This is a genomic window from Streptomyces kronopolitis (genome assembly GCF_014646275.1).
GTDB lineage: Bacteria > Actinomycetota > Actinomycetes > Streptomycetales > Streptomycetaceae > Streptomyces > Streptomyces kronopolitis.
Window position 1 is genome coordinate 113,228 of record NZ_BMND01000018.1, and the last position, 41,050, is coordinate 154,277.

General features: G+C 69.6%; 41 protein-coding genes (1 of these 41 only partly in view). 17 read left to right on the forward strand and 24 right to left on the reverse strand.

Annotated elements, in window-relative coordinates:
- The 3 genes in view from IEY78_RS20210 to IEY78_RS20220 are tightly spaced (at most 1 nt apart) and all read right to left on the reverse strand, a layout consistent with a single transcriptional unit that may run on beyond the window.
- Positions 1-184: the beginning of an ATP-binding protein gene (locus IEY78_RS20210; RefSeq protein WP_189100254.1), read on the reverse strand. The gene continues 524 nt to the left of window position 1, outside the view; only the first 184 of its 708 coding nucleotides appear in the window; it begins with the start codon at positions 182-184; its stop codon lies beyond the left edge, outside the window.
- Positions 184-1,203, reverse strand: coding sequence for a RodZ family helix-turn-helix domain-containing protein (locus IEY78_RS20215; protein WP_189100255.1), 1,020 nt, complete (start codon positions 1,201-1,203; stop codon positions 184-186). The genes IEY78_RS20210 and IEY78_RS20215 overlap by 1 nt, the downstream gene beginning before the upstream one ends.
- Before the next feature lies 1 nt (position 1,204).
- Positions 1,205-1,531 carry a transcriptional regulator gene (locus tag IEY78_RS20220; RefSeq protein WP_189100256.1) on the reverse strand — a complete coding sequence of 109 codons (327 nt, stop codon included), beginning with the start codon at positions 1,529-1,531 and terminating at the stop codon, positions 1,205-1,207.
- Positions 1,532-2,310: 779 nt separating this feature from the next.
- Between IEY78_RS20220 and IEY78_RS20225 the strand changes: the two genes are divergently transcribed.
- The 4 genes from IEY78_RS20225 to IEY78_RS20240 all read left to right on the forward strand — a co-directional run bounded on the left by IEY78_RS20225 (position 2,311) and on the right by IEY78_RS20240 (position 5,719).
- Positions 2,311-2,751, forward strand: coding sequence for a helix-turn-helix domain-containing protein (locus IEY78_RS20225; RefSeq protein ID WP_229700067.1), 441 nt, complete (start codon positions 2,311-2,313; stop codon positions 2,749-2,751).
- Between the two features lie 72 nt (positions 2,752-2,823).
- On the forward strand, positions 2,824-3,342 hold the full coding sequence (locus tag IEY78_RS20230; RefSeq protein WP_189100258.1) for a hypothetical protein: 519 nt from the start codon (positions 2,824-2,826) through the stop codon (positions 3,340-3,342).
- Entirely contained in the window at positions 3,339-4,487 is a 1,149-nt protein-coding gene (locus IEY78_RS20235; protein WP_189100259.1) for an MAB_1171c family putative transporter, read from the forward strand. The genes IEY78_RS20230 and IEY78_RS20235 overlap by 4 nt, the downstream gene beginning before the upstream one ends.
- 47 nt (positions 4,488-4,534) lie before the next feature.
- Positions 4,535-5,719, forward strand: a complete 1,185-nt coding sequence (locus IEY78_RS20240) for an amidohydrolase family protein (protein ID WP_189100260.1) — start codon at positions 4,535-4,537, stop codon at positions 5,717-5,719.
- Between the two features lie 98 nt (positions 5,720-5,817).
- Here the strand turns inward: IEY78_RS20240 and IEY78_RS20245 are convergent, their stop codons facing one another.
- The 8 genes from IEY78_RS20245 to IEY78_RS20280 all read right to left on the reverse strand — a co-directional run bounded on the left by IEY78_RS20245 (position 5,818) and on the right by IEY78_RS20280 (position 14,402).
- Complete coding sequence (locus tag IEY78_RS20245) at positions 5,818-6,972, reverse strand: UDP-N-acetylglucosamine--N-acetylmuramyl-(pentapeptide) pyrophosphoryl-undecaprenol N-acetylglucosamine transferase (RefSeq protein WP_189100326.1); 1,155 nt, start codon at positions 6,970-6,972, stop codon at positions 5,818-5,820.
- 53 nt (positions 6,973-7,025) lie between these two features.
- Positions 7,026-9,215, reverse strand: coding sequence for a B12-binding domain-containing radical SAM protein (locus IEY78_RS20250; RefSeq protein WP_189100261.1), 2,190 nt, complete (start codon positions 9,213-9,215; stop codon positions 7,026-7,028).
- Positions 9,212-10,132: a TauD/TfdA family dioxygenase gene (locus IEY78_RS20255; RefSeq protein WP_189100262.1), complete on the reverse strand. Its 921-nt coding sequence runs from the start codon at positions 10,130-10,132 to the stop codon at positions 9,212-9,214. Before IEY78_RS20255 ends, IEY78_RS20250 begins: the two co-directional genes overlap by 4 nt.
- Positions 10,133-10,412: 280 nt before the next feature.
- A complete protein-coding gene (locus IEY78_RS20260) occupies positions 10,413-11,258 on the reverse strand; it encodes an endonuclease/exonuclease/phosphatase family protein (protein WP_229700068.1) in 846 nt (281 codons plus the stop codon).
- A gap of 135 nt (positions 11,259-11,393) precedes the next feature.
- Positions 11,394-12,593 (reverse strand): GntR family transcriptional regulator, encoded by a 1,200-nt coding sequence (locus IEY78_RS20265; protein ID WP_189100264.1) that lies wholly within the window; start codon positions 12,591-12,593, stop codon positions 11,394-11,396.
- Positions 12,590-12,802 carry a DUF5999 family protein gene (locus IEY78_RS20270; RefSeq protein WP_189100265.1) on the reverse strand — a complete coding sequence of 71 codons (213 nt, stop codon included), beginning with the start codon at positions 12,800-12,802 and terminating at the stop codon, positions 12,590-12,592. The genes IEY78_RS20265 and IEY78_RS20270 overlap by 4 nt, the downstream gene beginning before the upstream one ends.
- A gap of 13 nt (positions 12,803-12,815) precedes the next feature.
- Complete coding sequence (locus tag IEY78_RS20275) at positions 12,816-13,550, reverse strand: hypothetical protein (RefSeq protein ID WP_189100266.1); 735 nt, start codon at positions 13,548-13,550, stop codon at positions 12,816-12,818.
- A gap of 243 nt (positions 13,551-13,793) precedes the next feature.
- Complete coding sequence (locus IEY78_RS20280; RefSeq protein WP_189100267.1) at positions 13,794-14,402, reverse strand: hypothetical protein; 609 nt, start codon at positions 14,400-14,402, stop codon at positions 13,794-13,796.
- Positions 14,403-14,578: 176 nt separating this feature from the next.
- On the opposite strand from IEY78_RS20280, the gene IEY78_RS20285 reads away from it, so the two are divergent.
- Complete coding sequence (locus tag IEY78_RS20285; RefSeq protein ID WP_189100268.1) at positions 14,579-14,833, forward strand: hypothetical protein; 255 nt, start codon at positions 14,579-14,581, stop codon at positions 14,831-14,833.
- A gap of 242 nt (positions 14,834-15,075) precedes the next feature.
- On the opposite strand, the gene IEY78_RS20290 is transcribed toward IEY78_RS20285, so the two are convergent.
- Positions 15,076-15,489: an ATP-binding protein gene (locus IEY78_RS20290; RefSeq protein WP_229700069.1), complete on the reverse strand. Its 414-nt coding sequence runs from the start codon at positions 15,487-15,489 to the stop codon at positions 15,076-15,078.
- A gap of 178 nt (positions 15,490-15,667) precedes the next feature.
- Between IEY78_RS20290 and IEY78_RS20295 the strand changes: the two genes are divergently transcribed.
- Positions 15,668-16,579, forward strand: coding sequence for a helix-turn-helix domain-containing protein (locus IEY78_RS20295; RefSeq protein ID WP_189100269.1), 912 nt, complete (start codon positions 15,668-15,670; stop codon positions 16,577-16,579).
- A 13-nt stretch (positions 16,580-16,592) separates the two neighbouring features.
- On the forward strand, positions 16,593-16,802 hold the full coding sequence (locus IEY78_RS20300; protein ID WP_189100271.1) for a DUF397 domain-containing protein: 210 nt from the start codon (positions 16,593-16,595) through the stop codon (positions 16,800-16,802).
- Between the two features lie 98 nt (positions 16,803-16,900).
- Here the strand turns inward: IEY78_RS20300 and IEY78_RS20305 are convergent, their stop codons facing one another.
- The 3 genes from IEY78_RS20305 to IEY78_RS20315 form a co-directional block, all read right to left on the reverse strand.
- Entirely contained in the window at positions 16,901-17,512 is a 612-nt protein-coding gene (locus tag IEY78_RS20305; RefSeq protein WP_189100273.1) for a hypothetical protein, read from the reverse strand.
- 46 nt (positions 17,513-17,558) lie between these two features.
- The gene (gene hisS, locus IEY78_RS20310) at positions 17,559-18,887 is read right to left on the reverse strand and encodes a histidine--tRNA ligase (protein ID WP_189100275.1); all 1,329 of its coding nucleotides are present in this window, start codon (positions 18,885-18,887) and stop codon (positions 17,559-17,561) included.
- A gap of 125 nt (positions 18,888-19,012) precedes the next feature.
- A complete protein-coding gene (locus IEY78_RS20315; protein ID WP_229700070.1) occupies positions 19,013-19,249 on the reverse strand; it encodes a hypothetical protein in 237 nt (78 codons plus the stop codon).
- A gap of 234 nt (positions 19,250-19,483) precedes the next feature.
- Between IEY78_RS20315 and IEY78_RS20320 the strand changes: the two genes are divergently transcribed.
- Together IEY78_RS20320 and IEY78_RS20325 are read left to right on the forward strand one after the other, a co-directional pair.
- Positions 19,484-20,341: a hypothetical protein gene (locus tag IEY78_RS20320; protein ID WP_189100276.1), complete on the forward strand. Its 858-nt coding sequence runs from the start codon at positions 19,484-19,486 to the stop codon at positions 20,339-20,341.
- An 86-nt stretch (positions 20,342-20,427) separates the two neighbouring features.
- Entirely contained in the window at positions 20,428-20,619 is a 192-nt protein-coding gene (locus IEY78_RS20325; protein ID WP_189100278.1) for a hypothetical protein, read from the forward strand.
- A 124-nt stretch (positions 20,620-20,743) separates the two neighbouring features.
- Here IEY78_RS20325 and IEY78_RS20330 read toward each other — a convergent pair whose 3' ends face one another.
- The 3 genes from IEY78_RS20330 to IEY78_RS20340 form a co-directional block, all read right to left on the reverse strand.
- A complete protein-coding gene (locus tag IEY78_RS20330; RefSeq protein WP_189100280.1) occupies positions 20,744-22,501 on the reverse strand; it encodes a hypothetical protein in 1,758 nt (585 codons plus the stop codon).
- Positions 22,502-23,314: 813 nt separating this feature from the next.
- The gene (locus tag IEY78_RS20335; RefSeq protein ID WP_189100283.1) at positions 23,315-23,626 is read right to left on the reverse strand and encodes a hypothetical protein; all 312 of its coding nucleotides are present in this window, start codon (positions 23,624-23,626) and stop codon (positions 23,315-23,317) included.
- A gap of 219 nt (positions 23,627-23,845) precedes the next feature.
- Positions 23,846-24,217: a hypothetical protein gene (locus IEY78_RS20340; RefSeq protein WP_189100285.1), complete on the reverse strand. Its 372-nt coding sequence runs from the start codon at positions 24,215-24,217 to the stop codon at positions 23,846-23,848.
- A 1,395-nt stretch (positions 24,218-25,612) separates the two neighbouring features.
- Here IEY78_RS20340 and IEY78_RS20345 point away from each other — a divergent pair.
- Positions 25,613-25,756 carry a hypothetical protein gene (locus tag IEY78_RS20345; protein WP_189100287.1) on the forward strand — a complete coding sequence of 48 codons (144 nt, stop codon included), beginning with the start codon at positions 25,613-25,615 and terminating at the stop codon, positions 25,754-25,756.
- Between the two features lie 320 nt (positions 25,757-26,076).
- On the opposite strand, the gene IEY78_RS35180 is transcribed toward IEY78_RS20345, so the two are convergent.
- Complete coding sequence (locus tag IEY78_RS35180; RefSeq protein WP_189100332.1) at positions 26,077-26,421, reverse strand: phage terminase large subunit family protein; 345 nt, start codon at positions 26,419-26,421, stop codon at positions 26,077-26,079.
- 416 nt (positions 26,422-26,837) lie between these two features.
- Here IEY78_RS35180 and IEY78_RS20355 point away from each other — a divergent pair, with 416 nt between their 5' ends.
- A complete protein-coding gene (locus IEY78_RS20355) occupies positions 26,838-27,101 on the forward strand; it encodes a helix-turn-helix transcriptional regulator (RefSeq protein ID WP_189100289.1) in 264 nt (87 codons plus the stop codon).
- Positions 27,102-27,213: 112 nt separating this feature from the next.
- Positions 27,214-28,650, forward strand: a complete 1,437-nt coding sequence (locus IEY78_RS20360; RefSeq protein WP_229700071.1) for a tyrosine-type recombinase/integrase — start codon at positions 27,214-27,216, stop codon at positions 28,648-28,650.
- Between the two features lie 133 nt (positions 28,651-28,783).
- Here IEY78_RS20360 and IEY78_RS34865 read toward each other — a convergent pair whose 3' ends face one another.
- Both IEY78_RS34865 and IEY78_RS20370 read right to left on the reverse strand, forming a co-directional pair.
- Entirely contained in the window at positions 28,784-31,084 is a 2,301-nt protein-coding gene (locus IEY78_RS34865; RefSeq protein WP_189100291.1) for an ATP-binding protein, read from the reverse strand.
- A gap of 214 nt (positions 31,085-31,298) precedes the next feature.
- Entirely contained in the window at positions 31,299-32,093 is a 795-nt protein-coding gene (locus IEY78_RS20370) for an alpha/beta fold hydrolase (protein WP_189100293.1), read from the reverse strand.
- A gap of 618 nt (positions 32,094-32,711) precedes the next feature.
- On the opposite strand from IEY78_RS20370, the gene IEY78_RS20375 reads away from it, so the two are divergent.
- The 3 genes from IEY78_RS20375 (at position 32,712) to IEY78_RS20385 (ending at position 37,811) form a co-directional block, all read left to right on the forward strand.
- Positions 32,712-33,158 (forward strand): hypothetical protein, encoded by a 447-nt coding sequence (locus tag IEY78_RS20375; protein WP_189100295.1) that lies wholly within the window; start codon positions 32,712-32,714, stop codon positions 33,156-33,158.
- A 151-nt stretch (positions 33,159-33,309) separates the two neighbouring features.
- Positions 33,310-35,151 (forward strand): helix-turn-helix transcriptional regulator, encoded by a 1,842-nt coding sequence (locus IEY78_RS34870; protein ID WP_189100297.1) that lies wholly within the window; start codon positions 33,310-33,312, stop codon positions 35,149-35,151.
- 188 nt (positions 35,152-35,339) lie between these two features.
- The gene (locus tag IEY78_RS20385) at positions 35,340-37,811 is read left to right on the forward strand and encodes a SpoIIE family protein phosphatase (protein ID WP_189100299.1); all 2,472 of its coding nucleotides are present in this window, start codon (positions 35,340-35,342) and stop codon (positions 37,809-37,811) included.
- A gap of 29 nt (positions 37,812-37,840) precedes the next feature.
- Here IEY78_RS20385 and IEY78_RS20390 read toward each other — a convergent pair whose 3' ends face one another.
- The 3 genes from IEY78_RS20390 to IEY78_RS20400 all read right to left on the reverse strand — a co-directional run bounded on the left by IEY78_RS20390 (position 37,841) and on the right by IEY78_RS20400 (position 39,626).
- On the reverse strand, positions 37,841-38,140 hold the full coding sequence (locus tag IEY78_RS20390; protein ID WP_189100301.1) for a hypothetical protein: 300 nt from the start codon (positions 38,138-38,140) through the stop codon (positions 37,841-37,843).
- A gap of 188 nt (positions 38,141-38,328) precedes the next feature.
- The gene (locus tag IEY78_RS20395; protein ID WP_189100303.1) at positions 38,329-39,024 is read right to left on the reverse strand and encodes a phosphatase PAP2 family protein; all 696 of its coding nucleotides are present in this window, start codon (positions 39,022-39,024) and stop codon (positions 38,329-38,331) included.
- Positions 39,021-39,626: a phosphatase PAP2 family protein gene (locus tag IEY78_RS20400; protein ID WP_189100305.1), complete on the reverse strand. Its 606-nt coding sequence runs from the start codon at positions 39,624-39,626 to the stop codon at positions 39,021-39,023. Before IEY78_RS20400 ends, IEY78_RS20395 begins: the two co-directional genes overlap by 4 nt.
- Positions 39,627-39,872: 246 nt before the next feature.
- Here IEY78_RS20400 and IEY78_RS20405 point away from each other — a divergent pair, with 246 nt between their 5' ends.
- Positions 39,873-40,316 (forward strand): BlaI/MecI/CopY family transcriptional regulator, encoded by a 444-nt coding sequence (locus IEY78_RS20405; RefSeq protein ID WP_189100307.1) that lies wholly within the window; start codon positions 39,873-39,875, stop codon positions 40,314-40,316.
- The coding region (locus IEY78_RS20410; RefSeq protein WP_189100309.1) for a M56 family metallopeptidase at positions 40,313-41,050 on the forward strand (738 nt) is incomplete at its 3' end. The genes IEY78_RS20405 and IEY78_RS20410, both read left to right, overlap by 4 nt.

A 41,050-nucleotide genomic window follows, 5' to 3' on the forward strand; every position in this document is an offset into this window, starting at 1 on the left:
CAGCGGCCCGGTAGCGCGGGGGTATCCCGGCCGACAGGGCGTCCAACGGGGAGAACGGTTCGGGCTCGTCGACCAACGCGGCGACGGCGGCCGGGTCGATGTTGCGGGCGGCCAGGATTCGGGCCATCCGGTCCAGGGTGCCCTCGCTGCCGAGGAGCTGCGGTTCGCGGTTACGGGTGCGCATCACAGCTCCTCGGCGTAGGCGGCGGCAGGGTCGACCGGGTTGGTCCACGCCTGGTGAGCGGGCACGGTATGCCGGGATCCCGGCCGCGCCAAACCGCCGGAGCGCGCGTTCATGGCCTCGTTGACCATGCTGGTCAGCACGCTCGGGTGCTTGGGGTTGGCCGCGAAGTTCTGCAGTCCGGCCCGGATGTGCTCCGGGGCGATGCCCTCGCCCAAGAGCTTCTTGGTGATCCGCCCGAGGTGCCCGAGCACGTCACTGGGCGGGCGCTGGTCGCAGGCAGCGGTGTACTCGCCGATGAGCTGGTTGGCCGAGACGGTGGCTGTGGGCGCTGTGCGCCCCGTAGGTACAGAGGATCCAGGATCCAAGATCCTAGATCCAGGCGCCGAGTCCTCCCCGAGGTTTCGGGGAAGGTTCGGGGAGGACTCGGCGAATGTGCCTTGACCTGGGCTTTTCATGTCCTCGCGGCCAGGTGTTCCTGCCGTGGCGTCGAGGGCGCCCTGCTGGGCGACGGGAGCCTGGTCCGCGGGGCCGCGAGGCTCTTCGACCGGCGGGGCGGGCAGACCGAGGGCACGGGGAGTGTTCGGCGATTCCTCGGCGAACACTCGGGGAGGGTTCGGCGGCTCCTCGGTCCGCTGGGTGCAAGTGCCCTTGCAGGGGGCGCACCGGTCGGCGGCCTGGTGCTGCGGGCAGGAGGGCAGGCGGGACTGGCTCGGCTTGTCGATCTTCTGGTGCTCGGCCCAGGTGACGATGTGCAGGTATCGGCGGCCGTCACATCCTGTGTACCGGCACAGGAGTCCGGCCGTGGCGAGCTGGTAGAGGTCGTCTTCGACGTGCACCGAGGTGTGTTCGGCGCGCAGCGGCCAGAGCAGCCCTGCGATGATCGCGGCGTTGTCGCGGTGGCGACCGTGATCGTCGGCCTGGGTGAGCAGTCCGAAGAAGGTGCGCTCTGCCTCAACGCTCACCTCGGCGAGCGATTCGGAGACGAAAGCCTCCGGCTTGATTGTTCGAATCCTTGGCACGTCAGCGGCCCCGACCGGCGACGATCAGGTCGCTGCGGGTGAGGGTCGCCTCGGCGAGGTCGAAGGTGTGCGGCCGTGTCCAGTCCGCCTCCGGCCAGACCCGCAGGATCCAGCGGGCTGCGACCCTGGCTGTCGTCCGCCCCAGCTCCAGGGTCTCCCCGGCCGCGTCCTTGACGATGGCGTGCGGGTGGGGCCACGCGTGCCGAGGGTCATTGCGGCTGACCCAGATGGTGGCCGCGCCCGGGATCATGTCGGCGAGCTGGGCGGCGAGGCGGTGGTGACGGTCATCTTCCGGGCATGCCGGGGTGCCGCTCGGCATGGCGAGCATGCGATACTCCGTTGCTTGTAGGAGATGCGGTGCGACGGTTCTCGTGCAAAAGCCCCGTCGCCCCGTGAGATGTGAATGGGCGCTCTTCGGGGTGCCCGGCCCGGCGCTTGGGAGTTGGTAGCTCCCGGGCGCCGGTCTCCTTTACCCCGGCGGACATCATGGCCCGCGTCTGTACATCACCCCTCCTCTCATGGCCCGTTGGCCGGCGATCCGCTTACGCGGGGACCAGCAACATAGGCGTGCACCCTCGCAAGATCCAGCCGTTGGCAATGAGCTGCCGCTGGGCCGGAAATGAAATCGGCCGGGCGATCTTTTCCCGATGGAAGAGGCCGCGCGGTTCGTCAGAATCCCGAGGGGTCCATCACAGTGCGGAGAGTCCCCACACCGCACCTGAAAGTAATTCGATCTTATTCAGGCGCTGGTCACGGCGGGTCCGCCCCGGACTCTCACGACGCTTCGAGATTGCACGAAAGAGCAGAGCAGTCCTTCAATGTCCGGACATCGGGCAATTCTGGCCGACCGAGCGGGCGGTGGCAGAGTGCTCTCGAACGAAGGCCAGGGCGTCGAGACCCCCCTCCCGACGCCGAGCAGGGGCACCGAGGGCCGATAGCCCTCTCCACTCTCATACTGACCTCTACCCATCATGCTTTCACCTCAGTGGAAACTGCTGATAGGAGCGTATCCGGGAATCGCCACGCCATCAACTGTTGTGAAGGGTGCGCCGACGCTTCATTCACTCGTGTACGATGACCTACCGACTCTCGACGAGAGGGGAAGTGGTGAGCGAGGCGACGGGCCGCTCCTTGGCGGACAAGATCAACCACCTGTTCGCGACGATCAAGGACGCCGACGGCCAGGAGTACAGCAACGATTACGTGGCGAACGCCATCAGCCAGTCGGGGATCGGTATCTCCATGAGCTACGTCTGGCAGTTGCGGAAGGGGAAGAAGGACAACCCCACCGTGCGCCATCTGACGGGCCTGGCGAACTTCTTCGGAGTTCCTACCGCGTACTTCTTTGATGACTCGGTCATGGGGCAAGTGGACGGCCGGCTGGAGAAAATGGCGGCTGAGCATGCGAGTTTCGGCGACGCACTCGAAAACGGTGACGTCAAGCTGATGGCTATGCGTGCCGGCGAGCTGTCAGAAGAACGACGAAAGCAGGTAATGGACCTGCTGGACGTCGTCTATAAGTTGGAGCAGGCAGAGCACCGCGAGTGACGCGCTTTACACGGTGTCGTACCGCGGATGGGGGGTGCTGCTGCAGCGTGCGTCGTATGCAGGAGAAGTACCTTGAAGGAGCGCGAGCTTCGCAGGCGCTGTAAGAGAGAACTGCGAGCCCTGAACGTTCAGCCCCCCTTGCAGGTGGAAGAACTCTGTCGCCAGCTGGGAGAGCGCCGCGGTCGTCCGATTCGGCTGGTGCCGCATCGGATGCCGGTACCTGGCCCATTCGGCGCGTGGATTGCCACTCCGTCGGCCGACTACATCTTGTTCCAGCAGGAGACCACCCCAAGTCATCAGAGGCACATCGTCCTGCACGAGGTCGGGCACATCCTCGCCGACCACCAGAGCGAAGAAGTCGACGACGACGAGCTTTGGAAGGGCGCGGTCCCGGACCTCGCACCGGGATCGGTGAGGCGGCTGCTTCGTCGGACCTCGTACGACGAAGAGCATGAGCGGCAGGCCGAATTGGTCGCGACGATCGTGCTGGAGTGGGCCTCGGTGTTGGACCGGGTAGCCCCTCGACGTGCCGCGAACCCTTCTCTGCGTCGTGTCCAGACGGCACTCGGCGATCGTCAGGGGTGGCTGTGACTGCCCTCGTCCTGACTGCCGCGCTCCTCCACCTCGCCGTTATTTGGAAGTTCGTGCAGGTAGCCCGTGACCCCCACGATCTTCCCCTCCGCGCCGTGACGTTGTGCCTCATCTGCACAGCCGCTTCGTTCCTGCTCGGCCTCGACGCCGCAGCGGACATCGTCGACCACCTCCTAGGAGTCGGCGTGTCACGGCTGATCCAGAACACGCTGCTGGTCACGGCGGTCTACTGGCTGATGTGCATCTTCCTCTTCTCCGCGGAAGAACGGCGACGCGCCAGACGTCGTGCGAGATGGGAAGCTCTTCCCCTGGCGGTGGGAGTGCTGGTCCTCGTCTTGACGACCATCGCCACGCCGGCTCACATCCGAGGGCGGGACTTCGCCAGCGCCGACATGTCCCAGACCCCTGTGGCTCTGTTCTTCATCGCAGCGCTGGTCTACCTCGTCTACGCGCTCGCGTCCGCGCTCTGGTGGACCATGCGGTACGCCCGGATGTCGGTGCGCCCCCTGGTGACCGGACTGTGGCTGACGGCGGGCTCCCTGGCGGGCATGGTGGTGGCGAACACCGGCCGGCTCGGCATAGACGTGATGCGCTGGCGCGGTGAACCGGTCCCGGCATGGCTCACCCACGGCACGCAGGGGCTCCTGGCACTCGCCGTCCCCGTGTTCATCGTCGGCGTGACCTACTCCGGCGCCGCGATGCGCGTGGCGAGCGGGCGGGTATGGCTCCAGCATCGCCGCGCCCACCGTCGCCTACGTCCGCTGTGGGAAGCGCTGCACGACGCCTTCCCGCAGGATGCTCTCAGCCGGGTTCCGACCAGCGGCTGGCGCGAGTTCCTGTCCCTGCGCGGCACCCACTACCGCTACTACCGCAGGGTCATCGAATGCCGCGATGGCCTGGTGCGCATCAGTCCCCACCTCGCCCAGCTCGGGGTGCGAGAGGGAGCGCCACCTTCGGAACTCGCACGTCACCTCAAGAAGGCCCTGGACACCCAGGCGAACGAAGCAGCCACATCCCGACAGGCACTGGCCGTCGCTCGCCCCGACGACGACAGCCTCGATTCCGACGTCCGGCAGCTTGAACTGCTCGCCGACGCACTCAGCAAGGAGCCGGCCAACGCGGAAGCCGGCAGCACTTCAAGGTGAACAGCCCGCGGGCCAGCACCCAGGCAAGCACGATGAGGAGCAACACCATGACAGACGCACTGCTCACAGCCGGCCAGGTCATCACCGGCCCCAACGGCGCCCGCATCACAGACGGTGCAGTGCTGGTCCGCGGAGACAGGATCGCCGCGGTCGGGCCTCGCGAGGAGATCGAGCGCCTCGCGCCCGAAGGTCTTCCCACCACGGCCGTCCCGCACGGCACGCTCCTGCCGGGACTCATCGACGCACATGTGCACCTGATCTTCGATGGCGGCGCCACCCCGCTGGAAACGGCCCAACAAACGGCTGACGAGGAACTGCTGGAGGGGATGGCCGAGCGGGCTCAGCAGCTGCTGCACAGCGGTGTGACGACGGTACGGGACCTTGGCGACCGCAACGGTCTCGCCATCCGCCTGCGCGATGCCATCGCCGGCGGAGCAGTCCCCGGGCCCCGCGTCCTGTCCGCGGCCACTCCCCTGACCTCGCCAGGTGGCCACCTGCACGTCTTCGGCGGCGAGGTAGCCGGTGAAGACGCCATTCGCACCATGATCCGCCGCAATGCCGACCTCGGTGCCGAGGTCATCAAGGTGATGGCCACCGGTGGCGGCATGACCAAGGGCGGTCCGGCCATCTGGCAGAACCAGTTCACGGAGCACGAGCTGAGCGTCGCGGTGGACGAAGCCGCCTGCCATGGACTGCCGGTCGCCGTCCACGCCCACGGCACCGACGGCATCGCGGCCGCAGTCCGCGCCGGTGTGGCCACGATCGAGCACTGCACCTGGATGACTGAGGGCGGAGACTTCGACCTCCGCGAAGATGTCGCCATGCAGATCAAGAGCCAAGGGATCTCCGTCTGCACTGCCACGAGCCCCAATTGGAGGGGATTCGCCGAACGCGTCGGTCAGGAACGGGCCGAGTACCTGTTCAGCTCCATGCGCTGGATGGCGGACCTCGGTGTTCCCCTGATCGCGGGAACCGATGCCGGCGTCACCCGCGCGGATTTCGACAAGCTCGTGAACAGCTTGGAGTTCTACGAGTATCTCGGCCTCAGCAACGCCAAGATCCTCGACATGGCCACCACCGACGCCGCACAAGGCCTGGGCATCACCGGCACCGGACAGATCGCCGAAGGACAGCGCGCCGACATCATCGCCGTCGAGGGTGACCCACTCGTCGACCTCCGCGCCCTGCGCGACATCCGCCTCGTGATCGCCGGGGGCAAGAGAGCGCGGTAGCGCGCCCCTTCCTGTTTCCCAGTGGGCCCCGCGGACGGCCCTCACGCCTCGGTGCTGCGGCTCTTCCTGCAGGCCAACATCCCTGTAACGCACCGGCCCTAGTTTCGGTGGTCCGTCCCGAGCGCGACGCTCAGCAGGACCTCGACCAGACGGGACGCGGCGTCCGGCTTCCCCATCGCCCGGGCTGCCTGTGCCATTGCGTCCCGTCGGCGGGGGTCCGACAGCGTCGGCTCCAGAGCGGCCCGCAGCGCGGGGGCGTTGGCGCCGTCTCCCGTAAGGGCCATGGCAGCCCCGGCCTGTTGGAGGTGGAGCGCGTTGTGTTCCTGCTCGTTGCCGGCGGAGGAGGCGAGGGGGACGAGGACGGATGGCTTGCCCAGTGCCGTCAGCTCGGAGATCGTGCCCGCGCCGCTGCGGGAGACGACGACGGAGGCGAGCGCGAGCACATCCGGTAGTTCGGGACCGACGAACCCGTCGACCCAGTACCGGGAGTGCAGCTCGGGCGGCAGCCCCTCGACGGCCTGCCGCGACTTCTCCACCCAGTTGGGTCCGCATTGGTGGATCACGTTGGCCACGGACAGCAGCCACAGCAGGTTCTCGCGGATCATGCCGTTGATCTGCTCGCTGCCCTGCGCTCCGCCGGTGACGTACACGGTGGGGAGGGTGGGGTTGTAGCCGGTCATGCCGAGGGCGGGGATGGCCTTGGCCGGATCGCCGGTGAAGACGGCGGGGCGGACGGGGTTGCCGGTGACGACCGCGGATGCGGCGACGGAGTCCGGCAGGAGCTTCAGCGAGTTCTCCGACGACAGGGCGACGGCGGTCGCGGAGCGGGCGAGGACGCGGTTGGCGAGGCCGAGCCGTACGGTCTGCTCGTGGATGACCAGCGGGGTCTTGGTCGCGCGGGCTGCGAACCCGACCGGCACCGCGACGTACCCGCCGGTGGAGAGGATCACGTCGGCCTCGAAGCGGCGGGCGATGGTGCGGGCCTCCAGCACGCCCTTGGGTACGCGGCCCATGTCCCGCATGTTCTCGGCGTTGATCATCTTCAGCGGGTTGCTGGACCGTCGGAGCTTGCCGGTCGGCACGATCTCGAAGGGGATGCCCTCGGCGGGGGCGACGCGGGATTCGAGTCCCGTGGCGGTGCCGACCCACAGCACATCCACGCTCGCGCCATGCTTCTGCATGACGGTCTGCATCTCGCGGACCGCGGTCAGGGCAGGGTACGTGTGCCCGCCCGTTCCGCCTCCCGTCACCATCAACTTGAAAGGACGGAGGAAGGAGGCGAAACGGGCAGCGAGGGCGTCGACGGTCACGGCGTGACGGCATCCGATCGTGAGGGCTCCGCATCCGACGAGCCGGAGCCGGCGGCGGTCATGCGAACCTCCCGGACGATATCAGGCAATCTGACCTTGGTGAGGAGCCATCCGAACCCGGCCGCCGTCGAGCCCATCTCGCCCACGTAGGTGCGCAGGGTGGCCCTCTGACGGTCGGTGAGCACGAAGTTCCGCGTCATCGGCTCCGGCAGCCGGTAGCGGCGCGCGTCGGGCGATTCCTGCCCCTCCCGTGCGTCCTGCAGCAGGCGGTCGATGTCGAAGTCGGCGACCTGTTCCAGGATGGCGGGCGGCTCGGCGGTGAAGACCTGCGACAGCTTCAACCGGTGGTATGCGGCGCCCTCCCGGACCATGCGGGCCACCAGCGAGGGCCCGCCGGTTGCGGCTCCGATACGGCGCAGGACGGTGAGCGCGGCCCGAACGGCGACGTCGGTCAGGTCCTCCAAGGCCTCGGAGATCATCCGCATCCGGTACGTGTAGAGCAGGTTGTTGCCCAGCTCACCGCTGATGTACCGGTCGACGTTCGCCGTGGCGAACCGCATGAGGTCCTGCCGGCCGTCCCAGAGCTGTTCGTCGGTGTCGGCCAGGAACTCGCTGAGCACCCGGTTCAGGTCCTCGCCGTGCTGCTGGCCGCGGCACTCCTCCAGCCACGTCATCGGAGAGATCTTGTGGGCGCGGAGGACGGCGAGGATCGTGCCGAACACGCCGCCGTTGTAGAGGGAGGCGAGGAGCAAGTCCATCACCCGGCACTCGCGGTACTCCTCGTACGACAGGGTGGGCAGCTCGACGCACACCTCGTCCAGCTCGGCTGCACGGACCTCTTTGCCCAGGACGTGATAGCGGCCGAAGCAGCGTGGGATGACCCGCCATTTCGTGCCCAGCCCCCATCGTTTCCGGTAGGCCGGGGCGTACATCTCGGAGGAGGGCAGCAGGGTGAGCTGGAACATGTTGAGCCGGTCGAAGCGGGCGTCCATCAGACCGCGGAGGGTGTCGAAGTGCTTCTTCTTCGAGTCGTCCGGTAAGGCGAGGATCACCTCGCTGTACGACTGTGCTCCGGCCTGTGCCGACTGGAGGGCGATCTCCATCATCTTCGCGGCCGAGATGTTCTTCCGCTGGACAGCGGCCAGCACATCCGTGTCGAGGGACTGCACCGAGCCGGACAGGCTGATCGTTCCCGGCACTTGGGCGACCGCGTCCAGCACCCGTTCGCGCTGGTTCTTTCCGGTGGTCACGTTGACGACCCGCGGCCAGCCATAGAGCTTCTGGCACTCTGCGAGAACCTGGCAGGTGTGCTTGTCCTCCGGGAACATCCCGAAGTTCGAGTCGGTGATCAGCAGCTCGTTGCGCGCGGTGCCCGCCTGGACGAGGGGCGCCATCCTGCGGCCGATGTAGTGCAGTTCGGCTTCGACTTCGGCTCGGGGGCGCTTGGCGACCTTGGAGAAGTAGTCCTGGCCCTCGGTGCAGAAGTTGCAGCCGAACGGGCAGCCGCGGGTGGTCGTGATCGTCGGTACGCCGCCGCGCTCGAAGAACTGGTCCAGCAGTCCGGCCGTGTACGGCGAGGGCACGTCGGCCAGGTCTCGGATGCGGTTTCGCGGCCGGGGCGTGAACACCTCACGCCGGTCCGGGGACAGGGAGTGCACGCCCGGGATCGTGTCGAGGACTTTGCCGGCCGGCTTGCTGTTCAGGTGCAGCAGCAGGTCGGCGAACGCGATCTCGCCTTCTCCGTCCACGTAGAAGTCCACTGCTCCGGCCAGGCGCTGGTGCCAGAACTGGACCTGGTCGGCGCGCAGCAGCGGGTAGTGGGGCCCGCCCATGACGACGACGGTCTTCGGGAACTTCTCCTTGATGACGCGGGCGAAGCCGATCGACAGGTGCGCGTTCCAGATGTAGTGGGAGAACCCGATCACGTCGGGTGCCCCGTGGGTCTCCAGGGCCGCCGCGAGATCGTCGGGGAACTTGAAGATCTGCGGGACGCGCTGGAAGTCCATGACGGTCGCCGCGTGCGTCGCCAGGCCGGCGACGGCCTGCGGCATCGTCTCGGCGGACACGGCCTGCTGCGTGTACGTGAGGTCGCACAGCCAGACCTTCAGGTTCATCTTCGGCCGCTGCTCGGAGCCGGTCGGGGAGGACGCTGCGGCCAGCGGCATGCCCAGGTCGACAGTGGTCATCGGGCCTCCGTCCCGGCAGCGCGGAGGAACATCTGCCACAGCAGGCGGCGCCGCTCCTCGGGCACCTCCTCCTGGCCCTGGCCCAGGGCCTCGCGGCCGTGCACGGACAGGTGCTGGTTGACGACGATCAAGTCCCCGACGCCGAGGAGGAATTTCTTCTGCTCGGCGATCAGCTCCCGCTCCAGGGCTCGCACGGCACTGGTGTGGGGGTCTGCGGGGTCCATGGCCGGCAGCATCTTCGCGGTGAACCGTACGAACCCGTCGGGCACCGAACGTCCGTCGAGGACGGGGAACGGGCTGTACTCCTTCCCGACGCCGGTCAGCTCGTAGAACGCGCCGTCGCTGAACACCCGCTCCGAGAGGAGGGCGCGCTCGCCGTCGCTGATCCGGTCCACGGCCGGGCGGAGCCGGGAGACGATGCTGTACCCCTCGCCCCGCGGGTCGGGGCGCACGCACAGCAGCACGCTGTAGTCGGGCGGCTCGGTCGCGTTCACGATGTCGATGTGCAGCGGGTTGTACCCGGATCCGGTCGCGCGCATCGGGTCGATGGTCAGGTTCGTGCCCAGGGGCTTCCACAGCGGCCACTTGTCGAAGGCCCGCAGCGGCGTGCCGAGCCAGGACAGCAGCACCGTCGCGGCCTTCTGCCCGTCGTCCAGCCCGTACCGGTCGAGCAGCGGGCCGGCCTCGATGACGGCGAAACCGTCACCGTGGAGGTCGTTCAGGAGATCGCGGCAGCGGCGCACGACGATCTGTGCTTCGGGCGACTCGGCGAGGACGCGCTGGTAGGCCGCGATCACGTCCTCGCGCAGCAGTCCACGGTCGAGTTCGGTGGTCGGAAGGTCGATGACTCTTTTGCCCAGGAGTTCGACCAGGGGCTCGGGGAGAGAGATACGGAAGGTGCTCGGTGCCGTGGTCATACTGGTTGTCTCCTACCTTCGAGCTTCACGGAGCGGATGGAGGTCACGGCCGGCGCGGGGTGCCTGTGCACCCCGCACGGAGAAGCGGGTGGTGCCGCGTTCTCCGACGCCGGATCGTTGGAGCCGTCTCCCGGCCCACGCCCTGTAAAGCAGCGGGCCGGGAGACGGAGCGGTGCCGCAGGCTGACTACGTCTGCGGCTGGTGAGGCCGGTGCGGAGTCGCCCGCTGGATAGCGTCGGTGTCGTAAATCCGGGGTGCGCGGAGGGTCGCCCCGCCTTCGTCATGTCCTGGCGAACGGGCGAGTGAGGATGTCCGAGAGCCGGTCGCCGTCGAAGCGCACGCGGACGATGTGGTGGTCGGACTCCTCCAGCGGCACCGGGATCACGTCCACGTCGTCGACCGCGGGGAGCAGGTCCTCGGTCGTGTAGACGCGGTCAACTCGGGCGTCGGGGCCGTGTGTTGCACAGGCATCGACGGTGGGAGCCAGGGCAGCAGGGGTGCCCCCGTTTGTGGCCCAGTGTCGGGCTACGTCCTCCAGCCCGGCCGTGCGTAGGGCCTGGTCCGGGCGGGTGTCCATTCGTCGCCGCCCGTCCGCGCCGATGTACGAACGGTGAAGCCGGTGCGGCCGGTCCGGAATTGCGTCCAGCTCGGGCAGCGCGGGGTCCCCGGGGAGGCCCGGCTCCGGGTAGCTGTTCGTGTCTCCCCCAAGCAGGGCCGGCAGCCGGTACGGCTCCCCGTCCATCGTCGTCTGGCGTTTGTCGGCCCAGGTCGAGAGCAATTCCGCCTCGGACAACCTGTTGGCGGACGAGCTGTAGTTGAGGTGGAAGGAGGCCACGGCCAGGGGCATGGACTCAACGCCCGCGGCCCGGAAGCGGAGCATGAGCGCGGTGGGCGGCTGCACCCACATCGGGCCGGTGTCCGGCCACGTCCGCACCGACTCGAAGACCCTGGTGTCGGCGAATACTGCGGTGGATGACTTCGGACCGAGCCACCCGCGCAGGCCCAGGGTGCTCTCCAGCTCGTACATGATCTGGTCGCCGTCGGCGGAGGCGCCCCACATCTCCTGCCGCAACACAAGGTGGGGTTTGAGCGCACGAAGCCGCTCGTGCGCCCAATGCCGCAGCATGAGGTTCCCGCCTCCGTTCTTCTCAAAGTTCCAACACAGGACCGTAATTTTCGCCATGGGCGGCCTCTCTCTTCGCCGGGTTGACCGCTGGACGGGCAACCGCATTCAGCAGTGCGGGAAAGCTGGTGGACGACATCACTCCGAAAGGGACGTCGCGATGGGGCTGACCAGGCCACTGCCGCCGACCCGGTCGACGAGGGCCTGCATGTCGAGCACCGACGTAGCCAGGCACGCTGCGTGCCACATCCGAAGTTCGAAGTGGGGCTGGTGGACCGCCGCGGCCGTGATCACCGTGCGCGCGATGAGGGACTCCAGCTCCTGGTCCGTGGTGCTGGGCGGGAGCAGGCCACATCGGACCCGGTCGACCAGCTGGCCGGCGGCTACGCCGAGCTGGTCGATGACCTGATCCAGTGCGTCGGGCGCCGGCGAGATTCGTGTACTCCACCAGCGGTGTGCCTTGCGTGCTGCTTCTCGGATCTCGTCCCGGTGGAGGCTCTTCACGCTTCCCGCTGATGCGGGAAGTTCTGGTGTAGCCCACTTCACTGCATCTCGCCGCACGGTCAATCGTCGGCGGTCATCGTGCTCCAGCAAGCCCTCGTTCACCAGCAAGCGCAGGGCCACGACGAGCGGCCGCGGCACGGTGACCAACATGCGCGAAAGTTCTCGCTGCCTCGGCAGTACGGTGCCGGGTGGGAAGGCCCCTCCGGTGACCAGCGCCCGTAGGAGGTGGGCGATCTGGCGGGGACGATCATGTAGGTGGTGTGCGCCCGGAATCCGCGCGCGGCAGTTGGCCTGCCACTCGATCACGCCTCTCCCAGAAAGGTCCGACAGCGCCAGTTGGACCGTCTCAAGTGGCACAGCGAACTCGGCCGCGAGCCGGCCCGGAGCCAAGGCCGCGCCCGGAGCGTAGGCCCCCGACGTGATCCTGTGCTCGATCCACTGAGCGACCTCGGCGACCGGAACGAATGGAGACAGGGTCTCCGCCACGGCGCGCAGCAGGTCTCGTGCGGTGCCCACGCGCACGACGAGCTGTTCGTACGACATGTCTGCTGGTGCAGGACGAGCGGTCGCCTTGATGAGCCGGCCCCATCGTGCCTGATCCGCCGGCGAGCCGGCCGCATCCTCCCGACGACGCTCGGCCAGCGGCAGCCACACGGCCGTGTGTCGGTCGATACGGGCATGGGCGTCGGACACTGCCGCAGACGAGGCCGCGGCCCTCGCGCCGCCGACTCGTCTCAGGGCCAGCTGGTCGCTGCGCAATGCGCGGCGCGTCGCTGCGGAATCCGCGGGGGGTGAGCTGGCCCCGGCTTCCTGCTGCTGATTCTGTGTGCTCACGCCGCAGCCTTCTCCCTGCGGGCGGTGGTGGTCACGGCGCGGCGCGGCGGGATGACCTCCAGGTCGGGCCGGATCGCGCCGGTGTCGTCGAAGAGCACGATGGCGTTGCACAAGAGCGTCCAGCCCTGCTCGAAGTGAACGGCAACGGGATGAGCGGCGCCCGCGTCGGTGGCGTCGGAGGTCGGGCACGGCGGGGTGTGCGGACACATGGGCGGGTCCTTCCTACGAGGTGGTGAAAGCCGAGGGGATCGCGGTCTCCCGGTGATGCCGCCGCCGAGGTGTGGTGCCGCGGAGCGAGGCGGTCCGTTCGGCCGGGCTGGTGGCCAGGTAGCGGTCGTACTCGTCGTCGAGGTCGACCGGCGTCACGCCGCTGAGCCTCATGATCATTTGGTGCGCCAGCACCCACCGGACCTCTCCGTCTTCATGCCGCTTGTCCATCGGCTCTTCTGCGATCAGGCCGCCGGCGAGACGGGGGTAGTAGAAGACCCCGAATACCCCGTTGGGGCGCGGGTCCGCGACGCGGACGACATGCGCTCCGGTCCGTCTGATCCGGGGGCACCGCGCTCGTGCTTGCAAAGCGCACGGCACGCAGACCGGAGGGTGAGTGGTGACCTCGGAGCGGGGGTCTCCGGGGTGGATGGGCTCCATCCACAGCACGCCCAGGTCACTGACATCCGCCGGCAGCCCGCACACCTGGCACAGCAGCTCTTCCATGGCCCGGCGCTGACGACGCGGATGGATCCCGGCAAACTCGGCGGTGCCCTGGCCGATGCGCTGGGACTGCCGGGCCCACAGAGCCCCGAACTGATCGCGGTCCGCCGGGCCTTCGTTGACGTAGAAGAGACCCTTCCCTCGACGGCCGCCCAGCAGGGCAGTGCTCTTGCGCTCGCGGCTCCAGGTCGCGATCCACGGCACGCCGGGTACCGCCGGAGCGTCGCGGGTGGGCGTGCGGGACATACAACTCCTCGACTGTGGGGATGGCATGGAAGGGGCGTGGCCGGCCGCCGCTCGATGTAGCGAGGGCGGCCGGGGCACCAGCTGCCAGGGGCTGGGGTACTGGCAGTGGCGCCGTCCTCTCTCCGCGGGATCCCGGGGCCAAGCCGTGCGGACGGGGGGCACGGTGGCCGCGCCGGGACAAAGAGGACCCACGTGGAGAGGTCGCCGGTCCGTCGGGGGGATCCGGTCCGCACCGGCGACCGGTCAGAGGCGAGGCGCTTCGTGGAGCGCCTTCACGAACCGGCGAGCGACGTCCGCTTTGATACTCCCCAGCTCAATAGCGGGATCCTCGTCGCATCGCCGGCAGTACGAGTGGAGGATCATGTCCATGAATGCGCCGTCGGTGGCCGCCTTGAACGCAGCGGCGAGCCGGTCGCAGACCGCGTTCGCCTCCGGCCAGTCGGGGACTTCGGCCAGCTCGGTGCCAGGCTCGGCGCCCAGAATGCAGGCCAGCCGCTCCGCCGTGTGGATGGAGATATCACCCAGGACGATGCTGTCCAGACCGCAGACCAGAGGCACAGGGAAGTCGACCAAGCCGTGGTTGAGCACAGCGCACCGCAACTCCTCTGCCAGCGAGTAGATTCCGTCCATCCCCTTGCGTACGAGGTGCTCCAGCCGGGCTGCCTGTTTGGCGTCGATGCGGTGCAGCTTGACGTACGGCACGTCCCTCACGTAGTCGCGGATGGGGTGGATGTCGCCCAGGCCAGCGTCAGACAGTGCCTTGAAGAGGGAGCCGGCAGCCCACAGAGCCTCCTCGTGGACGGACCGCGGCGCGAAATCGTCGCGCTCCTGGGGCGGCTCGGTGTCAGTCATGTGGATCTCCCGATGTTCGTAAACGGTGGAAGGCAGCGGGGATTGGGGCCGTGCGACGACTAAGCACCCGCGGGGAAGGCGGATCGACGGTGGCCGCAGAGAGGGTCTGTGAGCGTTGCCGCAGGAAGTCGGCTCCGAGGTTGGACCAGAGCGTGGCGCCGATGGGCAGGAGTGAGGTGCAGCCGCAGATGGGCCGTACTCGCTTCTGGTCCCTTCATGAGACGCGTCGCAACAAGGTGGTCCACCAGCCCGCTGACGACGTTTCCGGCCTGGCGGAGGTCACCCTGCGTTGTGTCGGTGGAGGCGGGGGCGGCAGTTCGAAGGGTGCGACTCTGCACGACGAGCGTCGCGACGCCTGGTTCGCGTTCGCAGGCCCTGTGCGCGAGCGCGATTCGTTCGAGCTGCTCAAGGTGGGCGTGCAGTCGCTGTAGAAGGTCCAGGCGTTCTTCCCTCGCGGGCGGCACACTGTCCAAAGCATCCGCGACGTCATCCAGCAGGGCCTCAACGTCGAGCGGTGACCATCGAGCGAGTGCGTCAAGCATGCGCGTCAGCAAGGATGAGTCGTCTGGGGCCGGCACGGGGCGGGACATCAGCGGCTCGCCGCCGTGGGCGCCACCCCCCAGGGCATCCAGGTAGTCCGGGCGTAAGCCGTCGCGCAATCCGGCCAGGTCATTCATGCGGCCCCCTTGTTAGAGGCCCGGATCTCGAACCAGACGTCTTTGCCGTCCGGGGTGGGCTCGGCGCCCCACTCGTCCGCAGTCTCGCTGAGCAGGAACATGCCGCGTCCGTTCTGGCTCATCCAGTCCGGTTGCTTTACGACGGGCAGTTCTGTGCTGGCATCGCTCACCGTGATTCGCACAGCGTCAGCGATGCTCTGGAGCGTGAGCACACAATCCGGTGAGCCAGTGTGCTTGACCACGTTGCTCAGCAACTCCGTGGTGCATAGGGCCGCAGGGGCCACCATCGGCTCACAGCCCCACCGTCGCAGGTGGACGGCCACGTCCCGCCGGATGCGCGCAAGCGAATCCGGACGGATGTTCAGCTCTTGCCTGTACTGCTTCGTGCCTGCCTCTGCCATGACGATCATGGCTCCTCCAGCGCCTCTATCGACGCATCGCGAACGGGCCGACGCTCCGTCACCTCAGCCTCAGATGCACAACAGACTGGACCCAACTAGCGGGTTCCGCAACCTCGTTGAGCTACAAAATTGCAGATTCGCAAGAGTTGGCCTAGCACTCCGGCATATGCTGTTTGTTGGAGAGGTCATGTACGCCACACTGGTGCTCAACACGTCAGTCGAGGGAGCCAAGTTGCCTAGCCATCCGCGCCCAACAGTTCGACGCCGCAAGGTTGGCGGCGAGTTGAAGCGCCTCCGAGAAGGGGCCGGCGTCACCATGGATCAGGCCGCCGAACGCATCGGCGGCGACAAGTCCAAGATCTCTCGTCAAGAAAACGGTCGCCAGGGCGTGAGCAAGCTGGAGGTCGAGGCGTTGCTTGACCTCTACCAGGCCAAGGACGAGAGGCTGAAGACGGCCCTGATCACCCTGGCACGCGAAGGGCGGCGCAAGAGCTGGTGGGCCCAGTACAGCGAGATACTGCCCGAGGGATTCCAGGAACGAATCAGCATCGAATCTGATGCGGCCCGCATCCACGTGTTCCAGCCGCTGGTGATTCCCGGGCTACTTCAAACTGTCGACGTGGCCAGGGAGATCATCAAGCAAAGCGCCAAGCTGGCCACTGAGGAGGAGACCGAGTCGTACGTCTCCGTGCGCATGGGGCGGCAGGAAATCCTCACCCGCGACAACGCACCCCAGTACGTCTGCATCCTCGACGAAGGGGTGCTGCGCAGAGAGGTGGGTGGCCCGCGCGTGATGGCAGCGCAGTTGAGGAAGCTGACCGAGATGAACAACCCGCCTGAGTTGACCATCCAGGTGATCCCGTTCAGCCAAGGTTGGCATGCAGGGTTGGAAGGGGCCTTCAGCATCCACTCGTACCCCGATCCGATGGATCTGGACGTGGTCAGCTTGGACTACCTCGACGGAGCACTCTATCTGGAGGATGATGGCCCCGTCGAGAAGTACCAACTGGCCTTTGACCAGCTTCGAGCGTCAGCCCTATCGTCTCGGCAATCCATGGATCTGATCTACGGGCTTGCCCGAGATCTTGACAGACAGTAACGAGGCACAACGGATGATGAGGCACGACCTTCCCGAAGGAAACTGGCGCAAGTCCTCCTACAGCGCCGACACCAACGGTCAGTGCATCGAGTACCAGCCCGTGGGCGCCGACAGCATCGCTGTGGGCGACTCGAAGAACCGCGCCCAGGGAGCGTTCGTCTTCCCCGTGACCTCCTGGACAGCCTTCGTCGAGGCGGCCAAGGCGGGCGAATTTCACCAGTAGCTTTCGCCGTGGTGCTCAGACGGGTGCGCCCCGGACTCCGAGGTCGGAGGCCGGGGCGCAGCGGTGTGCAGGAGGCATGGCGGGGAGGTGCCTCGCGGCTACTCGTCGAGGTAGAGCAGTGCGGTGATCGTCTTCTTGCACACGTCGCAGTGCATCGGCGCCTCGATGCTCGCCAGGTCGCACTCGATCGAGGTGATACGGTCCACCACTCCCGTCTCGGCCTCGCCGCGCCAGGCGTCATGCCAGCGTTCGGTGTTCTCCTGGAGCCGTGAGACGTAGCCGCGGGTCATCTCGTAGAACGCCCGGACGCCGTGCTCCTTCATGAAGCCCCAGTTGAATTCCAGGCTTTTGAGCACCACGGGGAACGGGTGCAGTGCCTGGGTGCGGCCCCAGGTCTCCAACACGTCCTCGACATCCAACCGGCCGGCCCGCTCGTCTAGGACCGTCCACATGCCCGAGGCGTCGTAGTCCCCCAGCACCTGGTCGAGAATTCCGGCGCAGCGGCGCAGGTTCGCCTTCTTCGCCTGGAAGACCCGGGTGGCCTCGGTGCGCGCCTGGGCCGTCGGCTCCTTGCGGGCCTTGCTGATGGCCCGGGTTAACTCCGTACTGAGTGCCGCCTCATCGCACAGTGAGTCTCCGAAGCTGAGCCAGGGGTCCGGGAACCCCCGCTCAGCCGTGATCTGGAAGATCCGATCGCCTTGCGTTCCCATCCGCTACTCCTCGAAGGTCGGCAGCGGAAGGGGTCTCCGCTGCGCGTCAACTGGATGGTGCGCACCGCCGCGCGAGCTCCGCGGCGGCCTCATCAAGCGGGATCTGGACCTGCTCTCCGCTGTCCATGTCCCGCAGCGTGACCGAGCCGGCTTCACGCTCCGCCTGGCCATAGATCACGCAGAAGCGGGCGCCCTGATCACTGGCCCACTTCATCTGCTTGGCGAACTTCCCACTGGACCCGAGGTAGACACCCGTCCGGACTCCGGCTCGGCGGATTTCAGCCGCCATGCGGAAGCTGTCCGCCGACAGGTCCTCGCCCATGACCGTGACGGCCACATCGATCTGCGAGTAGCCGCCCTCCTCGCCCTGCTCCAGCAGCGGCAGGATGCGCTCAATGCCCAGCGAGCCGCCACAGGCCGGGGAGTCCTTGCCGCCGAGCCGCGCGATGAGGCCGTCGTACCTGCCGCCGGAGGCGATCGACCCCGGCATGCCCGGCGCGGTGACCTCGAAGATGATGCCCGTGTAGTAGTCGAGGCCACGGACGAGGTTTGGCGTGAAGCCGATCCGCTCGGCGGGGATGGCGTCCTTGGTCAGCTCCAGCAGCCGGTCCACCTCGGCCAAGCCGGCCTGACCGACCTCGCTGGACTTCAGCTCGCCCCTGATCCGCTCCACCGCATCCGGCGAGGTGAGGTCGTCCACCAGGCCCTGCGCCACCTCGGACGACAGTCCGCGGCCCGTGACCAGCTCCTCGACGACAGCCCCCGGGGACAGCTTGTCGAGCTTGTCGAGCGTGATCAGCACCCCGGACCCCAGGTCCGCGGGGACGCCGTATGCCTCCAGGAGGCCGAACAGAACGTGCCGGGAGTTCAGCAGGAACCGGAACTCCGGCACGCCGAGCGCATCCAGAGCGTCGTGAAGGGCCAGGACGACCTCGGCGTCGGACAACGGAGAGGAGGAGCCCACGATGTCCAGGTCGCACTGCACGAACTCGCGGAAGCGCCCCCTGCCCGGCCGGTCCGCCCGCCACACCGGATCGATGGCGTACCGCTTGTACGGGGAGGGCAGCTGGCTGCCGTAGGCCGCCACCGCCCGAGCCAGGGGCACCGTGAGGTCATAGCGAAGAGCGAGATCAGCCTCGCCCGTCGCCTCATGCTCACCACGCCTGAGGATCTTGAAGATCAGCTTGTCGCCCTCGTCGCCGTACTTGCCGGTGAGAACGTCCAGCCGCTCGAACGCCGGCGTCTGGAGGGGCTGAAAGCCGTAGCGGCCGAACACTTCCCGGATCGTCGCGAACGCGCGTTCCCGCCTCTCATGCTCAACGGCGAGAAAATCACGAGTACCTGACGCGGGCTCAAACTGCTTCAACGAGGCCATGCCGTCATAGTCCCGGAAGCCGGGCGCCACAGGCAAAACGCCTTGGCAGTGTCCCGGCGATCAAGCCAAACAGATGGACACATGCCCCACGCGGAAGGAACACCAGGCCCCGAAGATCCGCACAGCTACCGGTACCGGCGCCCCGGCACCAGCCACGTCACCACAAGGCCCTCATCACCCTCATCCGCATCTTCAGCATCATCCGGCGCAGGAGACTGCCGACACTGCTCAATCTGCCGCTCAATCCCACGCAGGTTCTCCTGAAGGTCCATGGTCACCACCCCGTCGACGGTGACCTTCAAGGGGTCAGCCAGCAGCTTCGCCCGCCGCTGCCCCAGCACCTCCAGCGCAACCGCCCGCACCGACCGCAGCCGAAAAAACCTGCGCTCCAGATCAGCCGCATCCGTATCCGGCCCAAGCTGCGCCAGCAGCCACGACCGTCCAATGACACCTCAGCGTCGCTACAGCATGAACAAGCCCTGGCCGCTCCATGCCTACTGGAAGCCCTGAATCCCAATACGTAGATGCTCGGCTCCCTTTACGCATCGTCATGCCCAACTTGACGTGATGGAGCGTCACCCCTCATGCTCCTGCCCATGCCCCAGAGGACCAACAGGACCGACGACACTGAGACTTCAGCCCCTGAGGCAGGTCTTCAGGCGCGCCCCGGTCAGTTCGTCCAACAGGCCCGCGCCCTTGTCGACCAAGCCGAAGAACTGCTGAGGAGAGCGGTAGAGCACGAGCGTGCCCGCGGTACGTCCTGGGAACAGATTGGCCAAGAGCTCGGCGTATCAAGATCGGCAGTGCAGCAGCGGTTCGGCAAGGCCGCCAAGAACAGCGAACGAGATGCCACCCGCTCCCACCTCGCACAGGGATGGCTGAAGGTGAAGCAGCTCGTGCAGGACTACGACGCGCTCGCAGGCTTGCAGAACTTGAGTGCCACGGTGGCCACGATCGCGGACAAAGCCGGGGAGCAGATTCAACATCCGCCCGACGGGACTCGCCGCCGACACCGCGAACAGCTCCTCGAAACCTCGGTGGAATCGTGGCTCAACCTCCACTCCACACAAGAGGAAACGGACGACCACGCCCACGTAATCGACGTACTGGCAGCTACACGTCTCCTGAAGAATCAGGGCCCCGATGTCGCCGCCTACGACCCAGCCACCGGCAGCGCCTTCCTGATGCAGGCCAAACACCACCCTCAGTCTGCCCGTCACCGCGCCATCGCACGCAGGCTGCTTGGCCTCGCCACCCTTCACGACGCCGACCCGCAGACGGTGCTAGACGCCGCGGCGCAGTGCGCCGCTCAGATGACGTACACCGCTGCTGCCACGACCGCGGAAGCAGATGCCTCACAGCCCGCGCTCACAGTCGAAGAGCGCCTAACACGCCTTGAGCACCTGGTAGACGGACTTCGCGAGGACGGCCGCGCCACAGCGCCGGCCGGCTAACACACTTCTGCCGCCCCCGCCATGCCTGGACAGCTTCTGCGGGGACGGCAGACGGTCACACACCCCGAACTCATCAGGAGGCAACCATGACCAGTATGCCGCCCGTCGCCAGCGCAGGCGACGGCCCCCGGCTACCGAACGCCCTCATCGTGGCTCTCGCCACTGGCTACGTAGCCGGATACTCAGCAGCCTTCAACGGCAACGACACCAAGAACCTCGTCATCCAGCTCGCCGTGGCCACCACCGCATGGCTGTTCCGGAACCACCACCGCCAGTAACCACCTCGTGCCCCCGCCACACCTGGCGGGGGCACACGGCGACGGCGGGTGCACAACGACCAGAGCAGCCTTCCCTTCAGACTCCTCCCCCAGGCACTACGCGCCGGGCACGACCTCAGCCCAATCACCGCCGCCCGGCCCCCACGAAGCCAAACGCGTGCGCCCGCTCTGAACCGGCGGCCTCTCCATCACCATCGGACTCCGCCTCCCGCTGATCGTCCTCGCCCCCGCCATGCCGCGCGGCCGCCGCCTTCGCCATCCTCACCTCAGCCTCCTGCTGCGCCTTCGCCCGGATACGCTCCACCTCCTGCGAGGCGTCCTTGATCGGGTACCCGGCCTCCAGCAGCATCGCCACCGCCGTCTCCAACGACAGCACCCCGGCCCCGTACGCCGTGACGACCTCCTCCAACACCGCTGCGCGTTCGGTCGGCGTGTGCGGAGCCCACGCCAACCGCGCCGGCAACGTCTCCCCGGCCGTCCAGCCCTCCGCCCGCCCCGCCTGATACAACCGCTGCACCATCTTGAACAGCAGCCGGTACTTGTGCTCCCGGGCAAGCCGCATCATGCCAATCAGCGCATCCAGCAGCCCCAACGCCAGCTTCAACGCGTACCCCGACGGCACCTCCGTGGCATCCAGCGTCCCCAGCCCGGCCGCCGTCACCCGGCTGTTCGACGCGATCCTCTCCAGCAAGTGATCCACCCGCGCCCGCAGCTCGGCCAACTGCGGCGACGTGTCCAGGGCATCCATCCGCCCCGTCTCACCGAGCTGCCACTCCGCCCCGGCCTTCACCTCCAGCTCCTGCGTCCTGCCCGTCGCCCGGTCCACCGGCAACCGCGCACCCGCGAGCCCGATGATCGGCGTTCCCGTCGTCGCCGACGCCGCCGAGCTGTCGGAGTCCGTGGCCGCCAGCTCGTCGAGCGCCTGCAGAACCCGCGCGAGCAGGGACCGGCCCCAGTGCTCCCCGCCGTCCGGGATCGTGTTCGCGATGTGCACCACCGGCACGAAATCCACCATCAGGTCGAGCCGGTTCAGCTCCGTGCCGTCCTCGCCGAGCCGGTAACTCGCCTTGCTCATCGGCAGCCTGTCCAGCGTCTCGCCGTTCAGGTCCTCCAGCAGCCACTCGGCATCCGTGAGGTAGCACGTCGTGTTGGACATCCGGCCCGGCTCCCACGGATACGTTCGCGCCCCAGCCGCCGCGCTCTCCTCATCGCCCTCGGAGATCGGGCCCAGCTCGTACGCCACCCGACGCACCCGGGCCTTCAGTCCCGCCTCGTCGTCCGCCGGCAGCTCCCACGCCAGATGCACTCTGCTGGGGAAGTCGTCGCCCGCGTCGTCCCACTGCGGGAAGAAGAACCCCGGGTCGTACACCCGCAGCGTCGGCCGCTGCTTCTTCGGGTTCCACGCCAGCACCATCACGCTGTCCCCGAGGAGCACTGCGGCGCGCTCGGCCTGCTGGACCCGGAACGTCAGCAGCTCCTTGTCCGCCCACTCCCGTAGCCGCTTCTGTACCGCGGCGGCCTCCGCCGCACCCGGAGTCGGCGTCTCCTCATCGGCGTGTTCCGCCCCCTCGACAGCGACCTTCTGTTCCGAGCCCAGTAGGTAGCCGAGCGCGGTGTCCACCAGGTTCGCCGCATCGCCCAACTCCCGGCGCTCCAGCGCGCTCGCGTCACCACCGACCGCCGCAAGCTGACCGGCCTGGTTGTTGTCGTACGACGCCAGGACCCTGTACGCCGCCAGCCGCCGCAACTCCTGCGGTGGCACCCACGTCTTGGCCAACTCCGGAAAGGCGCGACTACCGGGACGCCCAGCCTCGGCCATCACGGGCTTGTAGTTCAGCCACGACCATGCGTCGATCACGAATTGGCGCAGGCCCACATCCACTCCTGGAAGGTCGGCCCCGCGCCGGCTCACAGCCTAGCCCGGCGCCACCAGCCAGTCGGGAAGCCTGCCTCTACCTAAATGGGAGGGCTTTCCCGAGTACGTCAGAAACCCGTCCACTCACCTCAGGGCTAGCCGATAGAAGTGAAGTTGCGCCAAGGACCAGCAGAGTCCAACGCACCGCATCCGCTCGTGCCGCGTGCCCCGCAAGTATGGGAAGCAGTGGCAACACAATTCCCAGCCCAATCAGGACGATACCCGGCACCAAGCGCCTCACCAGAGCTTGAACTCGCCCTGCCGCAGTCGGGAGTTCTGGCGCATTAGCCAGCAACGCCTCCCTGTCGTACTTGGCGATCGCTTCGACCCCGTGGATGAGCGACCGAACCACAGCATCGACATCATCCACAGATCGCGCCCGCACAAGTCGCGCTTTATGAAGTCGGACAGCATCAGCAACACGTTGACCCTCTTCACGCAACTCACGCCTCAAGAGAGAATCCACCGGGTCACAACGCTCCCGTACCGCCAAGGCCCTGCCGGCTTCAACCGCGAGCCTCTCCAGATCTGAACACCCATACCGAATCACCAGGGCCGAGCGCCACTCCTCTCGCCGTTCGTGCACGCGCGCCGCAGAACGAACAGCAACCACCAACAGACCGTCCCAAGTATGCGAATACCTCTTCGCCTCAGCGGTACGCTTCCGCCCCAAGACCACATACACCGGAAGAGTCACAAATACGAGAAACCCCAAGGCGATGTGCGCCACGACCGGGGACACGCTGGGTCCCGCCGGACTCACGACGGCCGCAGCCCACATCAGCGCCGCGACGACGCCGAGCCAATAAACAAGAGCCGGGCCATGAATTCCCGATGCAGAACCGTCCGCCAAACTAGCCCCCACACATAGGTCACCACAACAGCCAGACAGATTCCACGAGTTCGAGGATTTCCATTAGTCCCCAGCAACAGGATCGGAAAGGTGAACAGGAAAAGCATAGGCGTCATGAGGATCTGCATCGTATAGGCAAGACGCCACTTCCAGTATCGTCGCGTCGCCCCCGCGACGAGCAGCCGCAGTGCATCGCGGCGTTCGCCCGGCGCTATCGGCAATTCCTCAAAATCAGCCACAACGTCATGGAGGCCCTTTCGGCGCTCGAACGCTGGCCGCTGACCCAAGACCCACATACGCCCCCTGACCAGCCAACCCAGTGCCGCCACATGTGCCCCCACGCCATCTCGTCATCAGCAGGTATCGATCGCACTGTGCCACACGGAACTGACAGAACATCCAGGCTGTGCTGTTCAAGCTACCCACCAAAACACCGACGGCCGCAATGACACCAGACATCAGCCTGGGGGCGGCTGCAACGCCACGTTCAGCGCGGAACGCTGCGCCGCCGCAACCGCCTGGGCCTGCCCCTGCTCGTTACGCCGCAGAACGAACAGCGTCGTCAATGCAAGCACGCTTGGCCCCGAGAGCATTGCCGCCAACCATGGCTGACCGTTCACTCCCACCACGACCGCACCACTCAGCATCCCAACCGAGATCGCGAAACCCGCAATCAGCCCGCCGAGATATAACATATGGGCCCGCTTGGCCGATTCCTCCTGTGCCCGCACCTGCGCTAGGGCGAGCTGATGCTCAGACTTCTGCTGAAGCACACGCATCTCGTGCTCGCGCCGCAGCTGAGGCTCCAAGGCATCCAGTGCGATCTTCATGTGCTCTGCGGGCAATTCCGCCCACTGCATCGCGATCTCAAGCCCTGTGGGCTGGCGCGCCGAGGTCCCGCTGTCCGGACTCAATGAACGGTCCCTCCACTTCCACTGTCAACCCTCTGCAATTCGCTAAGACCGCCCTCCGGCGGAGGCCCGAGAGCACGAAAGAGAGAATCCAAGCCCTCATGCATTCGGACGACACCCGCGACGGCTTGCTCGTCTTGGGCCACGCTCAGCAAGTCCGGCGCATCGCTCGCCGGGAGAAGGCTTCTTTCGACGTAATCTGGCGAGGAGATATACACGATTGCACCATCAGCTCTCAGTGGTGCGACCATGCCCGCGATGGCCTGAGACTTTCCAAGACCAGGTTGACCAGCCAGCAACGTCCACTTCTTCACTTCACCACTGCGCTCAACCTCGCCGGGCACCTTAACCCTGAGCTTCAGCTCGGATTCCCACCCCGAACGAGGGCGAGACCGCCACCCCAACCACTGCACCACCGCCGAAGCCAAGACCATCAACGCCGCCATCCACTGTCCCATAGGGCCCTGACGTCCTCCCCGTGCGAGCACAATTCGAACCATGCCAGCATTCCACAACTCGCCCTAAGTCAAGCGACTTTCTCTAAAGCCGCTCCGCAAAGCCTTGACCGCCCCTACCCAAAGGCGGCCTTCCGGATCGAGGAACAGATCCCACAAGGCCCACACCGCCGACCCCAAGACGTCGGACGAGTCCTCCGCCTCCCCCTGCCCGACGAGCTTCTTCATCTGCTCCGTCAGCTCCGGGAACAAGAGCGCCGAACCCACGTGGAGCGCCCGATCCACGCCTCGCATAGCTGAGCTACCAGGGCCGCCCGCACCCGCTTCCCCCGCGTCGCATGAACGACCCGCGTGATCGACAGATGCCAGCACCTTGCACGCGGCCGGCCGACAGCGCCTCGCCCACAGCGGCATCCACGTCTTGACCAACTTCGCCGTCGCGTAGTTGCTGCGGCACGGCCGTTGCGCGCCAAGCGCAACAACGAGCAACGCCTGAAAGGGTTCCGGCGCTACACCTTCCGCCTCTACCGTCCTCGCATGGACATCACACGGTCCTCGGCCGCCCTCCGCTCCACGCAAAATCCCCGGTCACCACCATCGCTGACGCTCACGCAACGCTGGTCGCCCCGGGGCAACATCATCCGGACCGGAACGGCTGAGCCGGTTCCGCCTGGTGGGACCACATGAGCGATCGTTTCCCACCAGAGGGCGCAAAGTAGGGGGCCCCGCCCACAACCAGCCCGCAGAGCACCGAAGTTGCCTAGAACATTGCCTAGGATCATGCACAGTCGGCAGTTGTTCCTCCTGCTGGGCATAGCCCAGAACCTCACCCAACGGCCATGCCCGGAGGGAGGAACAAGTGGCCAAACACGCACGGCACCGGAAGCGCGACACCAAGGAGGACAAAGAACAGGCGCAAGAACGCCGCGAGCGGACGATGCTCACGATCAGGATTGCCGTCCTGATCTTCGACATCGCCCGCTCCTTAAGCGGAAACAACTAACCGCAGCGAGGGTCGCTCCAGGGGTCCAACCAGGGGGCGACCCTCGCCCATGTCACGACGTCGTGAGAAGACACCGACACCCTGACTCTTCTATCTCTTACTAAGCACCATGCGCAGGGGGTCTGCGTCAAGTTTTAAGAGTCAAGCCAGGGTCGGGCGACATGGTGGCAGGACTGTCGGCGCCCGGCCAACCGCTGGTCATCGCCCCCACGCGGCGGCGGCATCGTCGGGTCCAAGATCAGGTCCCGCAACGCCCACACGGCCGAGTCCAACAGGTCCGGCGAGTCCTCCGTCTCCCCCTGGCCCACGAACGTCGTCATCTACTCCTCCAGCTCTGCGAACCCCCGAGCCGGACCGACATGCGACACCCGAGCCTGCTCGTACAACTGGGCAGCCGGCGCCGCCCGCGCCCGTTTCCCCCGTGTCGCATGAACGATTCTCCAGTTCACCGTCGGGTCCACCTGCTCCAGCAGCGCAGGCAGGTAGTCACCACCGTTGTTCGCCTCGATTACCACACAGTCCGCCCGGTGCTCGTGATACAGCCTGGCCGCCCGCATCATCGCCTGCGTCTGCGGGTACCGGTCCTGCTCCGCGTGCAGCAGATACCCCCCGCGGCCGATCGTCCCCGAACATCGACTCCACCGGGAAGCCGCGCCCCGCCACAGTGAACGCCGTCATGTCAGCGTTCTCATGGCTCTTGGTCGCCGGGTCGACGGCCACCACCCGCTGGAGGTCGGGCAAGTACTCAGGTCGGTCCGGAAGCCCTCGACCTCCAGCATCCAGCCCTTCCACAGCGCCCCCTCCACGTCCTCCAGCAGCTCCCCGGAAAGCTCCTGCCGTCCCAGCCGGGTGTCGGCGTACTTCTCCCCCGCTCCTCACGGGCCGCCATGCTCGTTACGGAGGCACAGCCCCGGGGAGCCCCGACTGCCGGTCCAGGCCGTATGCCAGAAGCCGGAGCACTGTCACACCTGGACGGGTTCTCGGGGTGGTTGCATCAACTATCACAGAAGTCCGGCCTGCCCAAACCTGCCTTTCTTTGGATTCTCATCCTGTCACCACGCCATATTGACAGGAGTCCACGATGCAGCCTTCCAGCCCAACCCAAAGGGCGTTTCTCAATCTCCCCCAGGCCGCTGAATATCTGGGACTGTCCCCCAACACCCTCTATGTATGGCGTCATCGACGCCAGGGCCCTCCCAGCTTCCGCATGGGTCGACGCGTGATGTACCGCATAGCGGCTCTGGATGAATGGGTCCGCGTCCAGGAGCAGGCCGACTCGCGGTCCAACTCCGCCCTCAACCCGCTCACGCATAAGCCGCAGCGTCGCACCAAGCTCCCCAGGTAGCGCCCTCTCGAAAAGACCAGGAAAAGAGCACAGTAGCCGGGATAAGGACCGGCTGCGAAAGGCGTTGGGACGAGCCAGTACGCAACGCACGCAACCACAGAGGAACCACCGAATGGCCGGTTACATAGAAGACCGCTGGCTCAAGAAGCGGCCAGACAAGCTCACCGGAAAGAGGGAGCGGACTGCCCGCTATGGGCAGGGCAAGCGCTATCGCGTAAAGGGGATTACTGGCGTCCAGGACCGTGCCTTCGACACCAGCGAGGACGCCAAGCAATGGCTCGCCACCGCGAACACCGACACCAAGCGGGGCGAGTTCATCGACCCACGCGACGGCGAGATCTCGCTCGCCGACTACATCGTCGATCACTGGTGGCCAAGCCGGACGGACGAGCCATCGACTGCGGATCCTATGCGCAGCCGCATCTGGAACCACATCATCCCGATCCTGGGCGACTTCGCCCTCCGGGAGATCGATGCCTCGGCGCTGCGCTCGTTCGTCGCCGAGTTGCTGGCTCGGGTAGAGGGCTCGACGGCCGAGGTGATCTGGAACCACCTTTCGTCCATCCTCGACAGCGCCGTCGACGACAAGCGACTGTTGCGGAACCCCATCAAGGTCCACAAGAGCGTCAAGGCTCCACGGCGTACAGAGAAGAAGGCGAAGGCATGGACACGGGCGGTCGTCGACGCTGTCCGCTTCCACCTTCAGGACCGTTACAAGTTCGCGGTCGACGTCGGGCTCGGCCTCGGTCTGCGCCAAGGCGAAGCCTTCGGCTTGGCCGAAGGGGACTTCGGCTTCGAGGCGGGCGTCGTACACGTTCGGCGTCAGCTCAGGTGGGACATCAAAGGGCGGCCCTATTTCTGCCTCCCGAAGGGAGGCAAGACTCGGGATGTGCCGCTGCCCCCCAACCTCGCAGCTCGTGCGCGTGAGCACTTCCGGCGTTTCCCGTCCACACCGTGTACCTTGCCGTGGCGGAACCCGGCGCCCCCGACCAACGCCTTGGAGGCCCGGCAGCGGAAGCCAATCACCGTGCAGCTGGTGTTCACGACGTCGCATGGCAACCGCATCTACTATCGGACATGGAACGACCGGAGCTGGAAGCCTGCCCTGGCGGCGGCCGGTCTCATCACGGCCGTAGGCGAGAAGGTCCGCCGAGACGGCGGCCGGATTCGGCGGACTCCCGTCTACGCGGCACAGCGCGAGGACATGTTCCACGTCCTGCGGCACACCTACGCCAGTGTGCAGCTGGAGGCTGGCGAGTCGATCGTCAGCCTGTCCACTTGGCTGGGACACTCCTCACCGAAGGTCACACTCGACCACTACGCTCACTTCATGCCTGGAGCCGGTCGGCACGGCTTGGCCGCGATGGACACATGGCTGGAGCAAGATCAACCGCGGATTGTCCCCGAGAAGTCCCCAGCAGCCGGGTGGATCAAGAAAATGGCTCTGAACTCGCAGGTCAAGGGGCTAATCACATCCGGGGCCAGCATGAACGTCAAGTACAAGGAGACGGCACGCGGCGGGCTCGCGGTGAACATCATCGAGTGCTGAGGCGGGCTGTCCGCCCCTGACCGGCGCGTGCGGGGAACCGTGCGCGCCGGTCGGGGGCGGCGCCTGTGCTCGGGGGCGGAGGTCTCGCGCCCCCCCCGGCGCACGCGTGAACGCCCGTGGGCGGCCCGGTCGTTCAGGGGCGGTGGGTGGCGGACCACGCGGCGATCTGGGTGCGGGAGGTGAAGCCCATCTTGGTCAGGATGCGGTCGACGTGGCCCTCGGCGGTGCGTCGGGAGATGGTCAGGCGGGCCGCGATGTCCTTGTTGGTCATGCCTTCGGCGACCAGGGCGGCGACCTCGCGTTCGCGGCGGGTCAGGGGTGCGGAGGCGTCCTGGGCGGGCGGCGGCGGGGTGGGCGCGGCGGAGTCGTCCAGGGCATAGGCGACGGCCTGCTCCAGGGTCAGGGCGCGGCCGGACCGGGTGGCGGCCTCGAAGGCGGCGGCGTCCATGTCCTTGCGCAGGCGCGCCTCGAACTTCTGGTGGCCCGTCTGGAGATGGCCCAGGCCGGTGAGGGTGGACCCGGCGACCTGCCATGCGGCGTCGGCCGCGCCCAGCAGCGTCGCGGCGCGTTCGAGGAGTCCCGCGGCGGCCGCGCACCACCCCAGGACCTCCAGGCACTGGGCCACTCCGCACTGGTCGTAGGACAGGGGCTTGTCCCGCAGTGCCCGGCGCACCAGCGTGCCGGCCCGCGGGTAGAGCCCGCGGCGGTAGTGGTCCAGGCCCAGGGCCCACAGCGCATGGGTGCGCGACCAGGCGGCACCGTGCTCCTCGCACAGCGCCAGGAACCGCTCGGCGTAGTGGGTGGCCTGCGGGTCGTCGACGTTGACGCAGGCGCTGGTGAGCATGCAGGCGGCGACGGCGGCGCTGCCGGCGTCCCCCGCGGCCAGGTGCAGGGTGCAGGCCTCGTCCAGCAGCGTGATCGCTCGGGGGAAGTCCGCCTGGAAGAGGGCCAGGAGCCCGTCGAGATGCACCGCGCCCCGGGCCAACTCCCGCTGCACGCCCAGGACTTCCGCCATGGACCGGTACTCCTCCAGCCGGGCGTGCGCGGCGCGGATGTCCCCCTGGAGCACGGCCACCAGCCCGTCCACGAAGAGCGCCCTGGCCCGCAGCGGGCCGGGCCCGTCGTCGAGTGCGAGGGCCGCGCCGAGCCATCGGCGGCCCTCGTGGAAGGAGCCGTAGCCGAGCGGATGGCTCCACAGGGAAGTTGCCAGGCTCATCGCCGTCTCCGCCTGGCCCGGCTCGGCCGTCGTGAACGCCAGGGCCGCCTGGAAGTTGGCGTGTTCGAGGCGCAGGCGGGTGAACCAGGCCAGCTGGTCCGGGCCGAACCACGCGGTCTCGGCCTGCGCGGCCATCCGGTGGTAGTGGTCGCGGTGGCGTTCGCGCAGCGCCGTCTCCTCCCCGGAGGCGGCCAACTGCTCCCGCCCGTAGTGGCGCAGCGACTCCAGTAGTCCGTAGCGCATGCGCGTGCCCTGCTCCTCGCAGGTCAGTACGGACTTGTCGACCAGGCCGGCGATCAGGGCCAGGACGTCCTCGCGGTCGATTCCCGCGCCGGAGCAGACCTGTTCGGCCGCCTCCAGGTCGAAGCCGCCGGACAGCACCGACAGCCGCGCCCACAGCAGCCGCTCCTGGTGCGTGCACAGGTCGTGGCTCCAGTCGATCGCCGCCCGCAGGGCCCGCTGGCGCGGCGGGGCGGTCCGCGGCCCGGTGTCGAGCAGCCGGAAGCGGTCGTCGAGGCGGCTGAGGATCTGCGGCGCCGACAGGACCCGCATCCGTGCCGCCGCCAGTTCGATCGCCAGCGGCACCCCGTCCAGGCGGCGGCACATCTCCCCGGCCGCGGCGGCGTTCTGCGCGGTGAGCGTGTAGTCCGGGCGCACGGCGGCGGCACGGTCGGCGAACAGGGCCACCGCCTCGCTGTGCTCCGCGGAGCCCTCGGGGCCGGACAGCGTCATCGGCGGCACCGGGAAGACGTGCTCCCCGCCGACCGCGAGCGCCTGACGGCTCGTCGCGAGCACCACCAGCTCGGGGCTGTGCGCGAGCAGGGTCGCCACCAGCTGCGCGCAGCCGTCGAGGACGTGCTCGCAGTTGTCCAGCACCAGCAGCATCCGCCGGCCCGCGAGGTGTTCCACGAGGCGGGGCAGCGGGTCGCTGAGGGCCTCGCGGCCGACCCGCAGCCGCGCCGCGACGGTCTGGGCGACCTGGTCCCCGTCCGTCAGCGAGGCCAGCTCCACCAGCCACACCCCGCCGGGGAAGGAGCGCCGTACGTCGGCGGCCAGGCGCAGCGCCAGCCGGGTCTTGCCGATTCCGCCGGGCCCGGTCAGGGTCACCAGCCGGCCGCGCGAGAGCAGCGCCCTGGCGTCGGACAGCTCACGCCGCCGCCCGATGAACCGGGTCAGCTCAGCAGGCAGCGTGCCCGCCTCCCGCACGTGACCGCCCATGCTCCGACCCTAGCCGCCCCCGATACGGCGGGCAAACAGGTGTACGGGCCGGTATATCCGGCATACGGAGGGGGTGGCGCGCCCTGTGTGAACCGTCCCGATGTGCCTCTCCCCCACCTGCCGCGGGCGCCTCGCCCGTGTTCCGGAACGCACCGTCCGGCATGGCACGGGCCGCGCCGGTGGGGCCGCGCCGGCGGTGGCGCGGCCCCCGGTCTCAGGCGCCGTGCTGCTTGAGGAAGGTGAGGATGAGCTGCTGCCACTCCTCGGGCCGCTCGACCATGGGCAGGTGGCCGGTGGGGATCTCCGCCAGCTCGGCGCCGGGGATGTTCTCGGCGAGGTGGCGGTGCAGGGCGGGGGGCGCCATGTGGTCGGCGGTGGTGGAGATGACCAGGGTGGGCACGCGGATGCCGGCGAGGTCGTCGCGGACGTCGATCCGGCTGACGAGGTCGGCGTGCTCGACGGTGCCCTCGGCGATGTCGGCGGCGGCGTAGGCGATCGCCTGCTCCAGCTGTTCGGCGGGCATGGCCTCCATGGCCTGGGGGCTGAGGGCGTGCGGGAAGAGGAACTCGCTCACCAGGCGGTTGTCGCCGGTGGCGGCGAGCTTGCCCCAGACCCTGACGGTGAGGGCCTGCTGGTTGTTGGGGTGGGCCATGGTGGCGCTCAGGACGAGGGCGGTGACGCGCTCGGGGTGGCGGGCGGCGGCGCGGATCGCGACCGGGCCGCCCATGGAGTAGCCGTGCAGGGCGAAGGTGTCCAGGCCCTCGGCGACGGCCGCGGCGACGAGCTGGTCGGCCAGGTCGTCCAGCGAGAGCGGAGTGGTGGAGCGGGGGGTGTCGCCGCTGCCGGGGTAGTCGACGCCGACCACGGTGTGGTGGGCGGCCAGGCCTTCGAGGATCGGGCCGTAGGTGCCGGCGATGCTGCTGCCGGCGCCGTGCGCCACCGCCAGGCCGGGGCCGGAGCCGAGCACGGTGCGGGCGAAGGTCGCCTCGGGGAGGGTGCGTGCGGACATCAGTGATCATTCCTTCTGGGGTTGTGGTGATCCGTGGGGTGGGGGAGGCGGGCGCGACCCGGTGGCGGGTGCCTTTCGGCGGCGTCAACGGGGAGCCGCACGGCTGTCACTGACGTCCCGTCAGCTGTTGGATTCGGCCCGCACGGCACGGCCCGGTGCCGCGGGGCGCGGCGGCTCACAGGTTTCCGGCATGGTGAAGGCAATCCCCCGTACCTCGACGGCACTTGCGTGGTCTGCCTCCGCACGGGCGCGGAAGCAGCGGTCCCCCTCACTCTCCCGGCACACCGCGATCTTGGGCAGGCGAGAAATACGGGGATCACTACCTGCTCCGTACGTACCCGAGTGCCACGTACCCGAGTGCCACGTATCCGAGTGCCGCACGCCACCAGGGGCGATGTCCCCAAAGGCGCGGCCGCCGCTCGTCCCGCACGTGTCCCGCGCGCACCCGGCTCCCCGGGGGCGGAGGTCACCGAGGGCGGCCCGGGGTCCGCACCGAAATCTCACGGGGATTCCGTGATTCCCGGCCGTCCCCCGTCCACCAGCCTTGATCCCGGAAAGCTTCACCGCCCGGCACGCACAGCGGGCCGGGCACCGATCCGAGCACAAGGGTTGAGGGTTGTGACTGACATGGTGGCGAGGGACGACATGCGGGCCGACGGGCTGAGCAAGGGCGCGGGGACGGCCGGGAGCGAGGCCGTGCTGCGCCTCGCCCTGAAGCTGGACGGGGCGGTGTCGGGCCTCGTGGCGGCGCTCAGCCTGCTGGGCGCGCGGATGCTGGACGAGGCGCTGGGTCTCCCGGCGTGGCTGCACTGGGGGCAGGGCGGCTTCCTCGCGGTCTACGCCGCCGCGCTGTGGTACGGCGCCACCCGGGAGACGGTCGTCCGCCCGATCGCGGTCGCCGCCGTGGTGCTCAACGTCGTCTGGGCGCTGGGCTGTGCGGCGCTGCTGACGGCCGGCTGGTTCGCGATCACCACGCTGGGGGTCTGCTACGTCGGCTTCATCGGCGTGGCGGTGCTGGTCTTCGCCTCCCTCCAGGTGGCCGGTCTGCGCCGCGCCGCCGCCTGAACCGTCCCGCGCGCCCGGACCGCGGCGGCCGTGCCCCGGCACGCCGCGGTCCGGGCCGTCCGGCGCCGCCGCCCGCGGGCAGGTACCCGCCGGACGGTGGCGGCACAGGTATTCCTCCCCTGACCGGGTTCCCCGCCGTCCGCGACACTGGGTGCGTACGCAGGCGCTCACTCGTCGACAGGGGGAGGAACCCATCACCGTTTCCGAGCCGTGCGAGCGGTCGTGCCCGCACTACCGGGCCGCCCGTCAGGCGCACGACCAGGACGCGCCGCCGGAGGAGGTCGCCGGGCATCTCCTCGCCGCCGAGCCGACCGGCATACCGTGGGTCCTCGGCGTGCTGCGCGCCGCCGCCCGGGCGGCGGGGGCACGCGACGACCCCGGCGCGGCCGTCCCGTACCTGCACCGGGCCCTGCGGGAGCCGCTGCCCGACGGTGACCGGGCCCTCGTGCTGGGGGAGTTGGGCCGCGCCGAGGCCGGCGGCCGTCCGGCGGCCGCGGTCCGCCACCTCACCGAGTCCCTCACGCTGCTCCCCGACGGGGCGCCGCAGCGGTGGGAGCTGGTGCCGGTCCTCGCCGACGCCCTCACGCGGTGCCGGCGCGGCTGCCAGGCGACCGAGCTGCTCGACCGCGAGGCCCGTGCGCTGGCCGGGGCCGGACCGTCCCGCGGGGACCTGGCCGTGCGGCTGGACGTCCGGCGTCTGCTGACCGACCTCGACGACCGGGCGAGGCGTCCGCAGGTCGAGCGGGCCGTGGCCGAACTGGAGTCGGCGGGCCCGGACGCGCCCGTGGCCGTGCGGGCGGTGGCGGCCGTCCGGGCGACCCTCGCCCTCGGCACGGACGCCGACGCCGAGCGGGTGGCCGCGCAGGCCCGCCGCGCGTTGGCGGGTGAGCCGCCGCGGGGCGTGGCGCTCGCGGCGACCGCCCCGGCCGTGCAGGCGCTGACCTGGTGCGACCGGCAGGACGAGGCGGCCGCGTTCCTCGACCGCGTGGCGGCGGACTCCCAGGAGGACGCGGAGCCCGCGGCGCGGATCCTGGTGTCGACGGGCCGCAGCGTCCTCGCCCTCCGCGCCGGTGACCTGCCGGCCGCGATCGACACGGGCCGTGCCGCCCTCGGCCTGCTCGCCGCCTCCCGGGGGGATGCCCGGATGGCGCCGGCGACCGCCACGCTGGTGTGCGCGCTGGTGGAGACCGCGGACACCCACGAGGCCGCCCGACTGCTCGCCCTGCCCGACCTCGCACGTCTCGAGGAGGACCGGCAGTGGACACCCCTGCTGGAGGCCCGTGCGCGCCTCGCCCTCGCCGAGGGGCGCTTCGACGAGGCGCTGCGCGATCTGCGGGAGTGCGGCCGCCGGCAGGCCGCCTGGCGCCAGGACAACCCGGCCGTGTTGCCCTGGCGTTCCCTGGCGGCCCTCGCGCACCGGGCCCTGGGCGACCACGGCCCGGCGGAGCGCCTCGCGCAGGAGGAACTCGACCGGGCACGGGCCTTTGGCGCACCCCGCGCCCTGGGCGTCGCCCTGCGCGCCGCCGGGACCGTGGCGGGCGGACCGCGCGGGCGGCGCCTGCTGGAGGAGTCCGCCGATCTGCTGGAGCGGGCCGGGGCGCCGCTGGAGCAGGCGCACACGCTCCTCGAACTCGCCACCGTGCGGCACGAGGCGGGGCACACCCGCCTCGCCCGCGAACTCGCCCGGCACTGCCGCCGGCTCGCCCAGCAGTGCGCGGCGGCGGGCCTGAGCGCGCAAGCCCTCGGCAGGCTGCGGGACTTCGGCGCCCGGCCGCGCACCCCGTGCACCGTCGGGGTCCGGTCCCTGACCGCGGGTGAGCGCCGGGTCGCCAACCTGGCCGCGAGCGGCCTGACGAACCGGGAGATCGCGCAGCAGCTGTTCGTCACCCAGCGGACCGTGGAGAACCACCTCACCAACGGGTTCCGCAAGCTGGGCATCGTCGGCCGCCGCCAACTCCCCGACGCGGTCCGGAGCCTGGACGCCGGCGGCTGACCCCGGCCGCCACCATCGCCGACACCGCCGCCCGCGCCCCCGAGAATCGCTCGGTCCGCCCGCTGATCAGCACGAACCGGGGTCCGACGTTAGAATTGCAGGCAGCGAAAAGAGCATTTTCTCCTGATCCGGCTGCGGAGTACCGAAGAGCGCCCAGGTGGGCCGCGATCCGCGGAATGGTGTGACACATGGAGCGTCCCGTGTTCCGCGGGCCCTCTGGAGATTTCGCCGAGCCAGAGGGTGAGGCCTACGCCATCGTCGACGGACGGGGCACGGTGCTGAGCTGGAGCACCGGAGCGCAGCAGCTCCTCGGCTATCCGGCGGACGAGGTCCTGGGACGGCGTGCGCACACCCTGCTGGACGACTCCTCCGAGGCGGCGGAGGTCGCGGAGTCCTGCCGGGGCGACTCCCCTGCGGCTCCCGGCGAGATGGTCCTGCGGCACCGCGAGGGGCACCCGGTGGAGGCCGTGGTGCGGGTGCAGCGCCTCACCCCGGCCGGCGGGGACCGCCACTGGCTGGTCCGGGCGGTGGGCGCCGATTCCGTACGGCGGCGGAATCTCGCCGATGCGCTGTTCAGAGGCCTGTTCGCGGAATCGCCGGTGCTGATCGACGTCTTCGACACCCGGCTGCGCTACCTCTTCCAGAACACCTCGCGCAGCCGCGCGGCCGGGTGGGCGGACGAGGTCATCGGGCACACCGTGGCGGAGGCCGCGCCGCCCGGCCTGATGGACTTCACGGCCCTGGAGGCCCGGCAGCGGCGGGTCCTCACCACGGGCCGGGCGTCGGTGGCCCACGAGGTGCGCGGCCGGCGGCCCCAGGACCCGGACCGGGACAGCTTCTGGTCGGAGACCATCGTGCCGCTCCGCGACCGCGCCGGGGAGGTGATCGGCCTGGGGCACATGGTGATCGACGTGACCGAGCAGGCCCGGGCGCGGGAGCGGCTGGCGATGGTCGACGAGGCGGGCGCCAGGATCGGCAGCACCCTCGATGTCCTGCACACGGCGCAGGAACTGGCCGATGTGGCCGTCCCGTTGTTCGCCGACCAGGCCTATGTGAACCTGCTGGACGCCGTGTTCAGCGGGGAGGAGCCGGTGGTCGGCCCGGTCGCCGGGGCGGTGCCGCAGCGGCGTGCGGCGATGTCGTGCGTCCCCGACGGCCCGACGGAGCCGCTCGTCGCGACCGGCGAGCTCGACTCGTTCGCCTCCGGGGCGAGTTCCCTGTTCAGCCGGGCGCTCAGCAGCGGCACGCCCCGGCTGCTGTCGGGTGAGGAGCTGATCGCCGAGATCTCCCGGGTGGAGCCGCGCCGGGCCGCGCTGGTCCGCGAGTACGGCGTGCACTCCTGGCTCCTCGTGCCGATGTACGCGCGCGGCGGACCGCTGGGCACCGTGGTGTTCGTGCGGTTCCAGCGCGCCCACGGGTTCGAGCGGGACGATGTGCTGCTGTCCGAGGAGGTCGTGGCGCGGGCCGGCGTGTGCATCGACAACGCGCGGCGCTACACCCAGGAGCGGACGACGGCGTCGGCGCTCCAGCGCACCCTGCTGCCGCGCGAGCTGCCGCAGCTCAGCGCCGTGGAGGCGGCGTCGCGCTACCTGCCGGCCCGGGGCCGTACCGAGCTGGGAGGCACCTGGTTCGACGTGATCCCGCTCTCCGGTGCGCGGGTGGCGCTGGTGATGGGCGGGGTGGCCGGGCAGGGCCTGGAGGCGGCGATGGCCATGGGGCGGCTGCGGATCGCGGTGCGCACGCTGGCCGATCTCGACCTCGCCCCCGAGGAGTTGCTCACCGTACTGAACGACCAGGTCAACCGGTTCATGGACGAGCCCGGCCCGGACGCCGGGGGCGAGGGGCTCACCACCGGCGCGGCCGGGAGCACCTGCGTGTACGCCGTCTTCGATCCCCTCTCGCGCCGCTGCACCGCCGCCGTCGCGGGCCACCCCCGGCCGGTGCTGGCGTCGACGGACGGGCGGGCCGAGCTGCTCGATCTGCCCGGCGGGCCGCCCCTCGGCCGCAGCGGGGCCACCTTCGCGAGCGGCGAGGTGACGCTCACCGACGGGGACGTGCTGGTGCTGTACACCAGGGGCCTGGTGGAGTCCGGGCAGCGCGGCCCCGGCACCGGCCTCGACGGGCTCCGTGAGCTGCTGTCCGGCCCTGCCCTCACCTCGACGGTCCGGCTCGCACGGGTCTGCGACACGGTGGTCGGCCGGCTGCTCCCCGGCAGCCCGCAGGACGACGCCGCCCTGCTGGTCGCCAGGGTGCGCGGGCTGGATCCGGACCGGCACGCCACGTGGGAGCTGGCGGCCGAGCCCGAGGAGGTGGGCCGGGCGCGCACGCTGGCGACGGCGAAGCTGACCGAATGGGGCCTGGCGGAGCTGGAGTTCGGCACCGAGCTGGTGGTCAGCGAACTGGTCACCAACGCCCTGCGCTACGGCAGCCCGCCGATCCGGCTGCGGCTGATCCGCGACCGCACCCTGATCTGCGAGGTGACGGACGGCAGCAGCACCTCCCCGCACGTCCGGCGGGCGCTGGAGACCGATGAGGGAGGCCGCGGCCTCTACATGGTCGCGCAGCTCGCCGAGCTCTGGGGCACCCGCTACCACACCCGCGGCAAGACCATCTGGGCCCAGCAGCCGCTCCCCGACGGGCTTCTCGCGTCCCCGCGGTAGGGCCACCGGCGCGAGGGGCCGCCGGCGGGTCAGCGGCCGATCTCCCAGGCGAAGGGCGGGAGTTCCCGGGCCCGGAAGTAGATCTCGAGGGACTGGCGGGCGGGGACGAAGGGGTGGACCCGGGCGCCGTCGAGGCCCGCGAGCAGGCGGGCGCAGTGCTGGACGCAGCCGGCGACCTCCCGGCCGTGGCGGTCGACGATGGTGGCGGCGTCGTGCGGTCCCTCGCACGGGGTGGGGTCCTTGGCGGCGGCGGCCGGGCAGCGGACGCGGGCGGCGGACGCGGCGGACGGGCGCCGGACGGAGAGGTCGGGCGACTGGTGCTGGTTCATCGTGAGGTCCCCCTGGTGCGGTGGTACGTGCCGTGGGCCGCCGCCGGCGGGCCGTCCGAGGGGCGCCCGCCGTCCGGTGCCCAGGACAGTGCTGCTCGGCGCGGCAGGCGTCCATGCCGCCTTGGCGAAGACCTGGTTGGATCGTCAGCTCTTCATGGGAATGCCTGAAACGGGGGCGTACGGCCGGGTCAGGAGCGGTCCGGGTGGGGCACGGCGAACGGCTCCAGCAGCAGCGCGAGGCACAGCACGACCGTCGCCAGGAGCCAGCCGCCGACGACATCACCCGGCCAGTGGACGGCCAGATAGACACGTGTGAGGCCGACGCCGGCGGCCCAGAGGGCGAGCAGCGCCCACCCGGCGCGGGCGACCTCGGGCCGCACCCGCCGTGCGAGGCCCCAGGCGAGGAGCCCTGCCGCCAGCGCCGAGGTGGTGGCGTGGCCGGAGGGGAAGGCGTAACCGGAGGCGTGACCGGCCCAGTCGGCGGCCGGCGGGCGGGGGCGGGCGAGCAGTTCCATCAGGCCGTAGCGGATCCCCTGGCCGACGGCGAGGACGAGGACGGCGCAGCCCACCGCCCGCAGCCGCCCGCGCGCGCCCCGGGCGGCCAGCAGTCCGGCGAGCACCGCCAGCAGATACGGGACGGGGCCGGTGCCGGTGGCGCTCAGGGCCCGGGCGAGCGTGCGCAGCGGCTCCCCGTGGTGGGCGGTGGACCAGTGGACGGCGGCCCGTTCGGGGGCGAGCGGGGCGCCGTGGCGCAGGGACACCATGACGGTGAGAGCGGTGAAGAGCACCGCGCAGACCGCGGCGACGGTCAGCGGCGGGCGGACGCGGGGGCCGCGCCGCGCCGGCTGTTCCTCCGGCACAGGCGGCGGCCCGGGGGCCGTCACCGGGCGGCCACCAGGGGTCGCAGCCGGGTGGCGCGGACCCGTGCCACGGCGGGGCCCGCGTGGCGGGCGAGGGGAATCAGCAGCCACCCGAGGAGGGCGCCGACGAGCAGGCCGGCGACGACATCGTGCGGGTAGTGCGCGCCGACCCAGACGCGCGAGGCCGCCATCAGCAGGGCGGCCGGGACCGCGATCCGGCCCAGCTGCCGGTCGGTCAGCAGCAGGGCGACGGCGGCGGCCGCCGCGATGGCGGAGTGGTTGCTGGGGAACGACCAGTCGCCGAGGGCGGGACAGGCCTCGACGGTGACGGTGTGCAGCGTCCGGCAGGGCCGCTGCTCGTCGAAGAGCGCCTTGACCAGGGAGTTGGCGGCGTAGGCGAGGACCACGACCACGGGGAGGGCCAGGGCGCCGGCCATCGCGGCGGGGGTGCCGCGGCGCGCCCGCCACCAGGCGATCAGCATCAGGACGGCGAAGACGCCGAGGCCGTAGTCGGTCCCGTAGGAGACGAGGGTGTTCAGGCCGGACGGGGCGTGCTGTGCCAGGTCGGTGATCCGGGTGTACAGGCCGCCGTCTATCGAGGCGCCGCCGAAGGCGAGGTGGTTCACGGGTACTCCTTGGCGGTTCAGCGGTTGCGCGGTGGTGCGGACGGCGCGGGGCGCGCCCCGGGGCGGTGGCCCGGCGCCCGGTGACGGGGCGGACAGCCCCTGTCACCTGCGGAGACGCAGCGGCGGCGGCGATGTCGGCGGCCCCTCGCATAATGAGTGACGGGCCTGCCCCATGACCGACCGGCCGACTACAGTCACGTAGACGGTCCTCGGAACTGTAGACGACGAAAAGGTGAAGGGCGTTCCATGTCGGAGACATCACCTGCTCAGCGGCGCCCCGCCGGAGAGCTGGAGGCGAGCGTGCTCGCGGCGCTCTGGGCGGCCGGGAGCCCGCTGAGCCCGGCCGGGGTGCAGAGCACGCTGGGCGGCCGGCTGGCGCGCACCACCGTCACCACCATCCTCACCCGGCTGCACGACAAGGGGGCGGTGTCCCGCTCCCGGGCCGGCCGCGGCTTCGTGTACTCCCCGATACAGGACTCCGCGGGGCTGACCGCCCGGCGGATGCGCAGTGAGCTGGACAAGCAGGACGACCGCGGTACCGCCCTCGCCCGCTTCGTCTCCCAGCTGACCAGCGAGGACGAGCAGCTGCTGCGGTCCCTGCTGGAGTCGGCGGAGGACGGCGCCCCGGGGCACTCCCCCGCCCCCGGGCAGCCGGGCCCCGGGCGGACCGGCCCCGGAGCGGGCCCGTGATCTTCGCCGTCTGGATCCCGCTGCTGGTGCCGCTGCTCGCGGTGCCGGCCGCCCGCGGCCTGGCCGAGTCGCTGCCGCCGCGCGCCGCCGCCTGGCTGCTGACCGGCTGCGCCGCCGCGCTCGCCGGCTGCACGACCGCGGCGCTCGGCCTGCTGCTGGGCGCCGGTGTGCTGCGGATTGGCCCGGTCGCCGCCCTGGGCCACCTCTCGCCGCCGCTGCTCGGCGACCAGGGTGACGGCCCCGCGACCGTTCCCGTGGCCCTCGCCGCCGCCGTGCTGCTGGGCGCGGGCGCCCTCGCCGTCGCGCGCCACGCCCGCCGGCACCGCGCCGAGCTGCGCACCGCCCGGCACGCCACCGGCGCCCACCCCGCCACCGGCGATCTGGTCGTCCTCCCGGACCCCGCGCCCGAGGCCTACGCCCTGCCGGGCCGGCCGGGCCGGGTGGTGGTCACCGCCGGGATGCTGCGGTCGCTGACCGCGGCCGAGCGCGAGGCGCTGTTCGCCCATGAGCGCGCCCATCTCGCGGGCCGCCACCATCTGTTCCTGCTCACGGTCGCCCTCTCCGCGGCCTGCCATCCGCTGCTGCGCGCGCTGCGCGCACCCCTGGCGTACGCCCTGGAGCGCTGGGCCGACGAGGCCGCCGCGTCCCGGGTGGGCGACCGCCGGGTCACGGCCCGGGCCCCCGGGCGCGCCGCGCTGGCCGCCGACCCGGACGCCCGGGCGCCGCGGCGTCCC

Excerpts from the sequence above, each read along its gene's own strand:
- IEY78_RS20220 (WP_189100256.1), bottom strand. The coding sequence starts at position 1,531 with ATGCTCGCCATGCCGAGCGGCACCCCGGCATGCCCGGAAGATGACCGT.
- IEY78_RS20240 (WP_189100260.1), top strand. The coding sequence starts at position 4,535 with ATGACAGACGCACTGCTCACAGCCGGCCAGGTCATCACCGGCCCCAAC.
- IEY78_RS20245 (WP_189100326.1), bottom strand. The coding sequence starts at position 6,972 with ATGGTGACGGGAGGCGGAACGGGCGGGCACACGTACCCTGCCCTGACC.
- IEY78_RS20250 (WP_189100261.1), bottom strand. The coding sequence starts at position 9,215 with ATGACCACTGTCGACCTGGGCATGCCGCTGGCCGCAGCGTCCTCCCCG.
- IEY78_RS20255 (WP_189100262.1), bottom strand. The coding sequence starts at position 10,132 with ATGACCACGGCACCGAGCACCTTCCGTATCTCTCTCCCCGAGCCCCTG.
- IEY78_RS20260 (WP_229700068.1), bottom strand. The coding sequence starts at position 11,258 with ATGCTGCGGCATTGGGCGCACGAGCGGCTTCGTGCGCTCAAACCCCAC.
- IEY78_RS20270 (WP_189100265.1), bottom strand. The coding sequence starts at position 12,802 with ATGTGTCCGCACACCCCGCCGTGCCCGACCTCCGACGCCACCGACGCG.
- IEY78_RS20275 (WP_189100266.1), bottom strand. The coding sequence starts at position 13,550 with ATGTCCCGCACGCCCACCCGCGACGCTCCGGCGGTACCCGGCGTGCCG.
- IEY78_RS20280 (WP_189100267.1), bottom strand. The coding sequence starts at position 14,402 with ATGACTGACACCGAGCCGCCCCAGGAGCGCGACGATTTCGCGCCGCGG.
- IEY78_RS20290 (WP_229700069.1), bottom strand. The coding sequence starts at position 15,489 with ATGATCGTCATGGCAGAGGCAGGCACGAAGCAGTACAGGCAAGAGCTG.
- IEY78_RS20295 (WP_189100269.1), top strand. The coding sequence starts at position 15,668 with ATGTACGCCACACTGGTGCTCAACACGTCAGTCGAGGGAGCCAAGTTG.
- IEY78_RS20300 (WP_189100271.1), top strand. The coding sequence starts at position 16,593 with ATGATGAGGCACGACCTTCCCGAAGGAAACTGGCGCAAGTCCTCCTAC.
- IEY78_RS20305 (WP_189100273.1), bottom strand. The coding sequence starts at position 17,512 with ATGGGAACGCAAGGCGATCGGATCTTCCAGATCACGGCTGAGCGGGGG.
- hisS (WP_189100275.1), bottom strand. The coding sequence starts at position 18,887 with ATGGCCTCGTTGAAGCAGTTTGAGCCCGCGTCAGGTACTCGTGATTTT.
- IEY78_RS20320 (WP_189100276.1), top strand. The coding sequence starts at position 19,484 with ATGCCCCAGAGGACCAACAGGACCGACGACACTGAGACTTCAGCCCCT.
- IEY78_RS20325 (WP_189100278.1), top strand. The coding sequence starts at position 20,428 with ATGACCAGTATGCCGCCCGTCGCCAGCGCAGGCGACGGCCCCCGGCTA.
- IEY78_RS20340 (WP_189100285.1), bottom strand. The coding sequence starts at position 24,217 with ATGAAGATCGCACTGGATGCCTTGGAGCCTCAGCTGCGGCGCGAGCAC.
- IEY78_RS20355 (WP_189100289.1), top strand. The coding sequence starts at position 26,838 with ATGCAGCCTTCCAGCCCAACCCAAAGGGCGTTTCTCAATCTCCCCCAG.
- IEY78_RS20360 (WP_229700071.1), top strand. The coding sequence starts at position 27,214 with ATGGCCGGTTACATAGAAGACCGCTGGCTCAAGAAGCGGCCAGACAAG.
- IEY78_RS34865 (WP_189100291.1), bottom strand. The coding sequence starts at position 31,084 with ATGGGCGGTCACGTGCGGGAGGCGGGCACGCTGCCTGCTGAGCTGACC.
- IEY78_RS20370 (WP_189100293.1), bottom strand. The coding sequence starts at position 32,093 with ATGTCCGCACGCACCCTCCCCGAGGCGACCTTCGCCCGCACCGTGCTC.
- IEY78_RS20385 (WP_189100299.1), top strand. The coding sequence starts at position 35,340 with ATGGAGCGTCCCGTGTTCCGCGGGCCCTCTGGAGATTTCGCCGAGCCA.
- IEY78_RS20390 (WP_189100301.1), bottom strand. The coding sequence starts at position 38,140 with ATGAACCAGCACCAGTCGCCCGACCTCTCCGTCCGGCGCCCGTCCGCC.
- IEY78_RS20405 (WP_189100307.1), top strand. The coding sequence starts at position 39,873 with ATGTCGGAGACATCACCTGCTCAGCGGCGCCCCGCCGGAGAGCTGGAG.